The 56,866-nt window shown below is 56.4% G+C and carries 54 protein-coding genes (1 of these 54 cut by a window edge); 25 read left to right on the top strand and 29 right to left on the bottom strand.

The window, feature by feature from the left end; translation table 11 throughout:
- Window positions 1-267 carry the 5' end (the start) of a methylenetetrahydrofolate--tRNA-(uracil(54)-C(5))-methyltransferase (FADH(2)-oxidizing) TrmFO gene (trmFO, locus tag CLV88_RS19585; RefSeq protein WP_106610098.1) on the bottom strand. The gene continues 1,077 nt to the left of window position 1, outside the view, so the window shows 267 of its 1,344 coding nt (coding positions 1-267); it begins with the start codon at window positions 265-267; its stop codon lies off the left edge, out of view.
- A gap of 540 nt (window positions 268-807) precedes the next feature.
- Entirely contained in the window at window positions 808-1,593 is a 786-nt protein-coding gene (locus CLV88_RS19575) for an enoyl-CoA hydratase (protein WP_106610096.1), read from the bottom strand.
- Window positions 1,594-1,649: 56 nt separating this feature from the next.
- Between CLV88_RS19575 and CLV88_RS19570 the strand changes: the two genes are divergently transcribed.
- The 6 genes from CLV88_RS19570 (at window position 1,650) to CLV88_RS19545 (ending at window position 5,787) form a co-directional block, all read left to right on the top strand.
- Window positions 1,650-2,072: a PaaI family thioesterase gene (locus CLV88_RS19570; RefSeq protein ID WP_106610095.1), complete on the top strand. Its 423-nt coding sequence runs from the start codon at window positions 1,650-1,652 to the stop codon at window positions 2,070-2,072.
- Between the two features lie 64 nt (window positions 2,073-2,136).
- The gene (locus CLV88_RS19565; protein ID WP_243403737.1) at window positions 2,137-3,117 is read left to right on the top strand and encodes an SLAC1 anion channel family protein; all 981 of its coding nucleotides are present in this window, start codon (window positions 2,137-2,139) and stop codon (window positions 3,115-3,117) included.
- Window positions 3,118-3,282: 165 nt separating this feature from the next.
- Window positions 3,283-3,741, top strand: a complete 459-nt coding sequence (rplM, locus tag CLV88_RS19560) for a 50S ribosomal protein L13 (RefSeq protein ID WP_106610094.1) — start codon at window positions 3,283-3,285, stop codon at window positions 3,739-3,741.
- Between the two features lie 3 nt (window positions 3,742-3,744).
- Entirely contained in the window at window positions 3,745-4,230 is a 486-nt protein-coding gene (gene rpsI, locus CLV88_RS19555) for a 30S ribosomal protein S9 (RefSeq protein ID WP_106610093.1), read from the top strand.
- Between the two features lie 136 nt (window positions 4,231-4,366).
- Entirely contained in the window at window positions 4,367-4,735 is a 369-nt protein-coding gene (locus CLV88_RS19550) for a group I truncated hemoglobin (protein ID WP_106610092.1), read from the top strand.
- Window positions 4,732-5,787, top strand: coding sequence for an adenylate/guanylate cyclase domain-containing protein (locus tag CLV88_RS19545; protein WP_106610091.1), 1,056 nt, complete (start codon window positions 4,732-4,734; stop codon window positions 5,785-5,787). Before CLV88_RS19550 ends, CLV88_RS19545 begins: the two co-directional genes overlap by 4 nt.
- Before the next feature lie 4 nt (window positions 5,788-5,791).
- Here the strand turns inward: CLV88_RS19545 and CLV88_RS19540 are convergent, their stop codons facing one another.
- From CLV88_RS19540 to CLV88_RS19505, 8 genes are all read right to left on the bottom strand, one after another.
- Window positions 5,792-7,048 (bottom strand): alpha/beta hydrolase, encoded by a 1,257-nt coding sequence (locus CLV88_RS19540; RefSeq protein ID WP_106610090.1) that lies wholly within the window; start codon window positions 7,046-7,048, stop codon window positions 5,792-5,794.
- A complete protein-coding gene (locus tag CLV88_RS19535; RefSeq protein WP_106610089.1) occupies window positions 7,045-7,662 on the bottom strand; it encodes a TetR/AcrR family transcriptional regulator in 618 nt (205 codons plus the stop codon). Before CLV88_RS19535 ends, CLV88_RS19540 begins: the two co-directional genes overlap by 4 nt.
- Window positions 7,655-8,524 (bottom strand): polyphosphate kinase 2, encoded by an 870-nt coding sequence (gene ppk2, locus CLV88_RS19530; protein ID WP_106610088.1) that lies wholly within the window; start codon window positions 8,522-8,524, stop codon window positions 7,655-7,657. Before ppk2 ends, CLV88_RS19535 begins: the two co-directional genes overlap by 8 nt.
- Window positions 8,525-8,607: 83 nt before the next feature.
- Window positions 8,608-9,531: a homoserine O-acetyltransferase MetA gene (metA, locus tag CLV88_RS19525; RefSeq protein WP_106610087.1), complete on the bottom strand. Its 924-nt coding sequence runs from the start codon at window positions 9,529-9,531 to the stop codon at window positions 8,608-8,610.
- A gap of 43 nt (window positions 9,532-9,574) precedes the next feature.
- Window positions 9,575-10,444 (bottom strand): ATPase, encoded by an 870-nt coding sequence (locus CLV88_RS19520; protein ID WP_106610086.1) that lies wholly within the window; start codon window positions 10,442-10,444, stop codon window positions 9,575-9,577.
- A gap of 162 nt (window positions 10,445-10,606) precedes the next feature.
- On the bottom strand, window positions 10,607-11,509 hold the full coding sequence (locus tag CLV88_RS19515; RefSeq protein ID WP_106610085.1) for a DMT family transporter: 903 nt from the start codon (window positions 11,507-11,509) through the stop codon (window positions 10,607-10,609).
- A gap of 103 nt (window positions 11,510-11,612) precedes the next feature.
- The gene (locus CLV88_RS19510) at window positions 11,613-12,734 is read right to left on the bottom strand and encodes an OmpP1/FadL family transporter (protein ID WP_106610084.1); all 1,122 of its coding nucleotides are present in this window, start codon (window positions 12,732-12,734) and stop codon (window positions 11,613-11,615) included.
- Window positions 12,735-12,858: 124 nt separating this feature from the next.
- Entirely contained in the window at window positions 12,859-13,731 is an 873-nt protein-coding gene (locus tag CLV88_RS19505; protein WP_106610083.1) for a DMT family transporter, read from the bottom strand.
- Window positions 13,732-14,014: 283 nt separating this feature from the next.
- Here CLV88_RS19505 and CLV88_RS19500 point away from each other — a divergent pair, with 283 nt between their 5' ends.
- Window positions 14,015-14,800 carry a class I SAM-dependent methyltransferase gene (locus CLV88_RS19500; protein ID WP_106610082.1) on the top strand — a complete coding sequence of 262 codons (786 nt, stop codon included), beginning with the start codon at window positions 14,015-14,017 and terminating at the stop codon, window positions 14,798-14,800.
- Between the two features lie 87 nt (window positions 14,801-14,887).
- Here the strand turns inward: CLV88_RS19500 and CLV88_RS19495 are convergent, their stop codons facing one another.
- From CLV88_RS19495 to guaA, 3 genes are all read right to left on the bottom strand, one after another.
- On the bottom strand, window positions 14,888-15,643 hold the full coding sequence (locus CLV88_RS19495) for an FkbM family methyltransferase (protein ID WP_165798948.1): 756 nt from the start codon (window positions 15,641-15,643) through the stop codon (window positions 14,888-14,890).
- 200 nt (window positions 15,644-15,843) lie between these two features.
- Window positions 15,844-17,916, bottom strand: coding sequence for a hypothetical protein (locus CLV88_RS19490; protein ID WP_106610080.1), 2,073 nt, complete (start codon window positions 17,914-17,916; stop codon window positions 15,844-15,846).
- A 322-nt stretch (window positions 17,917-18,238) separates the two neighbouring features.
- On the bottom strand, window positions 18,239-19,798 hold the full coding sequence (gene guaA, locus CLV88_RS19485; RefSeq protein ID WP_106610079.1) for a glutamine-hydrolyzing GMP synthase: 1,560 nt from the start codon (window positions 19,796-19,798) through the stop codon (window positions 18,239-18,241).
- 203 nt (window positions 19,799-20,001) lie between these two features.
- Between guaA and CLV88_RS19480 the strand changes: the two genes are divergently transcribed.
- The gene (locus tag CLV88_RS19480; protein ID WP_106610078.1) at window positions 20,002-21,546 is read left to right on the top strand and encodes a trimethylamine methyltransferase family protein; all 1,545 of its coding nucleotides are present in this window, start codon (window positions 20,002-20,004) and stop codon (window positions 21,544-21,546) included.
- 3 nt (window positions 21,547-21,549) lie between these two features.
- Here CLV88_RS19480 and CLV88_RS19475 read toward each other — a convergent pair whose 3' ends face one another.
- A complete protein-coding gene (locus tag CLV88_RS19475; protein ID WP_106610143.1) occupies window positions 21,550-21,843 on the bottom strand; it encodes a DUF6477 family protein in 294 nt (97 codons plus the stop codon).
- Between the two features lie 249 nt (window positions 21,844-22,092).
- Between CLV88_RS19475 and CLV88_RS19470 the strand changes: the two genes are divergently transcribed.
- Window positions 22,093-23,154 carry a DUF6456 domain-containing protein gene (locus CLV88_RS19470; RefSeq protein WP_106610077.1) on the top strand — a complete coding sequence of 354 codons (1,062 nt, stop codon included), beginning with the start codon at window positions 22,093-22,095 and terminating at the stop codon, window positions 23,152-23,154.
- Between the two features lie 77 nt (window positions 23,155-23,231).
- On the opposite strand, the gene CLV88_RS19465 is transcribed toward CLV88_RS19470, so the two are convergent.
- Window positions 23,232-23,780: a peroxiredoxin gene (locus tag CLV88_RS19465; protein WP_106610076.1), complete on the bottom strand. Its 549-nt coding sequence runs from the start codon at window positions 23,778-23,780 to the stop codon at window positions 23,232-23,234.
- Between the two features lie 206 nt (window positions 23,781-23,986).
- Between CLV88_RS19465 and lipA the strand changes: the two genes are divergently transcribed.
- Window positions 23,987-24,937: a lipoyl synthase gene (gene lipA, locus CLV88_RS19460; RefSeq protein WP_106610075.1), complete on the top strand. Its 951-nt coding sequence runs from the start codon at window positions 23,987-23,989 to the stop codon at window positions 24,935-24,937.
- A 49-nt stretch (window positions 24,938-24,986) separates the two neighbouring features.
- Here the strand turns inward: lipA and CLV88_RS19455 are convergent, their stop codons facing one another.
- Complete coding sequence (locus CLV88_RS19455) at window positions 24,987-25,865, bottom strand: cytochrome c (protein ID WP_106610074.1); 879 nt, start codon at window positions 25,863-25,865, stop codon at window positions 24,987-24,989.
- A 74-nt stretch (window positions 25,866-25,939) separates the two neighbouring features.
- Window positions 25,940-26,404: a c-type cytochrome gene (locus CLV88_RS19450; protein ID WP_106610073.1), complete on the bottom strand. Its 465-nt coding sequence runs from the start codon at window positions 26,402-26,404 to the stop codon at window positions 25,940-25,942.
- Window positions 26,405-26,495: 91 nt separating this feature from the next.
- Here CLV88_RS19450 and CLV88_RS19445 point away from each other — a divergent pair, with 91 nt between their 5' ends.
- Window positions 26,496-27,362, top strand: coding sequence for a LysR family transcriptional regulator (locus CLV88_RS19445; protein ID WP_133170014.1), 867 nt, complete (start codon window positions 26,496-26,498; stop codon window positions 27,360-27,362).
- Here the strand turns inward: CLV88_RS19445 and CLV88_RS19440 are convergent.
- Window positions 27,355-27,534 carry a hypothetical protein gene (locus tag CLV88_RS19440; RefSeq protein WP_106610071.1) on the bottom strand — a complete coding sequence of 60 codons (180 nt, stop codon included), beginning with the start codon at window positions 27,532-27,534 and terminating at the stop codon, window positions 27,355-27,357. The genes CLV88_RS19445 and CLV88_RS19440 overlap by 8 nt on opposite strands.
- Window positions 27,531-28,070 (bottom strand): hypoxanthine phosphoribosyltransferase, encoded by a 540-nt coding sequence (gene hpt, locus CLV88_RS19435; protein WP_106610142.1) that lies wholly within the window; start codon window positions 28,068-28,070, stop codon window positions 27,531-27,533. Before hpt ends, CLV88_RS19440 begins: the two co-directional genes overlap by 4 nt.
- Window positions 28,071-28,163: 93 nt before the next feature.
- Between hpt and CLV88_RS19430 the strand changes: the two genes are divergently transcribed.
- Both CLV88_RS19430 and CLV88_RS19425 read left to right on the top strand, forming a co-directional pair.
- The gene (locus tag CLV88_RS19430; protein ID WP_106610070.1) at window positions 28,164-28,607 is read left to right on the top strand and encodes a type II toxin-antitoxin system RatA family toxin; all 444 of its coding nucleotides are present in this window, start codon (window positions 28,164-28,166) and stop codon (window positions 28,605-28,607) included.
- Between the two features lie 20 nt (window positions 28,608-28,627).
- Window positions 28,628-29,917, top strand: coding sequence for an MmgE/PrpD family protein (locus CLV88_RS19425; protein ID WP_106610069.1), 1,290 nt, complete (start codon window positions 28,628-28,630; stop codon window positions 29,915-29,917).
- A gap of 37 nt (window positions 29,918-29,954) precedes the next feature.
- Here CLV88_RS19425 and CLV88_RS19420 read toward each other — a convergent pair whose 3' ends face one another.
- From CLV88_RS19420 to CLV88_RS19405, 4 genes are all read right to left on the bottom strand, one after another.
- Complete coding sequence (locus tag CLV88_RS19420; RefSeq protein ID WP_106610068.1) at window positions 29,955-31,142, bottom strand: ammonium transporter; 1,188 nt, start codon at window positions 31,140-31,142, stop codon at window positions 29,955-29,957.
- 160 nt (window positions 31,143-31,302) lie between these two features.
- Window positions 31,303-31,791, bottom strand: a complete 489-nt coding sequence (locus CLV88_RS19415; RefSeq protein ID WP_106610067.1) for a CinA family protein — start codon at window positions 31,789-31,791, stop codon at window positions 31,303-31,305.
- Window positions 31,791-32,273, bottom strand: coding sequence for a phosphatidylglycerophosphatase A family protein (locus CLV88_RS19410; protein WP_106610066.1), 483 nt, complete (start codon window positions 32,271-32,273; stop codon window positions 31,791-31,793). The genes CLV88_RS19415 and CLV88_RS19410 overlap by 1 nt, the downstream gene beginning before the upstream one ends.
- A complete protein-coding gene (locus CLV88_RS19405) occupies window positions 32,270-33,400 on the bottom strand; it encodes a bifunctional 2-C-methyl-D-erythritol 4-phosphate cytidylyltransferase/2-C-methyl-D-erythritol 2,4-cyclodiphosphate synthase (protein ID WP_106610141.1) in 1,131 nt (376 codons plus the stop codon). The genes CLV88_RS19410 and CLV88_RS19405 overlap by 4 nt, the downstream gene beginning before the upstream one ends.
- Window positions 33,401-33,678: 278 nt before the next feature.
- Between CLV88_RS19405 and dusB the strand changes: the two genes are divergently transcribed.
- The 5 genes from dusB (at window position 33,679) to ntrX (ending at window position 40,914) form a co-directional block, all read left to right on the top strand.
- Window positions 33,679-34,680, top strand: a complete 1,002-nt coding sequence (dusB, locus tag CLV88_RS19400; protein WP_106610065.1) for a tRNA dihydrouridine synthase DusB — start codon at window positions 33,679-33,681, stop codon at window positions 34,678-34,680.
- Window positions 34,677-35,762 carry a two-component system sensor histidine kinase NtrB gene (locus tag CLV88_RS19395; protein WP_106610064.1) on the top strand — a complete coding sequence of 362 codons (1,086 nt, stop codon included), beginning with the start codon at window positions 34,677-34,679 and terminating at the stop codon, window positions 35,760-35,762. The genes dusB and CLV88_RS19395 overlap by 4 nt, the downstream gene beginning before the upstream one ends.
- Window positions 35,762-37,126, top strand: coding sequence for a response regulator (locus CLV88_RS19390; protein WP_106610063.1), 1,365 nt, complete (start codon window positions 35,762-35,764; stop codon window positions 37,124-37,126). Before CLV88_RS19395 ends, CLV88_RS19390 begins: the two co-directional genes overlap by 1 nt.
- A 99-nt stretch (window positions 37,127-37,225) precedes the next feature.
- Complete coding sequence (locus tag CLV88_RS19385) at window positions 37,226-39,493, top strand: sensor histidine kinase NtrY-like (RefSeq protein WP_106610062.1); 2,268 nt, start codon at window positions 37,226-37,228, stop codon at window positions 39,491-39,493.
- Window positions 39,490-40,914 carry a nitrogen assimilation response regulator NtrX gene (gene ntrX, locus CLV88_RS19380; RefSeq protein ID WP_106610061.1) on the top strand — a complete coding sequence of 475 codons (1,425 nt, stop codon included), beginning with the start codon at window positions 39,490-39,492 and terminating at the stop codon, window positions 40,912-40,914. Before CLV88_RS19385 ends, ntrX begins: the two co-directional genes overlap by 4 nt.
- Window positions 40,915-40,933: 19 nt before the next feature.
- On the opposite strand, the gene CLV88_RS19375 is transcribed toward ntrX, so the two are convergent.
- Both CLV88_RS19375 and CLV88_RS19370 read right to left on the bottom strand, forming a co-directional pair.
- A complete protein-coding gene (locus tag CLV88_RS19375) occupies window positions 40,934-41,368 on the bottom strand; it encodes a membrane lipoprotein lipid attachment site-containing protein (protein ID WP_106610060.1) in 435 nt (144 codons plus the stop codon).
- A 15-nt stretch (window positions 41,369-41,383) separates the two neighbouring features.
- Window positions 41,384-41,848, bottom strand: coding sequence for a hypothetical protein (locus CLV88_RS19370; RefSeq protein WP_133170012.1), 465 nt, complete (start codon window positions 41,846-41,848; stop codon window positions 41,384-41,386).
- A gap of 160 nt (window positions 41,849-42,008) precedes the next feature.
- On the opposite strand from CLV88_RS19370, the gene trkA reads away from it, so the two are divergent.
- The 4 genes from trkA to hflX all read left to right on the top strand — a co-directional run bounded on the left by trkA (window position 42,009) and on the right by hflX (window position 46,547).
- A complete protein-coding gene (gene trkA, locus CLV88_RS19365; RefSeq protein WP_106610139.1) occupies window positions 42,009-43,385 on the top strand; it encodes a Trk system potassium transporter TrkA in 1,377 nt (458 codons plus the stop codon).
- A gap of 1 nt (window position 43,386) precedes the next feature.
- Window positions 43,387-44,910 carry a TrkH family potassium uptake protein gene (locus CLV88_RS19360; protein ID WP_207797109.1) on the top strand — a complete coding sequence of 508 codons (1,524 nt, stop codon included), beginning with the start codon at window positions 43,387-43,389 and terminating at the stop codon, window positions 44,908-44,910.
- A 126-nt stretch (window positions 44,911-45,036) separates the two neighbouring features.
- A complete protein-coding gene (gene hfq / locus CLV88_RS19355) occupies window positions 45,037-45,276 on the top strand; it encodes an RNA chaperone Hfq (RefSeq protein ID WP_008204623.1) in 240 nt (79 codons plus the stop codon).
- Window positions 45,276-46,547, top strand: a complete 1,272-nt coding sequence (hflX, locus tag CLV88_RS19350; protein ID WP_106610058.1) for a GTPase HflX — start codon at window positions 45,276-45,278, stop codon at window positions 46,545-46,547. The genes hfq and hflX overlap by 1 nt, the downstream gene beginning before the upstream one ends.
- A 41-nt stretch (window positions 46,548-46,588) precedes the next feature.
- Here hflX and CLV88_RS19345 read toward each other — a convergent pair whose 3' ends face one another.
- Complete coding sequence (locus tag CLV88_RS19345) at window positions 46,589-49,057, bottom strand: penicillin acylase family protein (RefSeq protein ID WP_106610057.1); 2,469 nt, start codon at window positions 49,055-49,057, stop codon at window positions 46,589-46,591.
- Window positions 49,058-49,151: 94 nt separating this feature from the next.
- On the opposite strand from CLV88_RS19345, the gene CLV88_RS19340 reads away from it, so the two are divergent.
- Window positions 49,152-50,024, top strand: a complete 873-nt coding sequence (locus CLV88_RS19340; RefSeq protein ID WP_106610056.1) for an NAD(P)-dependent oxidoreductase — start codon at window positions 49,152-49,154, stop codon at window positions 50,022-50,024.
- Here the strand turns inward: CLV88_RS19340 and CLV88_RS19335 are convergent.
- The 3 genes from CLV88_RS19335 to hemB all read right to left on the bottom strand — a co-directional run bounded on the left by CLV88_RS19335 (window position 49,999) and on the right by hemB (window position 52,492).
- The gene (locus CLV88_RS19335) at window positions 49,999-50,802 is read right to left on the bottom strand and encodes an alpha/beta hydrolase family protein (protein WP_106610055.1); all 804 of its coding nucleotides are present in this window, start codon (window positions 50,800-50,802) and stop codon (window positions 49,999-50,001) included. The genes CLV88_RS19340 and CLV88_RS19335 overlap by 26 nt on opposite strands.
- Before the next feature lie 9 nt (window positions 50,803-50,811).
- Window positions 50,812-51,372, bottom strand: coding sequence for a lipid-binding SYLF domain-containing protein (locus CLV88_RS19330; protein ID WP_106610054.1), 561 nt, complete (start codon window positions 51,370-51,372; stop codon window positions 50,812-50,814).
- A 118-nt stretch (window positions 51,373-51,490) separates the two neighbouring features.
- A complete protein-coding gene (gene hemB / locus CLV88_RS19325; RefSeq protein WP_106610053.1) occupies window positions 51,491-52,492 on the bottom strand; it encodes a porphobilinogen synthase in 1,002 nt (333 codons plus the stop codon).
- 115 nt (window positions 52,493-52,607) lie between these two features.
- Between hemB and CLV88_RS19320 the strand changes: the two genes are divergently transcribed.
- Entirely contained in the window at window positions 52,608-53,132 is a 525-nt protein-coding gene (locus tag CLV88_RS19320; protein ID WP_106610052.1) for a component of SufBCD complex, read from the top strand.
- 16 nt (window positions 53,133-53,148) lie between these two features.
- On the top strand, window positions 53,149-56,628 hold the full coding sequence (gene mfd / locus CLV88_RS19315; protein ID WP_106610051.1) for a transcription-repair coupling factor: 3,480 nt from the start codon (window positions 53,149-53,151) through the stop codon (window positions 56,626-56,628).
- Window positions 56,629-56,866: the final 238 nt, after the last annotated feature.

Genomic DNA, 56,866 nt, shown 5'->3' with positions numbered 1-56,866 from the left:
CAGGCGGTGTTTGTCTGCGGTGGCCATGATCAGCCCATTGGCTGCGCGCATTTCCCAGTGCAACAGGCCGACGGCGTTTTGCTCATCGTCGTCCGAGCGAAAGGAATTGGAGCACACCATTTCGGCCAGATGGCCGGTGCGATGCGCAAAGGTTTCAACCTGGGGCCGCATTTCGTGGATTACCACGTTCACGCCCATGTTCGCGGCCTGCCATGCGGCCTCGGATCCGGCCATACCGCCGCCAATAATATGCAATTCCTGTGTCATGAGAGGCGACATAGGACAGGGCGGATGATTTTGAAAGAGGGAACGCGTAAACGGGTCGCTGCGGTCATTGGCGTGGCCAGAGAGAGGTGACCCAGGAGGGACCTTTGCCAGCAGCGACCCGTTGAATGCGAGAATGTCGCAGTCGCTCTGACCTTGTTATCGCATGGCGTCAGGATTTCGCATAGGGGTAATGAGGAAAAACAGGTGTCCCAAAATGGAAACAATTCGAGTGAAATTACGCAAAAATTGTGGAGGTTGGGAAAAAAGAGCGCACGCGAAGTGGCGCGGCTTTCGGCCGGTCGAGGTAAGTATGAACTGACCCGCCAAAAGCGCGCGCAACCCGCGACTGGGCAATGCCCAACGCTGAGCGATTAGGTGCAGCGTGCCATCTTGTGGGTGCACGCCGCGAAAGTTTCGACCGCAGCTGTGGGATGCGCGGCCAAGTAAATCCATCATGCCCGCGTTTTGCGTTTCGAAAAACCGGCAGTTGGGAAAAACACCGTTGCAGTTGAGGAAACGGCGGGCTGCGATCCATGAGGGTTATTGTGACCAGTCCGGATCGCGTTTTTCCAGAAAGGCGCTGATGCCCTCTTCTGTGTCGCGATGCAGCATGTTTTGAACCATTACGTCGCCCGTAAAGGCATAGGCTTGATCGAGCGGCATTTGCAGCTGTTCATAAAATGCCTGTTTGCCAATTTTGACCGCAGCACCGAGTTTGGACGCAACGGTTTGCGCCAACTCGGTGGTGGCGGAGGCTAGTTCCGCCTCGGGCACGGCGCGGTTGATCAGGCCGAGCGACAGAGCGCGGTCGGTATCAATGAATTGCCCGGTCGTCAGCATTTCAAACGCTTGTTTGCGTGGGATATTTCGCGACAGGGCCACCATGGGGGTGGAGCAGAATAGGCCGATATTGACGCCGTTTACGCCAAAACGGGTGCTCTGGGCGGCCACAGCCATGTCGCAGGTCGCGACCAGTTGACACCCGGCGGCGGTGGCGATGCCATGGACCTGTGCGATGACAGGCTGGGGCAGTTTCTGGATGGTCTGCATCATGGTGGCGCAACGATCAAATAGGTCTTTGAAATACGTCTTGCCGCCATCGGGCGCTTGCCGTCCTGAGGTCATTTGTTTGAGGTCATGGCCGGCGCAAAATGCTTTGCCTTCTCCTGAAAGGATAATCGCCCGGATAGATGTATCGCCCGCCAATGCGTCAAATTGCGACTGAAGTTCCGCAAGCATTTCATCGGACAAGGCATTCAGCCGGGCAGGGGCGTTCATTTTCAGGTGAGCGACGGCATTTGTGTCGCGACGTTCCAACAATTCCATCTTGCTCTCCATTGGCTTTGAGGGGAGCTTAACGAGGACCAGTCGGGAGGGAAAGTATGCAGGCAGTGATGAGTGTCGCCGAGATGAACGCCTTTATGGACGAGGTTTTTCCGCAGGTCAGCGGCGAGTTCGAAGTGGAACACATGGACGGCTACGAGACCGTCATGCGGCGCAGGGTCAAAGAGAGTGATCTGCGGCCGGGTGGCACGGTGTCCGGACCTACGATGTTTGGGCTTGCCGATGTGACGGCCTATGTGGCGACAATGGCATGTATCGGCCGCGAGGCACTAACCGTGACTACAAACTGTTCGATGGATTTTATGCGCAAGCCCTCAGCAGATCGTGATTTGATTGCACGCGCGCGAATGCTCAAATTGGGCCGGACAATGTCGGTGACAGATATTTTGATCTATTCCGAGGGCGATGAGGCGCCGGTGGCGCGTGCCAATATGACCTATTCTATCCCGCCTAAAAGGTGATGGCGGGCCCCCTAAAGTAGCGTTGTGGGTGACGTTGCCTGAAATGTGAGCGAGGACGAACCCCGTGCAGAAGGCCGCAACCGAGGACCATACAACGGGCTGGCTGGCCCATTTTCCCGTGCCAATGTTCGCCACGGTGATGGGCGTGATGGGATTTGCATTAGCGCTTCAAAATACGGCAGATGTTTTTCCGGCCTTCAAAGGCGCATCTTGGGGTGTCTTAACTCTGGGTGTTGTGATGTTCATGGTTTTGGCGTTGATCTATCTGATAAAATGCCTGCGCCATGCAGAGGCTGTGATGGCGGAGTGGCAGACACCGGCTAAGCAGGCGTTCTTTCCGGCGATTTCGATATCAATGCTGTTGATTTCGACCGGGCTGTTGCCCATTGCGCCGGGATTGGCACGGCTGATCTGGTGGGGGGCAGCCGGGTTGCAGGTTGTCTTGACGCTGAGCGTGGTATCGGCATGGATCAGCCATCGTAGCTTTGAAGTGGGGCAACTGACCCCAGCGTGGTTTATTCCACCTGTGGGAAATGTGATTGCCACGATCGCGGGGGCGCAGTTGGGGTATTTTGAGCTGTCCTGGTTGTTCTTTTCGGTCGGGCTGGTGTTTTGGATGATTCTGTTGGCGCTGGTGTTCAACCGGCTGATTTTTCACGATCCGATTCCGGGCAAGCTGTTGCCGACGTTGGTGATACTTGTGGCACCCCCGGCGTTGGGGTTCATCGCCTATTTGTCGCTGACCGGGCACGTTGATGGGTTTGCACGGTTTCTGATCAATGTTGGATATGGCTTTGCCGCGTTGGTTGTTGTGCAGGTACCCAAATTTCGACGGCTTCCATTTGCGTTGCCATGGTGGGCGCTGAGTTTTCCAGTCGCTGCGCTAACCGTGGCGTCCTTTCAATTTGCGGCGACGGTTGGGTCGGTCGGGCACCTTTGGGTCGCCATTGGATTGCTGGGTGTGCTGAGTATGATCATGGTTGGGCTAACCATTCGGACAGTGATTGCGCTGGTGCGGGGCGAAATTTGTGTTCCTGAGGGATGATTTTTGTGGGGTATTTTAATACCTAAATTATAAGTCATTGATTTTGTATATTTAATATGGGAATTGTGCGCTTGACGTGACATGCACCTGCTTTATAACCCGCCCATCGAATTCTGGTGAGCCGGAAATTTCGGCAAACCTGTCAACCAATCTGGAAGACCTACTATGAAAACCTTTTCTGCTACTCCGGCAGACATCGAGAAAAAGTGGATCATCATCGACGCCGAAGGCGTGGTGCTGGGCCGTTTGGCATCGATCGTCGCCATGCGCCTGCGCGGCAAGCACAAGGCAACCTTTACCCCGCACATGGACACTGGTGACAATGTCATCGTGATCAACGCGGACAAAATCCAGCTGACCGGCAAGAAGCGCGAAGAAAACTTCTACTGGCACACTGGCCACCCTGGCGGGATCAAGTCGCGCACCAAGCAACAGATCCTGGACGGCGCGCACCCTGAGCGTGTTGTGACCAAAGCTGTTCAGCGTATGCTGCCCGGCAACCGTCTGTCGCGCAAGCAGATGACCAATCTGCGCGTTTACGCCGGAGCCGAGCATCCGCACGAGGCGCAAGCGCCAGAAGTGCTGGATGTTAAATCCATGAACAAAAAGAACACCCGGAGCTAATCAATGGCTGATCAAATCAACTCGCTTGAAGAGCTGAACGCCGTTGCCGGTGAAGAAGCTGTAGTCGAAGTGGCCGCCCCGCGTGAGCCAGTTCGTGACGAATTTGGCCGTTCTTACGCCACAGGCAAGCGTAAAGACGCTGTTGCCCGTGTCTGGATCAAACCCGGTTCGGGTAAGGTCACCGTGAATGGTAAAGACCAGGACAAGTATTTTGCACGTCCCGTGCTTCAGCTGATCTTGCGCCAGCCTATGCAGGTTGCCGGTGTCGAAGGAGAATTCGACGTGGTTGCCACGGTCAAGGGCGGTGGTCTCACCGGTCAGGCCGGCGCGGTCAAACACGGTATCTCTAAAGCATTGCAGCTTTATGAGCCCTCCTTGCGTGGCGCTCTGAAGGCCGCTGGCTTCCTGACCCGCGACAGCCGCGTTGTGGAACGTAAGAAATACGGTAAGCGCAAAGCGCGTCGTTCGTTCCAGTTCTCGAAGCGTTAATCGCCGCGGAATATGTTTCAAACCTCGCCTCCTTTCGGTGGCGGGGTTTTTTGTTTTAGATCCATTTTTTTGAGTTTCTTGATTTGCGTCGCGGTTCCGGCGTACGGTTGGACCAGTCATTTTATGAGGTCCGACAATGAGTGGGACACTTTTTGAGAAATACGGCGGTTTTAAAACCGTCAGCCGCATTGTCATGACATTCTATGACATGGTGCTGGATGATGATGCTGTTGGGCACGTCTTTGAAAATACAGATATGGCCAAACTGGTCGATCATCAGACCAAGTTTGTTGCGTCGCTTCTTGGGGGGCCTGCGTCATTCAGTGATGAAAGGTTAGAGCAGGTCCACGCGCATCTGGGCATTTCGCATTCCGATTTCGACATTGTCGCTGGATTGCTGGGAGACGCATTGGCGGAGCATGGAATGGAACCTGCTGACATTCGCGCAGTGGCGCAAACCGTTGAAACCAAAAGAACACTTGTCGTGGCCAGAGACGCCGCATGAGCATTGCGGCGATAAATGAACGCCTTTTGCGCTCAATTGGCGTGGGTGTGGCGATCCTGCGGTTCTCGGATCTGAAGTTCTATTATGTGAACCCGGCATTCGAGGACTGGTTTGGCGACCCCGTTACAAGCGAAGTCATAACAGGCATTATCGAAGACATTCGCGATGAAGCCCGGAGCGCATTGCGCGAAAATGGATCCTTTGCGGGGGAAGTTCGCATCAAGCCTAAGCGACGCACCCTTGTGATTGCGCTGTCTTTGACACTGACAGAAGTCGACGGCGAAGAAATGATTGTTGCGGAATGTCAGAACATTACCCGGATGCGTGAACTGGAGCAGATGATCGACACGTATTCGACAATGGTTGAACGCAACACGCGAGAGTTAGAGCGCGAGAAGGAGCGGGTCGAAAAGCTATTGCTGAACCTGATGCCCCGCTCGGTTTACGAAGAATTCAAGACGTTTGGGGTGGTGACACCCCAGCTTTACAAAAACGTTTCGGTGGTGATGCTTGATTTTGTCGGCTTCACAGCTTTTGCCGAAAAGACCGATCCAACGGTCACATTGTCAGAGTTGAATGACATTTTTACCGCGTTCGACCGTATCACAGAGCAATTTGGATGTGAGCGGATCAAGACGATAGGTGATGCATATCTTGGCGTGTCAGGCATGCCAGAGGCTGCGCCGGACCATGCAACCGTGGTTGCCAATTGCGCGATCCGCTTTTTGCGCTATCTGGAACGCCGCAATCAAAGCCATCAATACAAGTGGGAAGCACGCATAGGGTTGGGCACTGGTGCGGTTGTTGGTTCGGTCGTGGGTATTCAGAAATACGTCTATGACGTATTTGGCCCAGCCGTGAATATGGCCGCGCGGTTGCAGGTGGCGGCCAAGCCAATGCAAATTGTCGCGCCGGAATCGATGAAATTCGATCTGATCGATGCGTTTCAGATTAGCGATCTGGGTGCACATGACATCAAGGGCTTGGGCGAAATGCCGTTGATTTCAGTATCCGGTCACATGCCAACATCCAGCCCGACAACGCGGTTCTGATGCGTTACCTGGCCTGAAGTCGTTGCGGGTAATCCTCTGGAAAATGCCACGCCGCTTCGCCCGCTAGACGCACCAGACCACGCTCTTGAGGCATTTCTCCGGTTAACAGGGTCAGGAAAATGTCGCTGCTGGCCCAAGGGGACGAACGGAAGTACCAGTGACCGTTGCCCAATGACGCACCTTCAGCTTCTGTAACGTCGATCAGGGCCAGTTTATCGATGGCGGCCAGCCGTTCGGCAAAGGGGCGGGTGTCTTCTGTCAATTCTGAAAACTGACCAAGACGGTTTTCGCCAAACACGATGCGGGAAATGGCCAGCGCGCTGTCGCTGGCGGACATGTAGATTGACAGTTGGTCAAGGCTGTCCAGCAGCCCATCGGCAATGGCTTCGGTGAAATAGTGGCGATCCAGATCACTGCCGATCAGGATCACTTGGCCAAGCTTGGCTCGGCTCTGGCCGGATTTAGACAGCAAAGCAATCTGGTAAGCGGCCTCAAACGTCAGGCGGGACCCGGCGCTGTAGCCAATCAGATGCACACGCGACACGTTGGTCTGGGTCGAGAGAAACTCGATCAACCCGCGCAGATTGCGGCGAGTGGCGTCAGCAGTCTCGAGGTCGCGCAGATAGGCAAATCGGTTTGGCGTGGCAGGCCAGTTATAGCTCACAAAGGCGCCCTGATAGCCGAGGTAATGCTGGAGTTCTTTGGCGGCGAGAGTGGGGTATGCGAAATCGACGTTGTAGCCGTGAATATAGATATAGGCATCACGGCTGTTTGAGCGGGCGAGTTGCTGATTGATCTGGGTGCGGAACGCGGCGCTGGCAGTGTCGAACGTCTGTTGATCAGGCTGCTCGACAAGCGGGTTGGGGGTGGCAACGTCAATGGGACCAATTTCGGTCACTTCAGACACGGTAAGGGTGCGTTTCTGATCGCGTTTGGATGCCGTTGTAATGTCGCGCAGCTCTTGCCAGCTGTCGATTGGTGGGTCCATGGCAACTTTGGCAGTGCCAACGCGCAATGTGACACCGCGGCGGTTGGCGTAGAACTCCGCCTTGTCCTCGGGCCCGGATGGCGCGCGATCGGTGGCGTAAAAGAGGTTGCTTTGGGTCTCGAGCTCGCGCCCGGAGCGGTCTTTGAACGGGTCGAGCGTGCCGTTGGTATAGGCCAGCGGGGATGGCATCAGATCAATTTCATTATACTGCTTTTCGCCGCAGGCCGAGAGCGTGAGCAACGTAATGGCGGTGAGGAAAACAGGTTTTATCATGAATCCGGTGAGATAAGCCCCAGCCCGCGAAGGTAGACGCCAATACCGCTTTCCAAGAGGTCTTCTGGAGGAAAGGGGGATTGGGTGCCGGGGGAGTTTCTGGCAAAAAGTTCAACGACGCCATGGCTCATCGCCCAGATATGGGCGGAGAACATGCTGGCCGGAGGGCGTTTTTCGGGTGGAATATGTTGGCTGAGTTCGGCGGCGGCGCGTTCCATCACACCGCGCGCACGCGCTGCGACGTCGGCCAGCTCTGGTGTGCGGTTGACGGAAATGCCGCTTTCGAACATGGCGATGTAATGGCCCGGATACCGGCGGGCAAAGGCGAGATAGGCGCGTCCCGTTGCCTCAAAGGAGGCCAAGGCAGAGGGCTGGCCCTTGTCATAGGCAAATTGCATCAGGTCAGCAAAAATGTCATAGCCCTGTCGCGCGGCCTCGGCGATGAGGTCTTCGCGACCCTCAAAGTGACGATAGACAGCGGCCGGGGTGACGCCGGCCTGTTTTGCAGCCTCAGACAAGGTAAAGCCAGTCGGGCCTTTGGCCTCGATCAGCTTCAGCGCCGCCTCGACCAAGGCTTGGCGCAGGTTGCCGTGATGATAGCCGCGTTTAGGCATTCCAGATTTCGGGGCCTCCGCAGACTGAGGGGTCAATCTGACCAATCGCCTTTTCGTCCTTGCCGTCGTACTCCAGCCCGTGCAGCACAGTACGCATCGCGTTGAGGCGGGCGCGGCGTTTGTCATCGGAGCGCACAATTGTCCAAGGGGCAGCGGGGGTGTGACTGCGGGAAAGGGTTTCCCGAATTGCGTAGGTGTACGGCCCCCAACGTTTCAATCCTTCAACGTCAATCCAGCTGAGTTTCCATTGCTTGAGTGGATCTCGCTCACGGCTGAGAAAGCGGCGCAATTGTTCGGCGCGGCCAACGTTCATCCAGAATTTGAAGAGGTAAATGCCGTCATTGACCAGAGTCTCCTCAAACGGGGAGACCTGATGGAAAAAGCGCGCCCGCTGATCATCATCGCAAAAGCCAAAAACTTTTTCGACAACGCCACGATTATACCACGAGCGGTCATAGAAGACCATCTCGCCACCTGATGGCAAGTGATCAACGTAGCGCTGGAAATACCATTGTGTCTGCTCCGCCTCAGTGGGTTTTGAAAGCGCAACGACCCGAGCTCCACGAGGATTAAGGTTTTCGCGGAAACGTTTGATAGTACCGCCTTTTCCGGCGGCGTCACGACCTTCAAAGACAATTGCGACACGCGCGTTTGTCGCCTTGACCCAATATTGTGCCTTGACCAGTTCGATCTGAATGGCGCGCAGTTCAGCCTCGTATGCCTTACGATTTAAACGCTCGGAATGGGGAAAGGACGGGTCGAGAATATCTTTCTTGTCCGCCCGCGTTATCGCATTGCGGATATCTGCGGGCGCCTCGTTCTGGGCATAGGCGCTTATGGCGCCGTCAAAAGGCAACTCCATGAAACCTCTCCGTTTTTTGACACTATGGACGGGCCGGGGCGCGAGTGCAATCCAAGCTTGGAGCCAGATTGCGCCGAGCGCACTCAGGTTCCGATTTGCGTCATGTCATACGGCGTGGTTTCGTAAACCTCGGTAATCCAGTTGCCATAGAGTAGGTGCGCATGGCTGCGCCAACGATTTTGCGGCGGTTGGCTGGGGTCATCGTTCGGGTAGTAATGCGACGGTACGTTGATCGGCGTTCCGCTGGCAACGTCGCGGTCGTATTCCTGTTTGAGCGTGTCGCTGTCATACTCGAAGTGATTGAAGATATAGAGCGCCCGGTGCTCGGGATCTTCGATCAAGCAAGGGCCAACCTCATCGCTGGCGATCAAAGTCTTAAGCGCCGGAACGGCATCAATTTCATTCTGACGCATTTCTGTCCAGCGACTGACAGGGATCAGCAGATCATCTGAGAATCCGCGTAGGTAGTGGCTGGCTGGATCCATGTTACGTTGGCGATAACAGCCAAACGCCTTGTGATCCAGAATGTGTTTTTTGACACCATGGAAGTAGTTGATCATTGCCATGCCACCCCAGCACACGCCAAAGGTGGAGTGTACATGTGTCTGAGTCCAATCCATAACTTCGATCAGCTCGTCCCAATAAGTGACGTCTTCAAACGGCATATGTTCGATCGGGGCGCCGGTGATGATCAGGCCGTCAAACTTTTCACCTGATGCTTTTACATCTGAGAATGGGCGATAAAACTCGGCCATATGTTCGGCGGCGGTGTTGCGCGTTTTGTGCTCACTCATGCGGATCAGCGAGAGCTCGATCTGGATCGCGGTCGCGCCAATCAGGCGGGCGAACTGATTCTCGGTCTGGATCTTTTTGGGCATCAGGTTCAGGAGCCCAATGCGCAGCGGGCGAATGTCCTGACGGGCGGCCTGATCATCGGCCATGACCATGACGCCTTCGCGCGAGAGCACGTCAAAGGCAGGCAGGTCAGATGGCAGTTTGATAGGCATGACAGGGTCTTTCGATTGGTGTTTTTTTCAGTAGGAGCGATAGTTATGCGCTTGTGGCGCGGGCCTCAAGGGCATCGGCGATCAAGCAATTGAAATCATCGGTTGATTTGAGCTGTGCGACGTCCTGGGCGGACACGGTGACGCCCCAGTTTGACATGGCACGATAGCGGGGTTGGCGATGGGCCAGAGCCTGAGAATAGGTCCAGCGCACAAAGGCATCCGGGTTGACGTCTCCCTCGGACAGATTGTTCTCTGACAGGTATGTTTCCCACCGGTCCGTCAGAAATTCTGGCATGTAATACATAGGCTTAGGCGCGCGATCAAAACGACGAACAAGTTCGTCTGTGTGCTCGTCGGAGCCCTCAATCCAGACCATCAACGTGCTTTGGGAAAGCGCGCAAAGTACAGGATCGTTGGGGTCGGTTGGATCGACCACTTCGCAAATTGATCCGCCGGTGTCGCACACGAAATTGTCATAGCCATAAAGCGCATTTGCTCGGTCTATGAATTGTGGCGTGTCCAGCAGGGCGGCGGTTTCGGCGCTGTGGTGCTGGTCTTGTCGGCGCAGGTATTCGGAGAAGCCCAAACCGCCGAGATCGGGGTTGCCGGGTTTGCCGAGGTAGGTTGAGAGGGGGGCGAGATTGTTGAAGGTGATGTTGGAGCCGATATAGATCGAATCCGTCAACAATAGCTCGCGCAAGAAGGGGACTTTCATCGCCTCGCGTTTGGCATTATCGGCGATATGTTCGCCCATGTAACGGGTACCAATGCGGTAGTCGACCGAGTAGTGAAACCAATCACCACTGTCGCGCAACATATTGGCAACATGCGTTTTTCCCAGCCCGGACATGCCGAACAGCAGCACTTTCTTTTGCGGTGCGTCGCGCCAGGCCTGCGCGGATGCATAGATCATCTTGCCCGTTCCTTTCGATTGTTCAGACGTGGTAGCGGGCGGGGCGCAGGCGGTCAAACTGTTTGCGAAGGTGTGGGGGTGGCGCGCCTGATTGGTGGCGTAATGCAACGTCGGTATTACGTCGGTATTGCGTCTGTATCCCGTCGGTGCGGATCGAAGTGCTTAGCGGGCACGAAACAGGCGCCCGTCGATAATAAGCAAGCCAACCCCGAGCAGTGCGAACCCGGCCAAAGCGGATGGGCGCAGCGTTTCGCCCAGCACCAATGCGCCCAAGAGGATGGCCACCGGTGGGATCAGCAACGTCACCAACATCAGGTTGCCGCTGCCAGCGCTGGCGAGCAGGCGGTAATAGAGCAGGTAAGCTCCGGCTGTTGCGACAAGAGATGCGAACCCGATGGCACCCCAAGTGACAGGGGCAAGGGACAAGGTGAGCGGCCCCTCGAGGATCCATGCCAGGGGCAGGGTTACTAAAGTGGACGCTGTCAACATTCCGGCGGCTGACATTATTGGCGAGAGCCCCTGCATGGTCTTGCGCGCCCAAACACTTGCAAGCGCATAGCTGATTGTGGCGATGATTGCGGCGAGTTGGGCGATGGAGCGTAGATCAAACGACGTCAGCGCACCCCATCCAATAGCCGTAGAGACACCAAGAAAACCAAACAATACCCCGATCAGTTTTCGCGCGCTGAGCTGTTCATCCGCAAAAAACAAACCTGCAAAAAGCACACCAAAAATGGCGGTCGCCGCGTTGAAAATCGAGGTGAGGCCGCTTTGGATATACAATTGAGCCCAGTTTAACAACGCAAAGGGCAGGACGTTGTTGAGCAGCCCCATAACCAAAAGCGCCCCCCAGATGCGCGGGTCGCGCGGTACGTTCAAGCGCAGTGCAAGAACAAGGATCCAAAGCGCAAGTGCCGCCCAACCGGTACGATGGGCGACCAGCGTCAAGACGCCAATTTCGTTCAGCGCCAAGCGACTGGCCAGAAAGATGCCGCCCCAAATCAGGGCAAGAAGCGAGAGTTCTGCCCATGATCGGGGGGATATGGTTTTTTGTGCAGGTGCCATGGGGCCGGTTTAGCGCGCTTGGGAGCGTGCGAGCACTCCGTTTCTTGCGCAAAGAAAAACCCCGCCCAAATGGACGGGGTTTTGCGTGGACTGAATGAGGCTATTAGGCCGGGTTTTTGTCGAAATGATAGGTGATCTGGAAACCGGCCGCCCAACCGGAGTTGCCGTTGAACGTTCCACCCGGATTGCCGCCGACATTTGTGACCGCATCGCCAATGTCGATGTAACGCACACCGGCGGAGTATTGCACGTTTTTGTTCGTGTAGGTTCCGCCAACGCCAAGGCTCCAGAAACCGTCAGTGGGACCAAGGTTTGAAACGAGGTTACCTTCGGATTGTTCATACCCTAGTTGGATAGCGCCCGAGAACGACTCATTAAAGCGGTGGCCGACACCAAGCGTGTAGGTGATGACATCGTCATCATAGCTGACCAGAGATCCGCCGGTTGCACCAAGGTATACTGGTGGAGTGTAGTCAAAATCTGACCAGTTCACCCAGCGCACTGTACCAAAGACTAATGTGTTCGGCGCAACGCCTGTTTGGAAATCAAGGTTCACGGATTGTGGTGTGGCAATCCCAACCGGGCTTGTTACGTTTGTGCCCAGCGAGTTGGTTTCGGTCGCCTGCAGGGAATGCTTGATCTTTGAGTTGTAAGTCAGCGAGACGCGCGCGGCAATTTCAGGTTTTTCCCATGAGGCACCAAGCAGGTAGCCAAAATCTGTCGGGCTGTCAGACTGCACGTTGTAGCCAGCCACGGCGGGCACATTTACGGAGGTGTCAACATTCTGAATGCGCAGACCACCGTAGACGCTGAACCCGTTGTTCAGCTTCTGCCGCAGGATCGCGGTGAGCGCCTGTGCCTCGGCTTCGGCAGTGAGATTATTCGGAGTACCGGGGTTTACCGGATCAATGCTGAGACGATAGCCGCTGTCATAATTTACATGCGCGCCAAAGGGGCGGTCGTAGATCAGGGCGAAATCGAGCGTTTCAGTGAAAGCTGTCTTAAAGCTGAGCTGAGGCAATCCGTAGGCTTCACCAACATCACCGGAATTGGTGCCTGCAAAAGTGCCTGTTACGCTTGGGTCAACATAGCTATAGCCGAATTGGGCAACCGTGCCCTCTTCGAAAATGATGTTGATACCTTGTCCTGAGCGATCAAGCCCGCCTGCGTAGGATGCTCCTCCAACCATCGCTAAGGCGCTGGCTCCCATAAGCATTTTTTTCATGTTATCCGTCCCGTAGGTTCGTGAGTGGTGTTTCGTGCCGTTTTTTATTGCTGTTTTGCTTTATTTTCGCGCACCATTCGTTTCGTCAACGTTAACCCAAGGTGAGCTAATTTGTAACCTTGCGTCATTTTGACATAGGCGTGTGTTGGCTTTGGGACACAATGTTTAGGTAGTTGCCTCCAAGAATCAGGGACGCGCCAATGGCGAGCCAGATGTCGATGCTTTCATTGTAAAACAAGGCTCCGACAAGAGCGATGAGAGGCAGGCGCACAAAATCCATCGGGACAACGATGGTGGCGGGTGCAAGCTGTAGCGCAGTTGTCAAACAGAAATGAGCCAACAAGCCAGCGCAACCGATCAGCACCAACCAGGGTGCGGTGCTGGCCGAAGGAAGCGCAATGTCACCGTCGAACCCGGCGCAGATCACCCCAAAGGCTGCCTGCATTACGGTTAAGTAAAAAAGGATACAGGTGATGCTTTCCGTGCGCGTGAGCCGCTTGGTCAATGTGATTGAGAGTGCAAAACCAATTGCGGATATCGCCGCTGCGAGCAGGCCAGCGTTCAACGGAACCGCGCCGGGGCGGGCAACAAACAGGATGCCAATAAAGCCGATCACCGCAGCGAGGACACGCGGGGTCGTCAGTTTTTCCCCAAGAAGAAACGGTGAGAAGGCCAGCACCCAGAGTGGCGAAGTGAATTCGAGGGCAAAGACCTGTGCCAGCGGAATCACGGTGATTGCATAGAACCAAAGGTTCTGGCCCGAGAAATGGGCAATGTTGCGCAACAGATGCGTGCCCAGATCGCGACGTGTGACCTGGGTCAAGGTACCTGAGAGCGCGGCAATTGTGACCACGATGACAATGCCAACGAACGAGCGGTACATCATGATCTCGAACGTATCGAGCGAAATGGACACCGCGCGCCCGGCCACGGCCATGGACGTGAACGAGACAATAGCGCCGGTCATCCAGAGTGCGGCCTTAAGAGTGTCGTTCATCTGGATTGCCTGTGGTTGGAGCGCCTGATGGCAACGTGAGTACCTGATGGCGAATTGCTTGGCGAGGTGAGATTTTTTTGAATGTTTCAGAAAATGAAATTTCCGTTGATCACGAGTGGTTTACCGGGGCCGCTCGCGGTTAGTGAACTTCGTGTGAGAATGCATTTCACTTGGTTGCCAGTCGGGTGCGCGGGCCCTTTTCTTAAGACAGAGACGCGGATGCAAGCGGTGTCCGACCCCGAAATTCGGGGGATAAGGCCGGCGATTTGTGAAGGGAAAAGGCATGGAAATGAAGCAGGTTTGCGCGGGAGAGAAGGCGGCCCCTTATGGGGATTACGTGGGCCGCCTTTTGGCGCTGAGAGAGAGCCAGAGTGAGGAGGCGTCGGCGGCGGATCAGTTGCTGATGCTGCGCGATGCGGCACTGGCGCGACCAAATGGGATATTTCTGGAACTGGGCACATGGCACGGACAAGCGACCAAGGTTATGCTTAATGCGCTGAGCGGAGCGCCGGGCAAGCTGGTGTCGGTGGACATTGAGGATTGCCGACATGCGGGTGAGGGGCCCAACTGGCAGTTTGTGCAGTGCGACAGCAAAGATGCCACCGCGATCGTGGCAGAGGCACCGGTATTGGCCCAAGGGATTGATCTGGTTTACGTCGACGGGTTGCACACGGTTGCGCAGGTTCATGCGGAGATAAATGCGTGGTTCCCTTATGTGAAACCGGGTGGCCAGATCGTGTTCGATGATGTGGATCCGGTGCCGTATATGTTTGGTCATCGCAAGGACAGCGCGCGCAAGGAAATGACCAACCGGGCCTTGGGACAACTGGTAAGCGATTTGTTCTATGACAATCTGGACAGTCTGCGCATGGAGATGAAGATGGGGTCGACCGGTCTGGCGATCTGGACCAAGACGTCCGGGTTGGGCGCGGGGTTGCGTCCGTATCAGCCGCTGACGGCGCAACGGACCAACCGCGCCCTTGCGGACCTGCATGACGAGGTGCGCGGTCACACGGAATATAAACACCGCGACGCGAACGGCGCGACGATGATTCCGCTGGAACGGTAAAGCTCAAACTTTATTAAGCAAAATGGTGCGTGGTTGATTGGGGGCTGCCCAAGTTGGGTGGCCCGTTTTTCTTTTAATGGAAAGAACTTAACGCTTGACCGACAGGTATTTTTCGCCTGCGTCTTTGATGACGATACGGTCCTTGGAAAAGGCAAAAAACGCCTCTGAACAGCCTTGGACGATGCGGTCATGCAGTTCGACAATCAACGCGTCAATCTGGTTGAGCGCGTCAGCGTCATGCGCAAAAAGCGCATGTTCGCCGCCTTCTATGTCTAGCTTCATGATGCCTACATCCGACAGGTCCACGCCAAGCGTAGAGAGCGAAACGGCATCAACCTCGGAAACGACCTGAGCGTCTGGACAGTCATCTGGATTTTCCACGACGGAAAAGCCCCAAGTTCCGGTGCCACGATTGCGCAGGGAAATGGTGCCGGAGGATTGCGGCACAAGCGCTCCGGACACGTGGCGGATATTTGGGAAGGTTGCAATGTTTGCCGATAGGATTTCGGCGTTTTCGGCAGAAGGTTCGATTGTGACAACCTGTGCCTGTGGATAGAGCCGTGACAAGGCAATCGCCGCAGTGCCGATATAGCCACCCGCATCAATAATAACGCCCTTGTAATCTGACGGGAACAGGTGCGCGAGGGCGGTGAATTCGCCGGACAATGAAGTGATGGCAACGGTCAGGTCGGGTGTTCCTTTGCGCACGGTCACATCTGTGTCGCAGACGCGAAAGCTGTGCCGTGATCCTTTGGGAGACAGGCGAAAGCGCAGATAGTTTGCCCACCCGATGTGGTGAATGAATTCTGCCTGTCGCGCGAACTTTTCCGTCAGTGATGACATTGCACGGTGCCCTTTTTGCCTGCTTATGGTTCGGATATATCGTAATCCTTGCAGATTTGCGGTCAAATTGGGTCGTTTTTGAGGATACCCGAACAATTTGGCCAAACGCAGCACAGCCCTGGGGAGTGGTGTAATACAGGGGTGAACTGGCGTCGCGGCCCGGTACCAACCAATGGGATTCAAGCCGTGATCGCGGTGACTTACGAACGCTGTTTGTGATGGTATCTGATCTGGCGCATTAGATGTCGTGAAGCAATAAGAGCGCATCCGGCAACAACTGTTGTCGAAAGTGTCGTGTAATAGACAAGTTCCCTATTGAGGGCTTTGTTGCGCGGAGGCGTGTGCTCTTCGTTCAGCGTAACCCATGTGATTTCAGCGACAAAGACAACACTCGCCATGATGGCAAGTGTGGCGACGCCAAAAAGCAGAAGTCGCAGACCATTGTCTTTTTCTGCCGCAATGAGATCTGCACAAAGGCAGGCGAGAAGCGCCAAGGTTGCGCCAACTAAACTGCGCAGTGCGATATACGTGATGGTTCCTGGATAAAGTTCACCCTTGAGAAGGTGCGACTCTTGGTCAAGAAAATCCCCCTGAGATGTGACGAGATGGTTGATACACGCGGTAAACTCGGCCTCGGAATAAAGTAGGCTGCTGCCAAAATACTGCATGATGGCACAGCTGGCACCCGCAGTGGTTCCGGAAGAATTCAGGTGATTGATGGCTTGGTCGCTAAAGAACGGAAGCATCTGAAATAAAACCGCAATGAACCAGGACAAAACGAAACACCAGATGAACTGTGTCGCTGGGAATAGTCCGCTTGTTGTAAACGCGTTTTTCCACGCGGCCCCGGCTTCGTTTACTTTGCTCTGACGTCTTGCGAGGGAAATCAACGAAACAGGTACGAAGAGCACAAGCAACTGAAAAGTATATGTCATTCCCGACAGCATTGCGTTGGATATCTTTATGCTGTCTGCTCTTCCTCCATCCACAAATTCGTATGCAAAAGGTGCGAAATAGGATTTTACCGAGCCATAAAAGCCAAATGCAAAGGCGAATGCGGCGGACAGGAGGATCGCAAGAATTGCAGCGTCGACCGCATTTGGCGAAGATTTGCGGCTGTTTGCTGAGTCGATGAGGTTTTTCAGCAGGTTTGAGATTGGATTGTTCAGTACCGGACGATTGTCTGCAAACTCTGCGTATAAAGCAAAGAGAACGCAGATGTCATCGACGCTTTCCGCGACGCGCCGACGGATGGCGTGCCACCTTTGATATTGTATTTGAACTTGCTGACTGAGTTCGGTTTTTTTAGCTTCTAACACTGCGCGAGCCTCGGGGGATTGCGTTGTTTGTGAAAGTGCGTCGGTGATCTCTTTTTGGTCTCGCAAAAGACGGTCTGCAAACGTGGTCAAGTACTCCAAATCCTGCAAGATCGCTTTGGTCGTTGGCGTGATCGCATTTTCAACCTGGCGGAATTCATCCTGTATGCGCTGAGACGGAAAACTGTGAATTCCACTCGTCCAGGCGTGATAAAAGTATAGTTTGATGACGTGCTGCTCAAAGTTTGGAAAGTAGCTGGTTTGTCCACCTTGGGGAGGGGCTGCGCCATTAAAAACCAATTGCGCGGCATCAAGAATGGAGCGCATTCTTGCGGCCTCGTTTGGTCCAAGCAAGGTTCCGGGCAAATCGTTTGGGTTCATCTCTACAGCGCCAAGTTCATTGGCGAAGTCGTTGAGAGTGTGCGGGACACCGACGATGTAATGCGCCATGCCTCTGAACTTTGTTTCGAGTTTGTTAAAAACACTTGAGCTTGGAATGATGCCGATGAGCGCAGCTGCGACGGCGAGGGGCCACGCAGGTGAATGAAAGAGCGATTCCGAGCTGGACTCTGGACTGGGCGTCGCAGTTTCTGTTCCCGTGTTGGCCTGCGTATCGGGCGCGCCACCGGAAATCCTGTTCACCAGTTCAATCAGACCAAAAACCGACGCGGACACTTCTGCCAGGATCGAAAAGAATGAATATACAATGATCAGGCAAAAGGCATAAAACACCACTCCTCGGAAAAAGATCCGACTTCGCCTGAGTTGAGCAGGCACCAGCATGGCCACGAGCCTTTGGCGGCGGCTCAAGAAAGAGTCATTGGGGATCGGTCTGTTCAAACGCTCTTTTGCAAACAGGGAGATCAGGAGCATACCAAACAGGTATGCCAGAACCCAATCCACCTGAAAAAGTGAAGCGGTTGCAACAGCCGTCTCGACTGTTGCGGCGTGTGACATGTCGTGTCAGCCGCAATATCTGATGTTTGGGTTGCACGCGTTCAAAAGTGGCTCGGTGACTGGGCCTGACGGTAGGGTGCCGGCGACTGAGACAACAAATATAAGGGCGCAAAATGGGGCGGTAAAAATCGGTGTCATAATGATACTCAAGCTTTAATAAATGCAAATACCATAACACATTTTACCTGAAGTCGCAAAAGTAGTCTCGAATGACACTTTGAGTTGAGTTGTCATAAGTTGAGTTGCGATCAACTTTGCGGGGCAAGCAATTAGTCTCAAAGATAAAAACGCCGCCCCGATAGGAGCGGCGTTTGACGTCCAATTATTCCCATTCGATCGTGCCCGGAGGCTTTGAGGTTATGTCGTAGGTGACGCGGTTAATGCCCTTAACCTCGTTGATGATTCGGGTGGCGGTTTCGCCGAGAAACTCGTGGCTGAAGGGATAGTAGTCTGCTGTCATGCCATCGACGGATGTGACCGCGCGCAGGGCGCAGGCATAGTCGTAAGTGCGACTGTCGCCCATAACGCCGACAGTGCGCACAGGCAGGATGGCCACAAAGGCCTGCCAGATGTCATCATAAAGCCCGTGTTTGCGGATCTGGTCGATATAGACCGCGTCGGCTTCGCGCAGGATGTCGAGTTTTTCGGTGGTGATTTCGCCGGGGCAGCGGATCGCGAGGCCCGGGCCAGGGAACGGGTGGCGGCCGATGAAGGACTGGGGAAGGCCGAGTTCACGACCAAGAGCGCGGACCTCATCCTTGAAGAGTTCGCGCAGCGGTTCGACCAGCTTCAGGCCCATTTTTTCGGGCAGGCCGCCGACGTTGTGGTGGCTTTTGATGGTCACGGAAGGGCCGCCGGAGAAGGAGACGGATTCAATCACATCCGGATAAAGCGTGCCTTGGGCAAGGAATTCGGCGCCGTCGATGGTGTCGGCGTGTTTCTGGAACACGTCTATGAACAGTTTGCCAATGATCTTGCGCTTGGTTTCCGGGTCAGATTGACCGTCGAGTTCGCCAAGGAACAGCTCGGATTCGTCAGCGTGGATCAAACGGATATTGTAATTGTCGCGGAACATGGCGACGACCTCGTCGGCCTCGTTCTTGCGCAGCAGACCATGGTCGACAAAGACGCAAGTGAGCTGATCACCAATGGCCTCGTGAATGAGGATGGCTGCAACTGAACTGTCGACACCACCTGAGAGGCCGCAGATGACCTGTTTGTCGCCAACCTGTTCGCGGATTTTCGCAATCATTTCATCGCGATAGGCGCCCATTGTCCAGTCGCCGGAAAAACCGGCGAGTTTGACGAAATTCTCATAAAGCTTGGCGCCGTTTGGGGTGTGGTGCACCTCGGGGTGGAATTGCACGGCGTAGAAATGGCGCGAGGGGTCTGCGGTAATGGCATATGGCGCGTTGGGCGAGGTTCCGTAAACCTCGAAACCCGGAGCGATTTCGCTGACGTGGTCGCCGTGGGACATCCAGACCTGCTCGTCACCATCCGAAAACCAACCATCGAGGATGTCGAGATTGTTTTTCGGGGTCACGTAGGCGCGGCCAAATTCGGCTGTGCCGTGGCCACTTTCAACCTTGCCGCCGAGCTGTTGCATCATGACCTGCTGGCCATAGCAGATACCAAGGATCGGCACACCATAGTCAAAGATCTCTTGCGGAGCGCGCGGAGATCCGTCGCGGGTGACGCTGTCGGGACCACCTGAAAAGATGATTGCCTTGGGCGCCATGGCGCGGACCATATCCATGGTCACGGACTGGTAAGGGTGGATTTCGCAATAGACATTGAGCTCGCGCAGGCGACGCGCAATCAGCTGCGTGACCTGGCTGCCAAAGTCGATGATCAGGAGGCGGGCGTGGGATGTGTCACTCATGCAGGCGCATTAGCGCGAGAGGGGCAAATTCGCAAGCGTGTTTCGCGTATCGGTCGCGGGTTTGGCTGACTTGGGGTCAAGATCGATAAAAACCCGTCTTGGATGTCGCATTTCTTTGAGAATGGCCGCTAATTTGCCGTGGCGACGTTATGTGACACGGTAGACCTGAGGAAAGATTAGAGCTGAGTGGGCGAGGACGTAATATGGCAGAAGCAGCAACCCGTCGGCGGGGTCGTTCCGGAGGAGGCGCGGCAAGACGTGCTGAGCGGACCGGCATCAAGATTGAGACAGCTAAGTATATTGAACGCAATATTCCGCTGTTTGAAGTGCTGAACGAAGAGGCGTTGGAGATTATCGAGTCCAATGCTGAGGGCATTCTGGAAGAAGTGGGTGTCAATTTTGTCGACAACCCCGCCGCGCTGGAACGTTGGCGCGAAGCGGGGGCCGATGTGGATGGCGAACGTGTGCGTATTCCGCGCGGGTTGGCGCGCAAGCTGTGCGAAACAGCGCCCAGCCGGATCACGCAACATGCCCGCAACCCTGAGCGCACGGTTGAGATTGGCGGCAATACGCTGGTGTGCGCACCGGTTTATGGCCCCCCCTTTGTGCGCGATGCAGACGGTGGACGGCGTTATGCGACCATGGCGGATTTCGAAAAATTCGTGAAGCTGGGCTATATGTCGAAATGGCTACACCATTCCGGCGGGACGGTGTGTGAACCCACCGATATCGCGGTGAACAAGCGCCATCTTGACATGCTGCTGGCGCATATGACGTTGAGCGACAAGCCGTTCATGGGGTCAGTGACAGAACCCAGCCGCGCGCAAGACAGTGTTGAGATGTGTGAAATCCTGTTTGGTAAGGATTTTGTGCAGGAAAACACGGTGATGACCTCGCTGATCAACATCAACTCACCGATGACGTTTGATGATGTGATGATGGGCGCGTTGGAAGTGTACGCCCAGAATAATCAAGCCTGTATCGTGTCGCCGTTTATCGTGGGTGGTGCCATGGCGCCGGTTTCGGTTGCGGGAACGTTGACACAGGTATTGGCCGAAGTGTTGGCGGGGATTGCCTATTCCCAGTTGATCCGCCCTGGTGCGCCGGTGATCTTTGGCGCGTTTGTGACCTCGATCGACATGAATTCTGGCGCGCCGACATTTGGCACGCCCGAGGCGACACATATTCTTTCGGGAGCAGGTCAACTGGCGCGCCGGATGGGGCTGCCGTTCCGTTCGGGCGGTGGTTTGTGTGGTTCGAAACTGCCGGATGCGCAGGCGGCATATGAAACAGCGCATACGCATAATGCGGCCTTGCTGGGGGGCGTGAACTTTATGCTGCACTCTTGTGGCTGGCTGGAAGGCGGGCTGGTGTCGAGCTTTGAGAAATTTGTGATGGATGCTGATCAGCTGGGCGTATTGCACCATCTGGCGCGCGGCGTCGCAGTGGATGAGAACGCACAGGCGCTGGACGCGATCCGGGAAGTTGGGCCCGGCGGACATTATCTGGGATGCGCGCACACGCAGGCGAATTTTAAGGAGGCGTTCTGGCGCACCGAGTTACTGGATTACAAGCCGTTTGAAACATGGGCCGACGAAGGCGAGCGAGATACACAAGCGCTGGCCAGCAACCGGGTTGAGCAATTGCTGGGCGGTTATCAGAAACCGGCCATTGATCCGGGTGTGGAAGAGGCTCTCAGGGCGTATGTCGCCGAAAAGAAAGCCTCGATGCCGGATGCGTTTGTCTAAGCCTTAAGGTCTGGCTTGCGTGGCCCGCAAAATGCGGGCCTCGCCCATCATGGCGATTAGAATATCGACATGTTTGACCAATGAATACGCAGCGTCGCTGGTGCGGCGCTGGCGGTTCAGTTCCGATTCCATTTCAATCAATCGCATTAGCGCAGCACCGGTACGTGGCAGAGGCCCGTAGCCGAGATGACGCTTGAGGTGTTGTTCACGTTGGTATTCGGCCACCCCGGCCCGGGCGGCGCGGATCAAGAGACGAGGGCGGCGCAGGGTATTCATAATAGTGAGGATGTCTTGCATGGAATCAGTCCCGTTGTTGTGTGTCATCAGTTTGCACAACCTTGACGGGTGTTGCGTTTGTCACGGATCAGCGAACGCGGGATTTTCAACTGTTTAGAATTTGGAAACAATGATGGCTGTACGGGTAAAATTTTAACAGCTGAGTAACAATTCAATTTTAAGTTGTGGAAAATTTTAAGGAAAACTCTGTGGATACACGGGGCAACATTCCTGACCCGTATGGAGCAATAGGAGGCCGGTGGCATGCGTATGGAAAGTTCGAAAACTGATTTGCCGGGTTGGGTGCCTGACAGTGTGGCGCGCTATGTGGCACACACAGAACATGGCCTGTCCATTCGTGAACTGGCGCGTCGCGACGGGTGCCATGCATCTACAATAATGCGCCAGATCCGCAAGCTGGAGGCAAAGCGCGATGATCCGTTGATTGATGCCGCTTTGGAACAGTTTCGGGCCAAGGACGCGGTTTCAGATGGCAAAGAGCCGGTAACAGACGAGGGTAATCTGCGCCGAGAGGCACGGCGTATACTGGGGCGGTTGTCGGAAACCGGGGCGGTTTTGGCGGTGGCCAAGGACATGGAGAAGGCCGTGGTGGTGCGGGACCGCCCGGATGGTGGATCCGCACGTACGGCGGTGATCGACCGCGATATTGCGCAGGCGATGGTGCTGAAGGATTGGATCAGCTGTTCCGCTACGGGACGGGTGGCGCGCTATACGATCACGTCGGCGGGGCGTTCGGAGCTGAGCAAGCTGATTGCGGAGGAGGCAAACGAGGCACACGGGTTTGCCGAGGCGCAGACGCCATTTGCCGACCAGCATCGCGTCTGGGGCGAAAAGCCGGTGCGCGAAAGAGGACGTGTGCGCACGATGCGGTTTAATGCGGCGGAAAGTCCGTTGGTGGCCTTGGCACGGCGAAAGGACAAGGACGGTAAACCGTTTTTAAGTGATGACCTCGTGGCGGCGGGCGAGCGTTTGCGAGAGGATTTTGAGCTGGCGCAGATGGGTCCACGTGTGGGTCAGAACTGGGAACGGTTTCTAACCGGTGGTGCGCGTGGCGGCTATCGTCCTGACAGCGGGGTCGGGCAAGGGCCGGAGGCGGCGCGTCAAAGGGTTGCGGACGCGGTAGAAGGGCTTGGCGAAGGGCTGTCGGATGTGGTGATGCGGTGCTGTTGCTTTCTAGAGGGGCTGGAAACTGCTGAGAAGCGGCTGGGTTGGTCAGCACGCTCGGGCAAGATTGTGCTCCGTATCGCCTTGATCCGTCTGCGGGAACATTACCGGGAACAGGCCGGTGGTGCGGGCGATTACATCGGCTAGGTTTGATTGTTCAGATTTGAGAAACAAAAACGGCCCACAGAGATCTGCGGGCCGTTTCTGTATCGCTGGTGAAACGCTTAGGCTGCGGTTTCGACCTTGGCCGCTTCGAGATACTTCAGCAGGTTTTCAGGCGCGCTTTCGCCGTAGGGGTCTTCGCCGTGGTTGTCGGAGAGGCCGGGCTCTTCGAACCATGCCTCGACCACACCGTTATTGATGATCGCCGCATAACGCCACGAGCGCATGCCAAAACCAACGTTGTCTTTGGCGACAAGCATTCCGACTTTGCGGGTAAACTCGCCGGAACCATCCGGAATTACACTGACGTTCTTAACGCCCTGAGCTTCGGCCCATTTGTTCATGACGAAGCTGTCGTTGACGGACATGCAGTAGATGGCATCAACTCCAAGCTCTTGGAAACGTTCAAAATTTTCCTCGAACCCTGGCAATTGGTAAGTGGAGCAAGTGGGCGTGAATGCGCCGGGAAGTGAGAACAGGATCACGCGCTTGTCGTCAAAATAGTCGGCGCTGGTCATGTCCTGCCAGCGGAACGGGTTCGGGCCGCCAACGGATTCGTCGCGTACGCGGGTTTTAAAGGTAACGTTAGGGATTTTTACGCCAACTTGCATGAGAGCAGTCCTTTTGGTTCTAAGATTGTCTGAGATTTACAATGATTCTAAAATGGCTCGCAATGCTGCAATTGCACAATAGTAGCTTGCAGCTGCAGAATGCCTCAAAAGCCCGCCTTGCACATGGCTGGGTTGCATTTCTGGTACTAGCTGGAAAGCTGAAGTATGGTAATAACGCGAAACTGACCTAAGCCGAGGGAAAGCCGTTGCGTGATCTGAAATTGCCCGAACAGCGCCATCCTGAGAAAGCGCATCGCCCTGACAATGCGCAGCCCCGCAAGCCAAAGTGGATCCGCGTCAAGGCGCCCACAGGTGAAGGGTATAACGCCACCAAAAAGATCATGCGGGACAATAAGTTGGTCACCGTTTGTGAAGAGGCGGGATGTCCGAACGCAGGAGAATGCTGGAGCCAGGGCCACGCGACCATGATGATCATGGGCGAGATTTGTACGCGCGGCTGTACGTTCTGCAATATCGCAACGGGCAAGCCGCAGTCCCTTGATGCGTTTGAGCCGGGGCGCGTTGCGGATGCGGTGCAAAAGCTGGGGTTGAACCACGTGGTGATCACCAGTGTGGACCGCGACGATCTAAAAGATGGCGGCGCAGAGCATTTTGCCCAGACTATTCGCGCAGTGCGGCATCGCTCTCCCAAGACGACAATCGAGATTCTGACGCCCGATTTCCTGAAATGCGCGCCTGAGGTGTTGGAGATCGTGGTTGAGGCCAAGCCGGACGTGTTTAACCACAATCTGGAAACGGTTCCGGGGCTCTACCCCGAGGTGCGCCCGGGTGCGCGGTATTTCCACAGTCTGCGCCTGTTGCAGCGGGTCAAGGAAATGGATCCGTCGATCTTTACCAAGTCTGGCATCATGGTCGGGTTGGGTGAAAACAAGCAGTCTGTGCATCAGGTGATGGAAGATATGCGCGCCGCCAGCATCGATTTCCTGACCATTGGGCAGTATTTGCAGCCGACGCCCAAGCACCACGGTGTGGACCGATTTGTGACCCCCGAAGAGTTCGAAAGCTATGAGAAAGCGGCATTTGGCAAAGGATTCCTGATGGTTTCTGCTACGCCGCTGACGCGCTCTTCTTATCACGCAGGCGACGATTTTGCGCGGTTGCGTGCAGCACGTGAAGCGCAGCTGGCCAAGGGTTAAGGTGCGCGGCGGGTCGCTCGCTCGGCAAGCCCGGGCGGGCTTTTCTCGCTCAGGGCAGCGCGATCAGATAGGCCGCGATCGCCTCGCGGTCCTGAGCTGGAAGCTTGCCAAGGTTTTCCACCACATGCGCCATATGTCCGCCTGAACTGTCAAAGTCGGGTGTGAAGCCGGATTCAAAGTAATAGGCCAGGTCGCCCTCGGACCAGCCAAGGGTTTGGGGGGTGATATCGGGCACGCGGCCTTTGCCCGACGGATCAGGCGCGCCGGTCAGCCATGCGGAATTGTCGAGGTTTCCCAATGGACCGCGCGGCGTGTGGCATTCGGCGCAATGACCCAGCGCCTCAACCAGATAACGGCCACGTTCCAGTTGTTCGTTGGGGGCACCAATTGTCCATTCATCGCTGAAAAACAGGAATTTCCACCCGCCCATGGCAAGACGGATGTTGAAAGGAAAGCCAACTTCGTGCGGCTGGCTGGGGGTTGCGTCGCCGGGAAGCGTTGCGAGATAGGCGTGCAGGTCGACAATATCCTGCACTTCGGCGCGGGCATATGAAGTGTAAGGGAAGGCGGGGTAGTAGTGTTGACCGTCGGGCGAGGTGCCAAATTTCATGGCATTGGCCAGATCAAGAGCGCTCCATTCCCCGATGCCATGGGTTGGATCGGACGAGATATTGGGGGCGATGAATGTGCCAAAGTCGGAGGGGAAGCGTTGGCCACCGGAAAGGACGGGCGCGCCTTTGCTGTCTACCCCCGGTGCTGTGTGGCAAGAGGCACAGCCCGCGGCGTGAAACACGGTTTCACCGCGCGAGGTGTCGGCGGTGAGGCCGGCAAGTGCGTCATCGGCAAAGGATTCGGGACGGGTGATAAACCAGAAAACGGCAAAGCCCAGAACGACGAAAAATGTAAGATTGGTCAGGAAACGGCGCATGAGAGTCCTCTCCAAAAAAAATATGTCGGCAACCGCGAGGTCGCCGACATGAAAGGTCGAATCCAGCGCGGTGATTAGCTGCTGGGTTCACGATACGCTTTGTGGCAGGCACCGCAAGCGCCGCCAACCGCGCCGATCGCGCCGCGAATGCCCTCAACGCCGCCTCCGGCAGCGGCCTGCATCGCAGTCGCCGCCTCAACAAGAGCCATGCCCTTGGCTTGAACATCAGGATAGTTCGACCACATGTCAGCCTTGGCACGTGATTTGGCCGCGCCGCTGTCTGACCCTTGGGGCCACATGATAGACGCGTTCAGCGTCGCCGCAGCGAGAAGGTTATCGGCGGCGGCGGATGCGGTGGCGGCGTCATAATCGACGTCCCCTTTGGCCATTGCGCCCAATACACCAAGGTTAAATCCATAAAGTTGCATCTGGGCCTGGCGGGCCTTGATCGCGGCGTCAATGTGGCCGTCGGCAAAGGCGGCACCGCCCAAAAGGGTCAATCCAAGGGCGGCGGCGGTCAATTTTGTAAAACGAGTCATGTCATGCTCCGAAAACGTGGCTGTATGATTTGAGAGTACCTGTGAAAAAATCGAATACCATCCTGTATTTTTGCAGGGTATCCTTTCATTCATGCACAGCGATAACTGGGATGACATGAGATTTGTGCTGGCTGTGGCCGATACCGGCACGGTCAGCGGCGCGGCAAGGCGATTGGGCGTGAACCATGCAACGGTTTTGCGCCGGGTTGCGGCGTTTGAAAATCGGCATGGGGTTGATGTTTTTGAAAGAACATCAAAGGGTTACCGGGTCAACGCAGAATATGTGCACATTATCGAGGCCGCGCGGGATGTGGGCAATGCGGTAAAATCGGTGGAACATCTGATGTCTGGGACACAGGCGCCATTGGTCGGCACGGTGCGCATTTCTTCTACCGATTCCTTCTGTCAGGTGGTTTTGCCTCCCATTATCGGTGCGTTTCACAATGCCGTGAGTGGCATCAAAATCGCCATGATCAGCACCAATGCCTATAGCAATTTTTCCCAAAGCCACGCTGATATTGCAGTGCGGCCTGCCCAAGGTTTGAGTGATGACATGGTTGGGGATGTGGCAGCGCGGCTGGGGTTTGGCGTCTATGCGGTGGACCCGGCGCCAGAGACTTGGCTGGGGTTATCCGGGCCTTTGGTGCGCTCCAATGCGGCCAATTGGATGTCTGAAAACGTACCGGCAGAGCGAATTGTGGGCGCGGCGGACAGTTTTATGGTGTTGGCGACATTGGCGCGGCTGGGCATGGGGCGGGCGGTGCTGCCTTGTAGTGTGGGGGACGCGGTGCCAGAGCTGTGCCGATTGGATTCGCCCGGAGAGCTGATTTCGGTACCGATCTGGGTGGCGTGTCACGTCGATCTGGTGGGCGTGTCGCGAGTGGGAGCGGTGCGCAGATTTTTGGTCGCGGGGCTGGAGGCGCGCGCCGCACAATTGGCGGGATACGGCGCTAGTTGATGCGTCCCTTTGGGGTGTTGTCGAGTGTCAGCCAATCGGGCCAGCCAACCACTTTTTCCACCAAAAAGATGCCAAGGCAGATCGCAAAGATGGCCAGCATCATCTTGATCCGCTGCTCGGATGGTGGATTGCGTGCCCAGCGGGCCATGCGCAGATAGTGAAGGATGTTCACTCGGTAAACCGGACTTTGCCGATATAGGGCAGGTTGCGGTTGCGTTGCGCGAAATCAATTCCGTAGCCCACGACAAATTCATCAGGGATGGAAAACCCGATCCAGTCGGCGGCGATGTCGGCTTCGCGGCGCGATGGTTTGTCGAGCAGGGCAATGGATTTAAGCTTGCGTGGATTGCGCGATCTGAGCAGGTTGAGCACATGGGTCAATGTGTGGCCAGTATCGACAATGTCTTCGACAACAAGCAGATCCCGCCCTTCAATTTCGCCGCGCAAGTCTTTGAGAATGCGTACTTCTCTGGAGCTTTCCATAGAGTTTCCGTAAGACGAAGCCTCAAGGAAATCAACCTCGACCGGTAGGTCCAGTTCACGCACCAGATCGGCGATAAACACAAAGGAACCGCGCAGGAGACCAACGACGATGATCTTATCCGTATCGGCATATTCGGCCGTAATTTCGGCGCAAAGCTCTTCTATTCGGGCCGCGATGGACTTGGCTGAGATCATCTGATCGATGACATATGGACGCTCTGACATGAGACCCTCTTGATTTTTCGTGCGCAGCATACGAAATCAGCGCCGACTGTCACGTCAAAAAGCCCGGATAAGAAGCCAAGCCGCAGGAGCGATATGCCAACCCATTCCGAAACCCGCCCGCTGCCGTATTCTGCGCAGCAAATGTACGACCTTGTGGCGGATGTGGCGCAATACCCGCAGTTTTTACCGTGGTGTGCGGCGGCACGTATCCGGTCGCGTGAACCGCAAGGGGCGACTGAGTTGATGCTGGCGGATCTGGTGATTTCGTTCAAAGTGTTCCGTGAACGGTTTGGCAGCCGGGTGGTTTTGCACCCGGAAGTAATGCACATAGATACCGAATATCTGGACGGGCCGTTCAAATACATGAAATCCAGTTGGGATTTCAAGGATGTGGATGGCGGCTGCGAAGTGGCGTTTTTTGTGGATTTCGAGTTCAAGAACCTGATTTTGCAAAAGGCGATCGGGCTGGTGTTCAATGAGGCGATGCACAGAATCGTGGCGGCCTTTGAGGCGCGGGCCAAGGTGTTATACGGATAACAAACAAGGGAGCAGGTGCAATGATCACGAAAGCGTTGGCCGCGTTTGCGGCGGAGACGGCAGTGGATCAGGTGCCCGATGCGACACGGCATATGGTTCAGCTATCCCTGCTGGATTGGGCCGCGTGCGGAATAGCCGGAGTTGAAGAGCCGGTGTCGCGGATTGTGCGAGAGATGGCCGCGGGCGAAGGCGGCGTTGCAGAGGCGCATGTATTTGGCGGTGCGCGCCTGCCGGTGCGGGCCGCCGCGCTGGTAAACGGCGCAACGTCGCACGCGCTGGATTATGACGACACACATTTCGCCCATATTGGCCATCCGAGTGTTGCGGTGTTTCCGGCGGTACTTGCGGTGGCTGAAAAAGTAGGGGCGTCAGGGCGTGAATTGCAGCTGGCGGCGCTGATCGGGATTGAGACGAGCATTCGTGTTGGTGTCTGGTTGGGGCGGACGCATTATCAGACAGGGTTCCATCAGACCAGCACGGCAGGGTCGTTTGGCGCGGCTGCGGCTGCGGCGCGGATGATGGGGCTGGATGCTGGCGGTGTCGCGGCAGCGATGGGTTTGGTTGCGACGCGGGCGTCGGGGCTGAAATCGCAATTTGGCACTATGGGCAAACCCTATAATGCCGGCGTTGCAGCGGCAAACGGGGTTGAAGCGGCGCTGTTGGTTGCACGTGGGTTTGAGCCGCGTATTGATGCACTTGAAGTTGCGCAAGGGTTTGGTGCGACCCACGCTGGTGAAGCGGATGCAACTGCCCTGAAGGATTTAGGCACTCGTTGGGTGTTTGATGAGATCAGCCACAAGTTCCACGCCTGTTGTCATGGACTACATGCGACGTTAGAGGCGTTGGCAGAGATTGACGTGATGGCGGCTGATGTGGCCGGGGTGGAAATTGTGACACATCCACGGTGGATGAGTGTGTGCAATCAACCAAGCCCGGAGACTGGGTTGGGCGCAAAGTTTTCCTATCGGATGGTCGCTGCGATGGCGTTATTGGGGCATGACACTGCGGCACTGAGAAGCTATTCGGATGCGCTGTGCCGTGATGCGGATGTGCTTGCATTGCGGGATCGAGTTGTTGTCAGCACGGATGAGCAATTGAGCGAAATGCAGGCGCGTGTGGTTTTGACGTGTAAGAATGGTGAGTTTCGCGAGGCGTTTCATGACTTGGCTGCACCAATGACTATGGAGGCACGTGAGATGCGTTTGCGGGCCAAGGCAGCGGCGTTGATTGGGTCAGACAGAGCGGCAACGCTATGGCGGTTGGCAATAGAAAACGCCGCCCCGAATGAGATCGGTGCGGCGCTGGGTTAAGGCAGCTCCTCAAGCCCGAGCGGGCTTCCTCGCTGGTTTAGGACGCGCTGTCGTAGGCGCGTTCGCCGTGAACGGCGAGGTCGAGACCGTTGACTTCGGTTTCTTCGTCCACACGCAGAGGCGTGATCAGGCCGCAGAGTTTGATCAGCACAAAGGTCACAACCACGGTGAAGACACCCACAATGGCGAGACCACCAAGCTGGGCGACCCATGCGCCTTGACCAAAGACAGCGATCATGATCGTGCCGAAGATGCCGCCAACGCCGTGAACGGCAAAGACATCAAGCGTGTCGTCAATCTTGAGACCATTGCGGATTACATTCACCGCCTCTTGGCAGAGAATACCGGCGATTGCGCCGATGATCAGCGCCTCGACCGGACCGACAAAGCCGGAGGCAGGTGTAATTGACGCAAGACCCGCGATGGTGCCAGTGACGAGGCCCACCAGAGACGCTTTGCCGTACTTGATGCGTTCCCAGAGCGCCCATGTGAGCGACGCGGTTGCGGCCGAGATATGGGTCACGGTGAGGGCCATGGCAGCGCCGCCATCAGCGGCGAGCTGAGAGCCGCCATTAAAGCCGAACCAACCAACCCAGAGCATGGCTGCGCCGATCATCACCATCCACGGAGCATGTGGTGGGGTGGTGCGGTTTTTACGCGCGCCAAGGCAGACGGCCAGTACAAGCGCTGCGAGACCTGCGGTTTCGTGCACCACAATACCACCGGCAAAGTCACGCACTCCGATCTCGCCAAAGATGCCGCCATCGGCCATCATGCCGCCGCCCCAGATCCAGTGCACGACGGGCGCGTAGCACAAGAGCATCCAGAGGCCTGAGAACAACAGCACGAAGCCAAAGCCGATACGTTCCACATAGGCACCGACAATCAGCGCCGGGGTGATGATGGCAAAGGTCATCTGGAAGGCAAAGAACAGCACTTCTGGCAGGGTGCCAGAGAGGCTGTCTGCAGTGACGCCTGAAAGGAACATCTTGCTTAGACCGCCCCAGAGGCTGCCCGCGCCACCATCACTGCCAAAGGCAATGGAGTAGCCAAAGACGAGCCAGAGGACGCTCATCAAACAGGCGATGGCGTAGGTTTGCATAAAGACGCTGAGCACGTTGCGCGCCCGCACCAAGCCGCCGTAAAACAGGGCCAGTCCCGGCAATGTCATGAACAGGACCAAGGCTGTCGCCACGATGATCCACGCGGTATCCGCTCCGTTCATTTCCCTTCCTTTCCGATTTTTTGTCATTGGTTTTGCGCCAAAGAGCGGAAGGGGCGCGCAAAACAAAGAGGCAATTGGGGCTGTGGGTGCCGAAAAAGACGGCGATTTCAATATTGATTAAAAAATATGCGCAATAGACGGGGTGGTGATCAAAAATGCATCAAAATGCGGAGGCCGCCCGCGAAAGCAGCGACAACGCATGATTCCGCGCCGCCAAGCGGACCTGATCACGGCCCAAAGCTCCAAACTCGATTGTTTCGGTGCTGCACTCTTCAATTGCAGATGGTGTCCGGACGGCCAGGCCAAAGCAAACGCGCCCTTCGGGTTTAAACTCGGACCCGCCGGGACCGGCAATGCCGGTGATCGAAACGGCGATATGGGTGTCACTGTTGGTCAGCGCGCCAAGGGCCATTTCGCGGGCGACTTGTTCAGACACTGCGCCATGGGCGGCAAGGGTGGCGGGCGATACACCCAGCATCTCGGTCTTGGCGGTGTTGGTATAGGTGACAAAGCCGCGCTCGAAACTGGCGGATGAGCCGGGCAGATCGGTGAGCGCGGCAGCGACCATGCCACCGGTACAGCTCTCGGCCGCGGTTAGGCGCAGACCCTTGGACGTGCAGAGGTGCAGAATGTCGGCGGCCTGAGACATCAGATCAGAAACACATGGAACAGTGCGGCGATGATCAGCGTGACAACACCGGCAAAGACGCCTGCCCAGATGTCATCAAGCATGACGCCGTCCGCGTCATGGCGTTGGTCGGCGCGCCCCACAAGCCACGGCTTCTTGATGTCGAACCAACGAAAAAGCAGGAAGGCGGCGATGGGGCCGGGCCAGACCATGGACATATCGCGTAAGTAAAACGCCGCCGCAGGGAACAGCATCGCGATCCACATGCCGGCCACTTCGTCGATCACAAACTCAGACGGGTCATCGCCGGGTTTGTCGCGCAATTCCGCACGGCAGGCCCAGAAACCGGCGACAATGGACAGGATGGTGGCCACAACTAACGGCCAGAAACCAAGGTAACGCTCGATTCCCCAGCCGAGGATCAGGGCCGCAAGCGACCCCCATGTGCCCGGTGCCCAAGGCAAAAGGCCGACACCAAAGAATGTTGCGATTTGTCTGCTCATGTTTTCACCAGTGTTGCTGTGGCCAAGGCGGCAATGCCCTCTTCGCGGCCAGTAAAGCCGAGGCGTTCGGACGTGGTGGCCTTGATCGAAATGCGATCAGGGGCAAGGGTCATGATTTCGGCCATGCGGGCCGTCAAGGCAGGCGCGTGAGGACCAATCTTGGGGCGCTCACAGATCAGGGTGCAGTCGACATTTGAGATAGCGTAGCCCATTGAGCTGGCCAGTTCGACGGCGTGGCGCAGGAATATGGCGCTGTCAGCGTCTTTCCATTCCGCCTCGGACGGGGGGAAGTGACGGCCAATATCGCCTTGGGCCAGTGCGCCATAGATGGCGTCGGTCACGGCGTGCATACCAACATCGGCATCGCTGTGTCCCTTGAGGCCTTTGGTGTGAGGGATCGCGACACCACACAGGGTAACGTGATCTCCTTCTTCAAAAGCGTGCACGTCAAAGCCATTGCCCAATCGGATGTCCATTTTGCCTCGCAAGTGGGTTTCCAGACGTGCAAAATCGTCTGGGGTGGTGATTTTTAGGTTTCCTTCGTCGCCCGGCACGATGGTAACGTCAAGCCCGCCAGTGCGTGCGACTTCGACGTCATCCGCCGCAGTGCCGGTAAAGGCGTGGTGGGCCGCAAGAATGGCGGCAAAGTCAAAGCCTTGAGGCGTTTGCGCGCGAAAAAGGTTCTTACGGGATTGAGTGCCAGAGACGGTGCCTTCGACGCCATGCCAAAGCGCGTCGGTGACTGGCAAAGCGGGGGCTGCGCCGGTAGCGCCGGTTTGCAGGGCGTCAATCACTGCGGAGATAGTATTGGCGCTGATCCCGGCGCGGGCCACGTCGTGGATGAGAACATGGGTGACGTTTTGATTTCGCAGCGCCTCAAGACCAGCGCGAACAGAGGCGTCGCGGGTGGCGCCGCCGTGCACAACCGGCACATTCAATGTGTCGGTGTGAATGGCGTCATCAGGGTGGGCGACCAAGACAATATGGTCAATTTGCGGATGAGCCTGAAAGGCGGCCAATGTCCAGTCGGCCACTCGACGTCCGGCCAGCGGGCGCCATTGTTTTGGCAGTCCCGCGCCTGCGCGCGTGCCACGTCCGGCAGCCACAATTACGGCGGCGGTCTTGATCAAGGGAGTGTTCATGGTGTCTGTTTATCGCAGTTTGCGCGAGACTTGAATCGCCAAACGCCGTCTGACAACAGAGATTTTGAGCCAGTTTGAACTGGTGGGATCTTCAATGTCATGAGCGCGCCGTTTATGAACGTGCAAGTCAGAGTGGCAATCGCCCCCTTGAAGTTGCCTAATTTTTAATCAATTGCATAAATCCGCTACAAATATCGCGTTGCGATTGTTGAGATTGGGCCGTGAGTCGGTTAGCCCGTTAAGTATGCACAAGGATTAAGCAGTTGACCGTAGAAGTCGCACATCTTTCGTTATCGCCACCGGTGTTTCTGGCACCGCTCGCCGGGATCACGGATCGCCCGTTTCGCGATCTGGTCTCATCCTTTGGTGCGGGTCTGGTGGTGAGCGAGATGATCGCCAGTCAAGAGATGGTGCAAGCCAAGCCAGGTGTACGCGAAAAGGCGGAGCTGGGGTTTGGGCGGGCGAATACGTCGGTGCAGATTGCTGGCTGTGACGCGCATTGGATGGCCGAGGCGGCACGACAGGTTGAGGCGAATGGCGCAGTGCTGATCGACATCAACATGGGCTGCCCAGCCAAGAAAGTGACCAGCGCCAGTGGCGCGGGTGCAAGCGGATCGGCGTTGATGAAAGATCTGGACCATGCGCTGAGCCTGATTGAGGCTGTGGTGGACGCGGTTTCAATTCCAGTAACGCTTAAGACACGGCTGGGATGGGACGATGCCCTGTTGAACGCGCCGGAATTGGCGCGACGCGCCGAAGCGGCGGGTGTGCAGATGGTCACTATCCACGGGCGCACGCGATGCCAATTTTACAAAGGGGCTGCGGATTGGGCGGCGATTTCGCAGGTCAAGGACGCAGTGTCGCTGCCGGTGATCGCCAATGGCGATATTCTTGGCACTGAAAGCGCACGTACCGCCCTTGCGGCATCAGGTGCGGATGGTGTGATGGTCGGGCGTGGGGCGCAGGGACGTCCTTGGATATTGGCGCAGATCGCAGCAGATATTTTTGGCACTGAGGCACCGATTGTGCCTGAGGGCCACGCGCTGGTCGATAAGGTCAGCGGGCATTACGAGGCAATTTTGTCGTTTTACGGCAAAGATTTAGGTTTGCGCGTCGCACGCAAGCATTTGGGGTGGTACATGGACGAAGTCGGGACACAAGCTGCTTTGCGGCGGCGGGTTTTGACCGCGCGAGATCCCAAGGAGGTTCTAGAGCTACTGGCCGATGCGCTGGCGCAGGACCCGCAAGAGGATGTGGCCGCATGATCCGGGACGCCTCGATCTGGAACTCCTTGCCGGTGCCGGCGCTGTTGGTGGATGTCACGGACACGATTGTTGCGATCAACCCTGCGGCAGAAGGATTCTTGAACGCGTCGTCCAAAACGATGGCGGGTCAGCCGATCTGGGACAAGGTCATGATCGACGCCCCCCTGGAAGAGGCGTTTCATAGGGCCCGCTCAAATGGCACGCCTTTGTTCGTGAATGATGCGGATGTGGGCACGGGGGACGGTCCGCCGGTACAATGCAACCTTCAGATTGCCCCGTTGGCGGATGCGCCGGAACACATGTTGTTTCTGATTTCGTCACGTGAATTGGCAGGACGCATGACGCGCAGCCATAGTGTGAAATCGTCTGCAAAGTCGGCCATTGGCATGGCAGAAATGCTGGCACATGAGATCAAGAACCCATTGGCCGGGATCACCGGGGCTGCGCAGCTGTTGTCAATGAATCTGCAACCGGATGACCTGGAACTGACGGATCTGATTGTCGAGGAAAGCCGTCGGATAGTGAAGCTGTTGGAACAGGTTGAGCAGTTTGGCAATCTGTCGCCGCCACAAGCCAAGCCGGTCAATATTCACGATGTTCTGGATCGCGCGCGCCGCTCGGCCCTTGTCGGGTTTGGCGCACATATGGCCATTATCGAGGAATATGACCCGTCGTTGCCGCCCGCAGAAGGAGATGCGGATCAGCTGTTGCAGGTGGTTTTGAATTTGTTGAAGAATGCGTCGGAAGCTGCTGATAAGAATGGTATAATTCGCCTCAAAACCTATTACGAACATTCTTTCCGACTGCGCCGGGCGGATGGTTCGGGCCAACCGCTACCATTGCAGATCGAAGTGATAGATGACGGGCCGGGCCTGCCGCAAGACATCAAGGGTGACGTTTTTGATCCGTTTGTATCAGGACGAGAGAATGGAACCGGGCTAGGGCTGGCGCTTGTCAGCAAGATAATCTCGGATCATGGCGGCCTCATTACGGTGGACAGTGTGCCCGGGCGCACCGTGTTCCGCTTGTCGCTGCCGCGTGCCGGAAAAGAAACATTAAGAAAATATGAGGAGAGCCCCTGATGGACGGGACCGTACTCGTTGCTGACGACGATCGCACAATTCGCACAGTTCTGACGCAGGCCCTGACGCGGGCAGGGTGCAAAGTGCACGCAACATCTTCGCTAACGACGCTTATGCGTTGGGTTGGTGAGGGCAAGGGCGATGTGGTGATCACTGATGTGATGATGCCGGATGGCAATGGCCTTGAGATGTTGCCCAAGATTTCCGAGGATCGACCCGGATTGCCGGTGATCGTGATTTCGGCGCAGAACACGATTATGACCGCCATTCAGGCCGCCGAGGCCGAGGCGTATGATTATTTGCCAAAGCCATTTGACCTGCCTGACTTGATGAAACGCACAGGCAAGGCGTTGGAACAGAAACGTCGCACTCCGCTTGCGTCTCAAGACGACGGCGAGCGGCCGGAAGAATTGCCGCTTGTTGGGCGCACAGCGGCAATGCAGGCGCTTTACCGTTTGGTCGCACGAGTGATGAACACGGATTTGCCAGTGTTGATTTCAGGTGAAAGTGGCACGGGTAAGTCGCTGATTGCTCGCGAGATTCACGATTTTTCGGATCGACGCAACCTGCCATTTGTTGTGGTGAACGCCGCGGATCTGACCGATCTGGAGGGGCCGGTAAAGGTGCTGGCGAAGGCCAAGGGTGGCACAATCCTGTTCGACGAAATCTCAGACATTGATGATGAGATCCAAGCGCGGATTGTGCGTATGATAGACAATCCAGGCGACGGCAGTCCGCGATTTATGGCGACAAGCCAGAGCAACCTGGGTGATGCCATGGAAAAAGGCACCGTACGGCAGGATTTGTATTACCGCTTGAACGGTGCAACGATCCATGTGCCCAGCTTGCGAGAACGGGTCGATGATATTCCACTGTTGGTGGCGCATTTCCTGACCCGGTCAGAGCGTGAAGGCGCGCCAATGCGGGTGTTTTCGGATGAGGCGATGGAGCTGTTCAGGGCCTACAGCTGGCCCGGCAATGTGCGCCAGTTGGAAAACGCGGTGCGGCGTCTGGTTTTGACTGCGCGCGCAGAAGAGATAGCGCGCACAGAGGCAGAATCAGTTCTGGGGTCTCAGCCACAGGTTGGGCCACTGTTAGGGGGCGAGGACACTGAAAAACTTTCGGCGTCTGTGGCGCGCCATCTGCGTCGTTACTTCGATTTGCATGGCAACATGTTGCCGCCAGCGGGTCTATATACGCGTATTTTGCGGGAAATTGAGCTGCCATTGATCGAAATCGCCTTGGATGCGACCGGTGGAAATCAGGCTAAATGTGCCGATCTTTTGGGAATCAACCGCAATACCTTGCGCAAAAAGATCACCGATCTGGATATTCACGTGACACGGCGCCGCAAATTGATGTAAAAACGCCACATAACAGTGACACAAAGGCCGCAAGGCCCGAAGATCACAAAATATGGCGGTATGTCGCGTAAGCGACACAAAATCAGTTGAGGGTGTCGGGTGGCAAGCCGGGCGGAGACCAGTTCTTGGGCCAGATTTAGGCGTCTGCGACGTCAGAGGCGTGTCCAGAATGTCGCGACTTGGGGCTTGATTGTCCTGGGTCCGGTTTTGGCGCTGAGCACGTATCTTATTCTTGGCCCGTTTGGGCAAGGCGCCAGTTCTGATGCACTTCGAGCCATCCTGCTGACAGATCTGGTGTACGTTCTGGCCGTTGCCGCGCTGGTGTTGAACCGAGTGGCGCGCATGGTCGCGTCGCGCCGCGCACGCTCGGCCGGGTCGCGGCTGCATATGCGTTTGACCGGGGCCTTTGCCGCGCTTGCGCTGGTGCCGACGGTGACGGTGGCCGTATTTGCGGTTTTGACGGTGAACATCGGGCTTGAGGGCTGGTTTAGTGAACGTGTCCGGCAGGTGATCGGCAATTCGCTGGCGGCGGCACAAGCGTATGAGAGCGAGCATGTCGACGGGCTTGAGATTGACGCTCGCGCGTTGGCGGATTTTCTGGACGGCAATCGGCGGGCCTCGTTTTTCATGAATGAAGGCGATATTCGCGTGGTGCTGGCCAGCGGTCAGAGCCAGATTCAGCGGGGTCTGAAGCTGGCCTATGTGATCGATGGCACCGGAGAAATCCGGGCGCGAGGTGATGGATCATATCTGTTTTATTTTGAACAGCCCGAGCCAGAGGATTTTGAGACCGCGATCAACGAAGGCATTGCGATTATTCGCGACCTTGAGAATAGCGAGCTGCGCGCGCTGGTGCGGCTGGATGCGTTTGTGGATCGGTTTCTTTACGTCAGCCGCGATGTGGATGCCGAAATTTTTACGCTGTTGGATGAAACACGCGAAACCTCGCAGCTCTATTATCAGCTTGAGAGTGAACGCGGGCGGATGCTGTTTGAGTTTGGCCTTATCTATCTTGGGTTTGCGGTCATCCTGATCTTGGCGGCGATCTGGATGGGCATGTGGTTTGCTGAGCGATTGTCGCGACCTGTCGGTCGCCTGACGGGTGCTGCACAGCGGGTTGGTGCGGGTGATCTGGATGTGCAGGTTCTGGAAGAGGATGGCGACGACGAGATCGCCATGCTGGGGCGTTATTTTAACCAGATGACACGTCAGCTTAAGGGGCAGCGTGACGCACTCTTGGACAACAACCGCCAGATCGAACGACGCCGACGCATGTTTGATTCTGTTTTGAGCTCTGTGACCTCGGGTGTTGTCGGGCTGGACAGCGAGGGGCGTGTGGCCTTTGTGAACCGGTCTGCAGAGCGGCTGCTGGGGTGGTCGGATGACCGGCAGACGCTGGCGCTGAGCGTGGCGGTGCCGGAATTTGGCGCGATGTTCGAAGAACTAAAAACGAGCGGGCGTGAGGTGGCGCAGGAAGAGATCAAGGCCACACGGGCCGGTAAGCTGGAGAACTTGTTGGTGCGCATGTCCACCAGGCGGCGCGACGATGGATCGCTGGAGGGGTACGTGGTTGCCTTTGACGATGTGACCAACCTTGTGACGGCACAGCGCATGGCTGCATGGGGCGACGTGGCACGCCGTATTGCCCATGAGATCAAAAACCCGCTGACCCCAATTCAGCTGTCTGCAGAACGCATTCGGCGCAAATTCTCAAGCAAGCTGGGCGAGGATAGCGAAACGCTGGAGCAGATGACGGATGTGATCGTGCGCCAGACCAATGATCTGCGTCGGATCGTGGACGAGTTTTCCAAGTTTGCACGGATGCCTGAGCCGGAACGTAAGACCATTGATGTGATTGAATTGCTGAACGGGGTGGTGTTGTTGCAAGAATCCGGACAGCCGGACGTGATGTTCAAAAAGGACATTGCGGCAGGGCCGATTCACGCGGATCTTGACGGCACGATGATTTCTCAGGCGTTGACAAACTTGATCAAGAATGCGGGAGAAGCCATTGAAACACTTCAGGAAAAAGGCGCTCCGGAAGGGCTGGTCCCGCAGATAGATGTGTCCTGCACGCTGGAGGATGATCAAGTGTTCATTCGGATTGCAGATAACGGGATTGGTTTGCCCGAAGATCGTGCGCGGTTGTTTGAGCCCTATGTGACGACGCGTGAAAAGGGTACCGGACTGGGCCTGCCGATCGTCAAGAAAATCATCGAAGAGCATGGCGGAACGCTGACCCTGTTGGATGCGCCGATTTTTGATGGAAATACCCATGCCGGTGCACTGGCGGAGATCCGTTTGCCGTTGGCAAACCGGACCCCTAGCGGCGCAGGCGAAGTGAAAGAAAAAGGTGAGGTCTTATGAGTGATATTCTGATTGTTGACGATGAGCGCGATATCCGCGAGTTGATCTCGGATATTTTGCAGGATGAAGGGTACAGTACACGTCTAGCAGGCAATTCGGATGACGCGATGGCGGAAATTGCGGCGGAACAGCCTGCGTTGCTAATCCTCGATATCTGGCTGAAAGACAGCAATATGGATGGGATCGACATTCTTAAGGCTGCAAAACGGGATTACCCTGAGGTGCCTGTGGTGATCATTTCGGGCCATGGCAATATCGAAATTGCGGTTGCTGCGATTAAGCAAGGGGCATACGATTTTATCGAAAAACCCTTTAACATTGACCAGTTGCTGGTGGTGATCCGACGCGCGATGGAGACATCGCGGTTGCGCCGTGAAAACACCGAGTTGAAGCGGCAAGAGGGAACACCCTCCGAGATGGTTGGAGAGAGCGCGGCGTTTCGCGCTTTGACCAGCCAGTTGGATAAGGTGACGAAATCCAACGGCCGGGTGATGCTGACCGGGCCAGCAGGTGCTGGCAAGGATATGGCGGCGCGTTTTATCCATACAAATTCCAACCGAGCGTCGGCACCGTTTATCACAGTCAATTGCGCCGGAATGGATCCCGAACGTGTCGAAGAAATGTTGTTTGGTCGCGAAGGGTCTGAGCGCGGGGTCGAGCCGGGGCTGTTGGAGCAGGCCAATGGCGGGGTGATCTATTTCGATGAGGTCGCGGACATGCCGCTGGCTACACAGTCGAAAATCTTGCGGGTGCTGGTGGATCAGCAGTTTGTGCGGGTCGGCGGCAGCGACAAAGTGCGTGTGGATCTGCGTGTGATTTCATCAACCAACCGCGAGTTACAGAGCGAAATAGAGGCCGGACGCCTGCGCGAAGAGTTGTATCATCGTCTGAATGTTGTCCCGATTCCGGTGCCATCACTAGAAGAGCGCCGTGAGGATATTCCCATGTTGGCGGCGCATTTCATTGATGCTTTGCATGAGGCGCAGGGCTTGCCCAAGCGCACGTTGAGCGAAGAGGCCATCGCATTGATGCAGACCATGGTGTGGCCAGGAAATGTACGTCAATTGAAAAACCTGGTCGAACGGGTGCTGATCCTGGGCGAAGGTAACGATGAAATCGAAGCCAAGGAATTGCCAAGCGAAAGCGAAGGCACGCAAGAAGAGGACAGGGTTGTGCTGTCGGGTGCATTGGCGACCTTGCCACTGCGCGAGGCGCGCGAGGCGTTTGAAAGGGAATATCTGCTGACGCAAATAAACCGGTTTGGCGGGAATATCAGCCGGACGGCGAATTTTGTCGGCATGGAACGCAGCGCACTGCACCGTAAGCTTAAGTCACTTGGAGTTGTGACCTCGAACAAGGCAGGCGCGCGGGTGGCTCATGTGTCTGACGGTGAAGCCGAGAGCGAAACCGAAGCCGGATAATGCGCTCGTTTAGAGAGCGCTAGTTCACCGGTTTGCTGAGATCGATCAGAACGCGGCTGCCATCGGATTGACGCACGGCACAGATTGTGTCTGTCAAAGGCGGTGATTTTGGAAGCGGGCGATATTCGTTGGTTTCCAGCGCATCCTTTGGGCAATATGGTATCGAGGCGCGGGTAAACCCTTGTTCCTGCATGCAGTTTTTCACTGCTGTGTGACGACGCCCTTCGTTTATGTCATATGTTTCCGGGCGGCTGCCTATAACCTGCCCATTCGCGCCATAGATCGGATACCAGTCGGTCACGATATGCGGCGGCACGGTATTGGCGGCAAACGTATTGCATTGCGCCTGAGTGACGTTGGTTTCCTGTGGGGTTGCGCCCTCTTTATACATTGGAGTGTATTCGCACCCGGTGAGCACGGCGAGGGTGGTGAGAAAGAATACAGTTTTCTTCATGTCAGAAACCTCGCACTAGATGGGTTTGCTCAAATCGATAAGCATGTTGCCATTTGGTGATGTAACCACACAAATCGTTGGGCCAGGGGTTGGAGACTTTGAAAGCGGCGCGTAAGAGCGTCCAGCAAGTTGCTCTTGTGTGCAAATTGGGAATGAATATGGTTGGTAGCCACGCAATGCCATGCATTGGGTGCGGTGGTTGTTGCGCATTCCCGCGTTCACGTCACGCGCGGTCACGGTGCTGCCCCAGCCGCCCCAGTATCCGGGTGAGTAGCCGTATCCACCGCCATAACTTGTTGAGGTGAACACCGCCGCCGGAAACAGGGTGTTTGCCTCGACATCGCATTCAGCGGTGTCCCGGTTCACTGTATCGACATTGGTGCCGGGGTTAACAAAGCCCGAAAAATGTGTGGGCGCACACGCGGTCAATGCGACTGCGCAAGCGGTGATGGTGACAAATAGTCGTGCGAATCCCGGCAATTGGATATTCCTTGTTAACGTTTATGATCAAACCGCATCTGCGGGGGGCGGGTCAATGCTTGCATTTGACCTTGGCGAACCGTTCTGGCATGCCTTTGGAAACCGTCGACGGAGCGCAGAGCGTTCTCTAAGAGACGTAACACGGCCAAAGGGGCAAGGTATGAAAGTGATTATCTGTGGCGCCGGTCAGGTCGGGTGGCAAATTGCACGACATCTTTCTGGTGAAAACAACGATGTGACGGTTGTGGACAACAACCCGGAGTTGGTGCGTCGGGCAACAGATACGCTGGATGTGCAGGGCATAGCAGGTTTCGCAAGTTATCCGGACGTGCTGGATCGTGCCGGTGCACGGGATGCCGATATGGTGATTGCCGCGACCTATTCAGATGAAGTGAATATGGTCACCTGTCAGGTGGCTCATTCGGTGTTTTCAGTGCCACGCAAGATTGCTCGGTTGCGCAGCCAATCTTATTTGAACGTTGTTTACTCGGATCTCTATCGTCGGGATCACTTACCGATTGATGTGGTGATATCGCCAGAATTGGAGGTGGCCGAGGCCGCGCTCAAGCGTTTGTCTGCGCCGCGCGCATTTGACACGGAAATGTTTCTGGACGGAAAGGTGCAGATGTTGGGTCTGTTGCTGGAAGAGGACTGTCCGGTACTCAACACGCCACTGCGCCAATTGACCGACCTGTTTTCTACGCTGCGCGCGGTGGTTGTCGGTGTGCGCCGGGGTGGGTCGTTGTTTGCGCCAGAGCCGGGTGATCAGCTGTTTGCGGGTGATGAGATCTACGTTTTCACAGTTGTTGAGGATGTGGGCCGAACCATGGAAGTGTTTGGCAAGACCCAAGGCAAGCAGGAGCGTACTATCATTATCGGTGGCGGCAATGTCGGGCTGATGGTGGCGCAGCGGTTGGAAAGCCGCGCCAGAAAAATGCGCTCGAAGATGATCGAACGCGACCGGGCCACCGCGGAAAAAGCGGCAGAGGCGCTGGAACGGACAATTGTTTTGAATGGTGACGGGCTGGATGCGGCGCTTTTGGTTGAGGCAGGGGTTGAACGCGCCGACGCCATTCTGGCCGTTACCGATGATGACAAGACCAATATGCTAGCCTCAGTCCGGGCCAAGTCAAACGGGTGCCCATTAGCGATTGCGCTGATCAATGACCCGACGCTGGCACCGCTGATGTCGCCCTTGGGGATTGATGCCTTTATCAACCCGCGTGCCACAACGGTGAGTTCGATCCTACGCCATATTCGCCACGGACGGGTGCGAGGGGTCTATTCGGTGGGCGACGCCGAAGCCGAGATTATCGAGGCCGAAGTTTTGTCAACGTCGCCTATTGCTGGACAGCAGGTGCGCGATATCGATTTCCCCGAAGGTGTTCTGATCGGGGCCATTATGAAACGGGACGAAGTGATCAAACCTACCGGTGGCACGCGGATCAACGAAGGCGATGTGATTGCCATGTTCTGCATGGCGGCCGACGTGCCCGAGGTCGAGCGGCTGTTGCAGGTCTCGATCGATTTCTTCTGATATGGTGCTGTCCCATCTTTCCAGATTCCCACTGTTCCTGCATTTGGTGGCCATTTCGGGTGTCCTGATGTTCCTGCCAGCCATTCTGGCGGTTCTGCAGGACGACCACTTTGAAGCGCGGATGTTCTTTTACAGCGCTATTTTTGTCATTTTTGTCAGCACGTTGATCGCCATGGCCATCTCTGGAACAGTGCGCGCGCCGCGCACGATCGACCATTTGCTGACGCTGTTCTGCGCCTTTGCCATTCTGCCGCTGGTCTTGGCCTTGCCATTTTATGAAGCAATACAAACCACCAGTTATCTGAACGCCTATTTCGAGATGGTATCGAGCCTGACGACAACCGGGGCAACGTTGTTTGAACAGACAGACCGCCTGCCACCTGCGTTGCATCTGTGGCGCGGTATTGTTGGCTGGATGGGTGGTTTGATGATGTGGATTGCCGCATCAGCCGTGTTTGCGCCGCTATCGCTGGGTGGCTTTGAGGTGACGACCAGGGCCGAACCGGGTAAAGTTGACGGCAACCGAGGGCTGATGCAGCGCGCCAGCCCGATGAAGCGTTGGACGCGCGGGGCCATTGTCTTGGTGCCGATCTATGCTGGGCTGACGCTGGCGATCTGGGTGATGCTGATGATCCTGGGCGATCAGCCGTTGTCGGGCTTGATGCACGCCATGTCGACCATGTCCACCAGCGGGATTTCCCCGGTTGGGGGGCTTGAGAACGGCGGTGCGGGGCTGGCCGGTGAGGGGGTCATCTTTCTGTTCATGTTGTTTGCACTATCGCGTTTGACCTTTTCGGCAGATACCGGGGCGGTGCGGCGCGACAGCCTGCTTCAGGATCCTGAATTTCGCATGGGGTTGACGCTGGTTTTGCTGGTTACGGCGGGACTGTTTCTGCGCCATTGGGTAGGGGCGTTTGACGTGAACGAAACGCGCGATCCGCTAGCGGCGTTGCGCGCGGCTTGGGGTGCGTTGTTCACAGTATTGAGCTTTCTGACCACCACCGGATTTCAGAGTTCTGAATGGGATGTGGCCCGCGACTGGTCGGGGCTGAATTCGCCGGGTTTGATCCTGATGGGTCTTGCGCTTGTTGGCGGTGGTGTTGCCACGACCGCTGGCGGAGTCAAGCTGTTGCGTGTTTATGCGCTGTATTTGCAAGGTTTGGGGGAGATGGAGCGTCTTGTGCATCCGTCGGTTGTTATTGGCAGCCGGGGGGCTGGGTCGCGACGTATTCGCCGCCGGGGTGCTGTGTTGGCTTGGGTGTTTTTCATGCTGTTTGCTATTTCGCTGGCAGCGGTGACAACCGCCCTTGCGGCGTTGGGCAGTGACTTTGAACAGGCGCTGGTGCTGGCAATTGCTGCACTTACGACAACCGGGCCGCTGACACAGGTCGCGGCGGATGCGCCGATTGATCTGTTATCGCTCGCAAATGCCGAGAAAGTAGTGCTTGGGCTGGCGATGGTGTTGGGAAGGCTGGAAACTTTGGCCATTATCGCGCTGATGGCACCGGATTTGTGGCACAAATGATGCTTTTGGGCTTGCGCTTTGCGCGGGCCGTGAAATTATCGCTGGAAACTCTGGAAGCTGCGTTCCATACTCTGGAAACAAAGCTGCCCGCTCCCGATGACCCCAGCAAGAATAAAGGCAATCAAAATGGCTTCGGATCGACAAAATCTTCAAGACGCATTTCTTAATCACGTTCGCAAAACCAAAGTTCCGGTCACAATTTTCCTGATCAACGGGGTCAAGTTGCAAGGTGTGATCACCTGGTTTGACAATTTCTGTGTTCTCCTGCGCCGCGATGGTCAGAGCCAGCTTGTGTACAAGCACGCGATCTCGACCATTATGCCGGCCCAGCCGATCAGCCTTTATGAGGGTGAAGACGCCTCTTGATGGAGCATGACGCGCGGGTCACCCGAGCCTGGGTCCTGCATCCCGACATTTACGGCGCCGATACCCGGCGCGAGGCCTCTTTCGCGTTGGAAGAGGCCATTTCGCTGGCTGATGCATTGCCCGAGCTGGAGGTGGTTGGATCAACCATCGTGAAACTGCCGCGCGCGCATCCGGGGATGTTGTTTGGATCAGGTAAGATCGAAGAGCTGAAGGCGCTGTTTCATGCGCATGAGGTCGAGCTGGTGCTGATTGACGGGCCGGTAACGCCAGTGCAACAGCGCAATCTTGAAAAGGCGTGGAAGGTTAAACTTCTCGATCGGACCGGATTGATTTTGGAGATTTTCAGCGACCGGGCGCGCACCCGAGAAGGTGTGTTGCAGGTCGAGATGGCCGCGCTGAGCTATCAGCGTACGCGATTGGTGCGGGCGTGGACCCACCTTGAGCGTCAGCGTGGCGGGCTTGGGTTTGTTGGTGGTCCCGGTGAGACCCAGATCGAGGCTGACCGACGCGCAATTGATGAGCAACTTGTGCGGCTGCGGCGACAGTTGGCCAAAGTGGTGAAGACGCGCGAATTGCACCGCAAGGCGCGCGCCAAGGTACCGTTTCCGATTGTGGCGTTGGTGGGATACACCAACGCTGGCAAATCGACCTTGTTCAACCGGGTGACTGGCGCCGAAGTGATGGCCAAAGACATGCTGTTTGCCACGTTGGACCCGACTATGCGCGCGGTGCAATTGCCCAATGGCCCCGAGGTGATCCTGTCGGATACGGTGGGGTTTATCAGCGATTTGCCGACCGAACTTGTTGCGTCGTTCCGCGCGACGCTGGAAGAGGTGTTGGCGGCGGATCTGATTTTGCATGTGCGTGATGTAGCGCATCCAGAGAGCGAACATCAGGCCGAAGATGTGATGACGATCCTTGACTCGCTGGGTGTTGGCGAAGGAACCAAACAGCTGGAGATCTGGAACAAGATCGACCTGTTGGACACGGAAAAGCGTGAAGGATTGCAGGCGCGCGCGGCGCGTGAGGATGAAATATTTGCCGTGTCTGCTGTTTCGGGTGAAGGGCTGGACGACATGTTCGCGGCCATCGCCCAAGCGCTTGAGGCGGAAAAGAGCCGCGACGTGATCAAGCTTGGCTTTGCGCAAGGCAAAGAGCGAGCTTGGTTGTTCAAAGAAGGGTTGGTTGAGGCGGAAGAGCAGGGCGATGACGGGTTTGAGATCACCGTGCTCTGGACGGCGCGACAGGCACGCACCTTCGAAAGCTTGTGAGCGGCTTGGTAGGTCGGACAAATTTGTCCGACTTACGAGGATCAGTTTTGTGGGGGCAGGATGCGTGTAACCCCAACGGCAGCCGCTCGGGCGAGGTCTGCGTCCAGCGACATTGGGATATATTCCCCACGTCGCCAAAGCTGGGCCATGTCATCGTAGTACCGTGACAGGAAGTGGCCGGATTGACCGGTGGAGATCACAAAGACCGAACTGTCGGGGTCGGCAAAATCGTAGACGCCACGATATCCTGCCGCGTGCACATTCTGAAACGGATTATCGCCTTTGCCGCTGGTTCGGCCGCGCTGCAACGTGTTGTCGCCTCCGGACGTGGACTGGCGGATGTTTACAAAGAACCGCAGCAAGGGCACGTCGCCCAGCACCTGATGGTCATGGGTCGCTTGATGGGCATCGCCCCAGCGCAGGGACTCCAGCTGCGAGCCATATCGTTCCTCGACCCAGATCAGCGCGTCGTCCAGCGCCAGGCGGGCCATGTCCGTGCAGGTTTCCACCGGCGCGCTTTGAGCTACGTCGCACCAGATTGAAGCGCCGTCCACATCCCGAAAAACGCGCTCGACAAACAGCGGTTCGAGATGGGTATATTCATCGGCCAATGGACCAAGATCGTCGCGGATCAGCCGATCCTGAAGGGCCCGCAACCAAGCTGCATACAGCAGCGGTTCGGGGAGGTGTTCGTTCATCTCGCCGTTCCATTCGGACAACAAGGACAATGCGCGGTAACGTTGACGTTCGCGGGTGCCCTCAGGCGCAGCCTCACCGGTGAACCACAGATCCGCACCAATAAGCGGCAAGAGCGAACGCGCCGAAAAGCTGACCGTATCGAGCTGAGCTTCGACAAAGCTGTCGCGGGTATGCACCTGTCGGCCCTGCATCAGCCGCTGCCAGCGCTGAACCCGCTGGCTGTCGCCCCATTCAAAGGAGACATGCAGCGGAAACGGGCGTTCCACCACTTTATTGTTGGTGTTGCCAACAATGCCGCCGACAGGGGCAACAAAGGCTGGGTTTGAGGCATAAGGGAACATGCCTTGCCAGCGGTTTTCACTGCGCCAGCCCAGAGAAGGCAAACGGCCGCGGCTTTGGCTGCGGCTGTCTCGGCGGGGCATGGCACCCACCACCTTGAGAGCAATGGTATCGCGGTCTGCCACGGTCAGGTTTTGCGCCGGCGAGATGTAAATCTCTGCGGCTTTCAGGGCCTGCTCGACCGACTGTGCACCCATGATGCGCACCGCCGCGCTGGTTGACGTATCTGCAGGGCTGAGCGCGGTCCAACCGAGGGCGGCTACATGCCCAGTAGGGGTGATTGACGCAATGTCGTAATGCGTTCCCGGCAGAACGGGGCCGTTGTCGGTCCAGCGCAGAGTGATGGTGATTGGGTTTTCATCTTTGATCTGGATGATTGATTTGCGGGTCGCAAATGGTTTGTAGCCGTCAGGTGTGCGGTATTCTTCTGGATTGTTCGGGTTCAGCTCCTCTATGAACAGATCCTGATCATCAAGATAAGCTGACGTCAGCCCCCAACCGAGCGCATCAGATCGGCCCACCAGAATTGCCGGAATGCCGGGAATGGTGCCGCCGATTACACCGCCCGAGCTGAGTTCAAGCCGTGCCAGATACCACACAGAAGGCGCGGAAAGGCCAAGATGGGGGTCATTGGCCAAGAGTGTGCCGCCTGAGGCGCTGCGATCACGGGCCGCGGCCCAAGCGTTGGACGCCCCGGCCAACCCGCGACGTGCCACGGGTGATAGCGGATGTGTTGGCGCAGGCTGGGTCACGGCGTAACGTTGTGCACCGGGGACCAGTTGAGCATATTCGGGCAACGCGGCCACACCCGCGCCGGGTGCGTCGGGCAGGATATCGGCAAGCCGTTTTTCGTCGCGCAGTGCCAGTGATGTGCGGGCGCGCAGTATTTCGTCTTGCAAATGTCCGGCAAGTTGCAGCGCCATCAGCTTTTGCACGGCCAATGAGTCGGCGGGCTGCCAAGGGGCGATCGGCTGGCTGAACATAAAAAGTTCCGGGGCGCCACGTCCCAGCGAGCTGGCGTTAATTTCGTCGATGCGGGTGTTTACACCGTTGGCATAGGCCCGAAGCGCCGCTGTTGTGGCAGCATCCTGAGCCGAGACCGATTGCTGGGCCAGCGTATACATGTCGAGACGGCGCAAAAGCTTGTCTATATCAACCGTGGCGCTGCCAAAGATTTCGGAAAGACGGCCCTGAGCGGTGCGGCGAAGGGTGATCATTTGCCATAATCGGTCCTGAGCGTGGGCATAGCCAAGACCAAAGAATACATCCTGATCAGTTTGGCCAAGGATATGCGGGACATTGGCATTGTCGCGCACAATCTCAAGCGGTGACAGAACGGCAGGGGTGACAAGTGTCTTTTCGTATTCTGGCAAAGAGCGGGACGCGAGGAAATACACCAGTGACACGGCCAGCACGGCCAGAATCACCAGGCCACCGGCGATACGCAGAAGCCATTGAATAATCAGCGCCAAATTACTGCTCCGCCTTGGGTTTCGTATTGTCTCTTGCCATCCGCCTACTCAGGCGAGACAACTATTACGACGAATGAATGCGAGGGGAAAGCAAATGGCAAGAGTAGCGTTTCTGGGTGTGGGTGTGATGGGGTATCCGATGGCTGGATATCTTGTGAAGGCGGGACATGACGTGGTGGTTTACAACCGTACCACAACGAAGGCCGAGGCCTGGTCCAAGGAATATGGCGGCGGTTTTGGAGTCACGCCGCGAGAAGCTGCTATTGGCGCGGATTTTGTGATGAGCTGTGTAGGCAATGACGATGATCTGCGCTCTGTCTGCCTTGGTGCGGATGGTGCCTTTGCGGGCATGTCCAAAGGCGCGGTCTTTGTCGATCACACGACGGTGTCGGCTACGGTCACCGCAGAGCTCTATGCGGCTGGAAAAGAAATTGGTGTCGGTTTTGTCGATGCGCCCATCTCAGGCGGGCAGGCCGGTGCCGAGAATGGCGTTTTGTCAATCATGTGCGGCGGGGACATTTCGGACTATGAGGCTGCCGAGCCGTTAATGCAGGCCTATGGGCGCATCATCAAGAGACTGGGAGACAGCGGAAAGGGCCAGCTTACGAAGATGGTGAACCAGATTTGTATTGCGGGTGTCCTGCAAGGGCTGAGCGAGGCATTGCATTTTGCAGAAAAGGCCGGATTGAACGGGCGCGACGTGGTCGAGGTGATTTCGGGCGGCGCCGCAGGAAGTTGGCAGATGAACAACCGACATGAAACCATGTTGGACGATCATTTTGATTACGGCTTTGCCGTAGACTGGATGCGCAAAGATCTGGCGATCTGTCTTGACGAAGCGGATCGAAACAACGCTAGCCTGCCGCTAACGGCGCTGGTGGACCAGTTTTACAAAGATGTGCAAAAATTGGGTGGTGGGCGTTGGGATACGTCGAGCCTGCTCAAACGTCTCCGCGCGTTGGACTGAGCACTTTGGCGCTCTGAAGTGTCGCGACCATGTGATCCCAGTAAGATGTGCCGCGTTCGTCCGTGTCTTTCAGTAAGGCTACAACCGGAGCGTTGTGGCCTTTTCTGTTACATTTAAATACCTTGAACGGCGCGGCTGATGTGGTTGCAGCGGTTAGGGCGAGGTCAGCGGTAGACGGCGGAATGATCTTGTCGTTCACACTGTGCAACATCAGGACCTGCGGTCCGCGCTCAGACAGGCACCAAGGGTGCACCATGGCCGCGCCGAGGGTTATAACGGCGTCTGGTTTGGCAAAGCAGGGCAGGTTTTCCGGCGGATAGGCCAAGGACAGACCAGCGATACCGCCCGCGGAAATACCTAGCAGCACCAGTTTGCTTGTTTCAATATCATGTGTTGCGTGGGTACTTGTCAGAAACGCAATGGCAGTGCCAATGTCTTGGCGGGCTGCCTCAAAGGCGGGGCCAAGCATCCGTTTGGCAATCAGCACGCCTTGGTCACGGGCGCGGCGGCAGTTCTGGCGAATGCTGCGCAAGTCCGTATCGTTAAAGGTGCTGGCTGGCGTGCCAAGGCGATAACTGACAGATGCAAATGCCAAGCCAAGGTCCGTGAGTCGTTGGGCCAACAGGGGAACACGTGGCCCGGCGCGGTGCCCTTTGAAAAAGCCACCGCCATGGGCGTGCAAAACGGTCGAGTGGGCGGTGCCGTCCGGTAGATACAAATCGAGCGCCAGAGAGGCGCTCGGGCGCTCGACATAGATGATATCCTCGATCACGCGCATGGGCGCGGATCAGGGGATGATGCGGGTGTATTTGATGCCTTCAAGTGTTGCGCCCAACTTGAGACCGGCATGGCCAAAAATCACAGCGATAACTGGAGCCAGCAGATTTGTGGTTTCCGCAGACAGGTCGCCGCCTTCGTTGGCGATGACATATTCCACACCGGCACCGGCTGCCCAGCCGCTGGAACGGCGGAATTCGGTCAGGGCGCCTTCGGTCATGAAGAACAGAACGTGGGCGTACTGCTGTGCACCGATCTGGAACCCGACGCTGCCCTTGGTCGCGGAATAATAATCGACCGACACGTCGTTGACGCGCAATGCGCCGCGCCCATAGCCGCCGCCAAATCCAAACCCGGCCTCGGTGACAACCGGCATGACCAACATGCCCGTCGCCTTGCCGCGCAGGTCAGTGGTGTTTGGATAATTGGTGTAAAGATAGTTAAGGGTTGCGTCGACGCGCGCGTCAATTTCGTTTGCGCCGTTGCTGCCCACGCCATTGCCGCAGGCCGTTGTTACGCCTGCCGCTGCAAGGCCGGACAACGCAAAACTGCGTCTGGTGATCCTGTTCATGGTATATCGCCTGTATGTCTTGTTGTACCGCCGGTATTTTCCGGTTCTGCGGCGCAGTATAAGCGCCAGAAGCGCTTATGTCACTAGCACACAGGCGTTTTGAGCAAGTTAACGCGGATCACCTTTGGGACAGTTTGCGCGCCACAGCCGGGGCGAAATAGGTCAAAATGCCATCACAGCCCGCCCGTTTGAAGGCCATCAAGCTCTCAAACATCGCCTTTTCACCGTCGATCCAGCCATTTTGCGCCGCACCCTGGATCATCGCGTATTCACCCGACACCTGATAGGCATAGGTAGGCACACCAAAACGGTCTTTGACGCGGCGACAGATGTCGAGATAGGGCATTCCGGGTTTGACCATGACCATATCCGCGCCCTCGTCAATGTCGCGGGCGACAAGGCGCAGGGCCTCGTCGCTGTTGGCCGGGTCCATCTGATAGGTGGACTTGTCCCCTTTGAGCGCACCGGATGCACCCACCGCGTCGCGAAAGGGGCCGTAAAAAGCGCTGGCGTATTTGGCGGCATAAGACAGCAGCATAGTATTCTGATGACCTTGCGCTTCAAGCGCTGTGCGGATTGCGCCGATGCGGCCATCCATCATGTCCGAAGGACCAATAATATCGGCCCCGGCCTCTGCTTGAGACAGCGCTTGTTTCACCAGCGCCTCGACGGTTTCGTCATTGAGGATCTTGCCATCCACGACAAACCCGTCGTGGCCATTGATATTATAGGGGTCCAGCGCCACGTCGGTCATTACCGCAATCTCTGGAACTGCGGCCTTGATCGCGCGTGTGGCGCGGTTCGACAGGTTTTCCGGGTTCCACGCCTCGGCGCAATCTTCGGTTTTGAGCGAAGGGTCGGTGTAAGGAAAGAGGCAGATCACCGGAATACCCAAATCGGCGGCCTCGCGTGCGGCCTCGACGATCTTGTCGACCGAGCGGCGCATGACACCGGGCATTGAGGGGATAGGTTCTTCTACGCCCTCACCATCACGGATAAAGACCGGCCAGATCAGATCATCAACTGTCAAAGTGTTCTCGCGCACAAGGCTGCGAATGGCAGATGATTGACGTGTCCTGCGCAGGCGCGCTGTGGGATAGGATGGGGGCGTGATCGTCATGGCGTCCTCGGGTATTTAGCAGGCTAAGAGGTGACACGGATTTTCCCCCATCTCAAGGCTAGGAATTGACGCAGAGGCGCGCTATGTGGGTGAGAAATCCAAAAGGGCAGCGAATTTGAACTGGCACCAGACCGTTTTTGAACTCATCGACATGCGCAGCTTTTCAAACCTTTGGTTCTGGATTGCGCTGGCGGTATTCTGGTCGTCGGCCAGCCATTGGGTGCTGGGGGTGCCATGGGACATGGTATTGCGCGCCAAACGAAACGGGGCGCAGTCCGAGATCGACTTGCACGATGTCGTGCGAGTGAACGTAAACCGTATCCTCTACATTACGCGCGTCTCGGGGCTTTGGCTGATAGCGTTGGCGTGTTTTGTGCTCACCGGGTTGGCGGTGCTGGGGTTTGGCTATGCGCTGGAGTTTGCGCAAGCGGTGTTTCTGTTGATGTTTCCAATGTCGATTGTCGGCTTGCTGAGCATTCGGACAGCCAGACAGATCCGCGAACAGGTTATGCTGGGCGAGGATCTGCGCAAGCGGTTGGGGCGTCATAGGTTTTGGGTCCAACTCATTGGAATGATTTCTATTTTTGTGACCTCACTATGGGGCATGTACCAGAATTTCCAGATTTCCCCGCTGGGCTAAAGGGAGCCGGGTCAAGATGGCTGATGCGCAACACATTCAGGTGGGCGGTGCGCCCGAAGGCTTTGACGCCCAACTGATCCTGCGCGAAGTCGCGCGCTCGAATGGGCCGGTCATGCATGTGGCACGCGACGACAAGCGCCTTGCCGCAATGCGCGCAGCACTGGCATTTTTTCAGCCAGACATGCCCGTGGTGGTGTTTCCGGGTTGGGACTGCCTTCCATATGATCGTGTATCGCCCAATGCGGACATATCCGCCACACGGATGGCGACACTGGCGGGGCTGGTGCACGGGATGCCGCCAAAATTCATCCTGCTGACCACATTGAACGCAGCAACTCAGCGCGTACCAGCGCGGGATGTTCTGCGCGAGGCGGCGTTCAAGGCCGACGTGGGCGGACGTGTGGACGAGGCCGCATTGCGGGCGTTTCTGGTGCGCATGGGATTTACCCAAGCCCCGACAGTGATGGAGCCCGGGGACTATGCCGTGCGCGGCGGGATCATCGACATCTATCCGCCAGGTGACAGCGGCCCGGTGCGATTGGATTTGTTTGGCGATGTTCTGGATGGCGCACGCCGGTTTGATGCGGCGACACAGCGGACTACGGAAAAGCTTGAGCGGATTGAACTTGCCCCGGTGAGCGAGATCATTCTGGATGAGCCGGCTATCACGCGGTTCAGACAGAATTACAGGATCGAGTTCGGCGCCGCTCGAACCGACGATCCGCTTTATGAAGCGGTCAGTGCGGGGCGCAAGCATCAGGGTGTTGACCACTGGATGCCGTTCTTTCACGAGCGGTTAGAAACGTTGTTTGACTACCTGCCAGATGCCGTGATTTCCCTTGACGATCAATCAGATGCGGCGCGGCTTGCACGTTGGGATTCGGTTGACGATCAATATCAAACCCGCGTTTTGGCAATGAAACAGAAAAATCGGATTGATACGGTTTACAAGCCCGTTCCACCCGGTCTGCTTTATATGGATGACGCAGCGTGGAATGGCACAGTTAAGGCGCGGCGTGTGATGAAGCTTTCTCCTTTGGCACGGGCCAGTGGGCCGGGGGTGATTGATGCCGGGGGGCGGATTGGGCGCAATTTTTCACCAGAGCGTCAGCAAGAAAATCTCAGCCTTTTTGGTGCCTTAGCGGATCATGTTCGCGTAAAACTGCCCGCTGGTCCTGTTGTGGTCGCGAGCTATTCCGAAGGCGCGCGCGAGCGGCTAAGCGGGCTGATCGAGGACGAAGGGCTGGCTGAAACAGTTCATGTCACAGATGCGTCGCGGATCGGCAAATCGGGGCTGTATCTTGCGGTTTGGGCGCTGGAACATGGGTTTGAAACACCGGAGATGACGGTGATTTCAGAACAGGATGTTTTGGGCGATCGTTTGATCCGGGCGCCGCGCAAGAAGCGTCGAGCCGAGAACTTCCTCACGGAGGCGCAATCGCTTTCGCCGGGGGATCTGGTGGTGCATGTGGACCATGGGATCGGACGGTATCACGGGCTGGAAGTGATCACGGCCGCGGGTGCCGCGCATGAGTGTATTGCGCTGGAATACGCCGAAAATTCAAAGCTTTACCTGCCGGTAGAGAATATTGAGCTGTTGTCCAAGTACGGTCATGACGAAGGGCTGTTGGATCGCCTTGGCGGGGGTGCATGGCAGGCCAAGAAGGCCAAGCTGAAAGAGCGCATCCGCGAGATGGCGGATCGCCTTATTCGGGTGGCGGCAGAGCGTGCTTTGCGTAAGGCGCCGGTGCTTGAGGCACAGCATCATGCGTGGGAAGAATTCAGCGCGCGGTTCCCATATCAGGAAACCGACGATCAGCTACGTGCGATTGGTGATGTGATTGGCGATTTGTCAGCGGGGCAACCGATGGACCGGTTGATCTGTGGAGATGTCGGCTTTGGCAAAACCGAAGTCGCGATGCGCGCGGCATTTGTTGCGGCGATGTCAGGTATTCAGGTGGCAGTGATTGCGCCAACCACGCTTTTGGCACGTCAGCACTTTAAGAGTTTCTCCGAGCGTTTTCGTGGATTTCCATTGGAAATCAGAAGTTTATCGCGCTTTGTGAGTGCAAAAGAGGCTGATAAAACCCGCGACGGGCTGGCGCGTGGAACGGTGGATATTGTCATTGGTACCCATGCGTTGTTGGCCAAGTCGGTGCGGTTCAAGAACCTTGGCCTGTTGGTCATTGACGAGGAACAGCATTTTGGCGTGAACCACAAAGAGCGCTTGAAGCAGATGCGCAGTGACGTTCACGTGCTAACCCTAACGGCAACACCAATTCCACGGACACTGCAACTAAGCCTGTCGGGGGTGCGTGATCTTTCGATTATTGGCACACCGCCGGTGGATCGTTTGGCAATCCGTACGTATGTCAGCGAATTTGATGCCATCACGATACGCGAAGCCCTGTTAAGGGAGCATTACCGCGGCGGTCAAAGTTTCTATGTAGTGCCGCGTGTCAGCGATATTCCTGATATCGAAGCGTTTTTGCGTGATCAGGTGCCAGAGGTCAGCTTTATCACGGCGCATGGCCAGATGGCTGCCGGAGAGCTGGATGACCGGATGAACGCGTTTTACGATGGTAAGTATGACGTGCTGTTGGCGACAACGATTGTGGAATCCGGTCTGGATATTCCGACGGCGAACACGATGTTGGTGCACCGGGCGGATATGTTTGGGTTGTCGCAGCTCTATCAGATACGTGGACGAGTGGGTCGATCCAAGACGCGTGCCTATGCCTATCTGACCACAAAACCGCGTGTCAAATTGACGGCGACGGCCGAAAAACGGCTGCGGGTATTGGGGTCGCTCGACACGCTGGGTGCCGGATTTACCCTTGCTTCTCAAGACCTTGACATACGCGGTGCAGGTAACTTGCTGGGCGAGGAACAGTCTGGTCAGATGCGTGATGTGGGCTATGAGCTCTATCAGTCAATGCTGGAAGAAGCGATTGCCAAGATCAAGGCGGGCGAGATGGACGGGTTGAGCGCGGCGGATGACCAATGGGCACCGCAGATAAACCTTGGTGTGCCGGTTCTGATCCCCGAAGACTATGTACCTGATCTAGATGTACGATTGGGGCTCTATCGCCGCCTGAGCGGGTTGCAGGGCAAGGTCGAGTTGGAAGGGTTTGCCGCCGAGCTGATTGACAGATTTGGAAAATTACCAAGAGAAGTCAATACGTTGCTCCTTGTCGTGCGCATCAAGGAGATGTGCAAAAAGGCCGGTATTGCCAAGCTGGATGGCGGCCCCAAAGGCGCGACCATACAGTTTCACAATGACAAGTTTGCCTCGCCCCAAGGGCTGGTTGAATTCATTCAGGACCAACAGGGGCTGGCCAAGATCAAGGACAACAAGATTGTTGTTAGGCGGGATTGGAAGAAGGAAAGCGACAAGATCAAAGGGGCGTTTGCCATTGCCCGTGATCTAGCAACCAAGGTGGTCGCAGAGCGCAAACGCGCCAAGGCAAGGGCGCAAAAAGCAACGTCGGTATAACGTCGGTATTGCGTCGGTGTGGTTTTCGGCGGTACTCGGCTTGAATTCTGCGCGTGGGGTCGTGAAGCGAGCTTTCGATCAGAGTGGCTGAACCTTCGCTTTGCGAGCGTTGAAACGGCGAAGGGGTGCGACTGGTTAGCGGAGAGGCTGTGTGAAAACTCCCCCATTCTGACCGGACTGATGGTATAATTTCTGTATTTGGTACGGAGGTTGTTGATGACGCAATTTATCGAGGGTC

This window comes from Shimia abyssi, from assembly GCF_003014475.1.
In the GTDB taxonomy this organism is placed as follows: domain Bacteria; phylum Pseudomonadota; class Alphaproteobacteria; order Rhodobacterales; family Rhodobacteraceae; genus Shimia; species Shimia abyssi.
Note: the sequence above shows the minus strand (reverse complement) of the source record. Positions and strands in the feature narration are given on the sequence as shown.

Excerpts from the sequence above, each read along its gene's own strand:
- CLV88_RS19545 (WP_106610091.1), top strand. The coding sequence starts at position 4,732 with ATGAGCATTGCGGCGATAAATGAACGCCTTTTGCGCTCAATTGGCGTG.
- CLV88_RS19515 (WP_106610085.1), bottom strand. The coding sequence starts at position 11,509 with ATGGCACCTGCACAAAAAACCATATCCCCCCGATCATGGGCAGAACTC.
- trkA (WP_106610139.1), top strand. The coding sequence starts at position 42,009 with ATGAAAGTGATTATCTGTGGCGCCGGTCAGGTCGGGTGGCAAATTGCA.
- CLV88_RS19335 (WP_106610055.1), bottom strand. The coding sequence starts at position 50,802 with ATGCGCGTGATCGAGGATATCATCTATGTCGAGCGCCCGAGCGCCTCT.
- rplM (WP_106610094.1), top strand. The coding sequence starts at position 3,283 with ATGAAAACCTTTTCTGCTACTCCGGCAGACATCGAGAAAAAGTGGATC.
- CLV88_RS19415 (WP_106610067.1), bottom strand. The coding sequence starts at position 31,791 with ATGTCTCAGGCCGCCGACATTCTGCACCTCTGCACGTCCAAGGGTCTG.
- CLV88_RS19475 (WP_106610143.1), bottom strand. The coding sequence starts at position 21,843 with ATGCAAGACATCCTCACTATTATGAATACCCTGCGCCGCCCTCGTCTC.
- CLV88_RS19480 (WP_106610078.1), top strand. The coding sequence starts at position 20,002 with ATGGCAGAAGCAGCAACCCGTCGGCGGGGTCGTTCCGGAGGAGGCGCG.
- CLV88_RS19445 (WP_133170014.1), top strand. The coding sequence starts at position 26,496 with ATGCACAGCGATAACTGGGATGACATGAGATTTGTGCTGGCTGTGGCC.
- CLV88_RS19495 (WP_165798948.1), bottom strand. The coding sequence starts at position 15,643 with ATGTCATCACTGACGGAAAAGTTCGCGCGACAGGCAGAATTCATTCAC.
- CLV88_RS19395 (WP_106610064.1), top strand. The coding sequence starts at position 34,677 with ATGATCCGGGACGCCTCGATCTGGAACTCCTTGCCGGTGCCGGCGCTG.
- CLV88_RS19455 (WP_106610074.1), bottom strand. The coding sequence starts at position 25,865 with ATGCGCCGTTTCCTGACCAATCTTACATTTTTCGTCGTTCTGGGCTTT.
- CLV88_RS19420 (WP_106610068.1), bottom strand. The coding sequence starts at position 31,142 with ATGAACGGAGCGGATACCGCGTGGATCATCGTGGCGACAGCCTTGGTC.
- ntrX (WP_106610061.1), top strand. The coding sequence starts at position 39,490 with ATGAGTGATATTCTGATTGTTGACGATGAGCGCGATATCCGCGAGTTG.
- CLV88_RS19510 (WP_106610084.1), bottom strand. The coding sequence starts at position 12,734 with ATGAAAAAAATGCTTATGGGAGCCAGCGCCTTAGCGATGGTTGGAGGA.
- CLV88_RS19520 (WP_106610086.1), bottom strand. The coding sequence starts at position 10,444 with ATGATCTATGCATCCGCGCAGGCCTGGCGCGACGCACCGCAAAAGAAA.
- CLV88_RS19360 (WP_207797109.1), top strand. The coding sequence starts at position 43,387 with ATGGTGCTGTCCCATCTTTCCAGATTCCCACTGTTCCTGCATTTGGTG.
- CLV88_RS19425 (WP_106610069.1), top strand. The coding sequence starts at position 28,628 with ATGATCACGAAAGCGTTGGCCGCGTTTGCGGCGGAGACGGCAGTGGAT.
- CLV88_RS19465 (WP_106610076.1), bottom strand. The coding sequence starts at position 23,780 with ATGCAAGTTGGCGTAAAAATCCCTAACGTTACCTTTAAAACCCGCGTA.
- metA (WP_106610087.1), bottom strand. The coding sequence starts at position 9,531 with ATGCCTATCAAACTGCCATCTGACCTGCCTGCCTTTGACGTGCTCTCG.
- mfd (WP_106610051.1), top strand. The coding sequence starts at position 53,149 with ATGGCTGATGCGCAACACATTCAGGTGGGCGGTGCGCCCGAAGGCTTT.
- CLV88_RS19500 (WP_106610082.1), top strand. The coding sequence starts at position 14,015 with ATGGAAATGAAGCAGGTTTGCGCGGGAGAGAAGGCGGCCCCTTATGGG.
- CLV88_RS19375 (WP_106610060.1), bottom strand. The coding sequence starts at position 41,368 with ATGAAGAAAACTGTATTCTTTCTCACCACCCTCGCCGTGCTCACCGGG.
- CLV88_RS19550 (WP_106610092.1), top strand. The coding sequence starts at position 4,367 with ATGAGTGGGACACTTTTTGAGAAATACGGCGGTTTTAAAACCGTCAGC.
- rpsI (WP_106610093.1), top strand. The coding sequence starts at position 3,745 with ATGGCTGATCAAATCAACTCGCTTGAAGAGCTGAACGCCGTTGCCGGT.
- CLV88_RS19390 (WP_106610063.1), top strand. The coding sequence starts at position 35,762 with ATGGACGGGACCGTACTCGTTGCTGACGACGATCGCACAATTCGCACA.
- hflX (WP_106610058.1), top strand. The coding sequence starts at position 45,276 with ATGGAGCATGACGCGCGGGTCACCCGAGCCTGGGTCCTGCATCCCGAC.
- CLV88_RS19330 (WP_106610054.1), bottom strand. The coding sequence starts at position 51,372 with ATGAACAGGATCACCAGACGCAGTTTTGCGTTGTCCGGCCTTGCAGCG.
- CLV88_RS19570 (WP_106610095.1), top strand. The coding sequence starts at position 1,650 with ATGCAGGCAGTGATGAGTGTCGCCGAGATGAACGCCTTTATGGACGAG.
- CLV88_RS19470 (WP_106610077.1), top strand. The coding sequence starts at position 22,093 with ATGGAAAGTTCGAAAACTGATTTGCCGGGTTGGGTGCCTGACAGTGTG.
- hfq (WP_008204623.1), top strand. The coding sequence starts at position 45,037 with ATGGCTTCGGATCGACAAAATCTTCAAGACGCATTTCTTAATCACGTT.
- CLV88_RS19450 (WP_106610073.1), bottom strand. The coding sequence starts at position 26,404 with ATGACTCGTTTTACAAAATTGACCGCCGCCGCCCTTGGATTGACCCTT.
- CLV88_RS19430 (WP_106610070.1), top strand. The coding sequence starts at position 28,164 with ATGCCAACCCATTCCGAAACCCGCCCGCTGCCGTATTCTGCGCAGCAA.
- CLV88_RS19505 (WP_106610083.1), bottom strand. The coding sequence starts at position 13,731 with ATGAACGACACTCTTAAGGCCGCACTCTGGATGACCGGCGCTATTGTC.
- CLV88_RS19535 (WP_106610089.1), bottom strand. The coding sequence starts at position 7,662 with ATGCCTAAACGCGGCTATCATCACGGCAACCTGCGCCAAGCCTTGGTC.
- CLV88_RS19410 (WP_106610066.1), bottom strand. The coding sequence starts at position 32,273 with ATGAGCAGACAAATCGCAACATTCTTTGGTGTCGGCCTTTTGCCTTGG.
- ppk2 (WP_106610088.1), bottom strand. The coding sequence starts at position 8,524 with ATGGAGTTGCCTTTTGACGGCGCCATAAGCGCCTATGCCCAGAACGAG.
- hpt (WP_106610142.1), bottom strand. The coding sequence starts at position 28,070 with ATGTCAGAGCGTCCATATGTCATCGATCAGATGATCTCAGCCAAGTCC.
- CLV88_RS19490 (WP_106610080.1), bottom strand. The coding sequence starts at position 17,916 with ATGTCACACGCCGCAACAGTCGAGACGGCTGTTGCAACCGCTTCACTT.
- CLV88_RS19575 (WP_106610096.1), bottom strand. The coding sequence starts at position 1,593 with ATGGAATTGTTGGAACGTCGCGACACAAATGCCGTCGCTCACCTGAAA.
- hemB (WP_106610053.1), bottom strand. The coding sequence starts at position 52,492 with ATGACGATCACGCCCCCATCCTATCCCACAGCGCGCCTGCGCAGGACA.
- CLV88_RS19540 (WP_106610090.1), bottom strand. The coding sequence starts at position 7,048 with ATGATAAAACCTGTTTTCCTCACCGCCATTACGTTGCTCACGCTCTCG.
- guaA (WP_106610079.1), bottom strand. The coding sequence starts at position 19,798 with ATGAGTGACACATCCCACGCCCGCCTCCTGATCATCGACTTTGGCAGC.
- CLV88_RS19340 (WP_106610056.1), top strand. The coding sequence starts at position 49,152 with ATGGCAAGAGTAGCGTTTCTGGGTGTGGGTGTGATGGGGTATCCGATG.